This is a genomic window from Mycobacterium conspicuum, assembly GCF_010730195.1.
Taxonomy (GTDB): domain Bacteria; phylum Actinomycetota; class Actinomycetes; order Mycobacteriales; family Mycobacteriaceae; genus Mycobacterium; species Mycobacterium conspicuum.
The window spans coordinates 3,708,286-3,765,956 of sequence record NZ_AP022613.1 but is presented as its reverse complement, the minus strand read 5'-3'; the positions used below and the strand labels follow the sequence as shown (position 1 = coordinate 3,765,956).

At 66.7% G+C, this 57,671-nt stretch carries 51 protein-coding genes, 1 tRNA gene and 1 pseudogene (2 of these 53 only partly in view); 34 read left to right on the top strand and 19 right to left on the bottom strand.

Annotation, left to right across the window (positions count from 1 at the left end; all coding sequences use genetic code 11):
- The 6 genes from G6N66_RS17430 to G6N66_RS17410 form a co-directional block, all read left to right on the top strand.
- Positions 1-945 carry the 3' portion of a PPE family protein gene (locus G6N66_RS17430; protein ID WP_085235434.1) on the top strand. It extends 288 nt beyond the left edge of the window, so only the last 945 of its 1,233 coding nucleotides appear in the window; its start codon lies off the left edge, out of view; its stop codon occupies positions 943-945.
- Between the two features lie 186 nt (positions 946-1,131).
- A complete protein-coding gene (locus G6N66_RS17425) occupies positions 1,132-2,364 on the top strand; it encodes a PPE family protein (RefSeq protein ID WP_085235433.1) in 1,233 nt (410 codons plus the stop codon).
- A 328-nt stretch (positions 2,365-2,692) separates the two neighbouring features.
- Positions 2,693-4,225: a phospholipase C gene (locus G6N66_RS17420; protein ID WP_085235380.1), complete on the top strand. Its 1,533-nt coding sequence runs from the start codon at positions 2,693-2,695 to the stop codon at positions 4,223-4,225.
- A 270-nt stretch (positions 4,226-4,495) separates the two neighbouring features.
- Positions 4,496-4,756, top strand: a complete 261-nt coding sequence (locus tag G6N66_RS30280) for a hypothetical protein (RefSeq protein WP_139825447.1) — start codon at positions 4,496-4,498, stop codon at positions 4,754-4,756.
- Between the two features lie 110 nt (positions 4,757-4,866).
- Positions 4,867-5,160 (top strand): WXG100 family type VII secretion target, encoded by a 294-nt coding sequence (locus tag G6N66_RS17415; protein ID WP_163645837.1) that lies wholly within the window; start codon positions 4,867-4,869, stop codon positions 5,158-5,160.
- Between the two features lie 48 nt (positions 5,161-5,208).
- On the top strand, positions 5,209-5,493 hold the full coding sequence (locus G6N66_RS17410; protein WP_163645838.1) for a WXG100 family type VII secretion target: 285 nt from the start codon (positions 5,209-5,211) through the stop codon (positions 5,491-5,493).
- Between the two features lie 69 nt (positions 5,494-5,562).
- Here the strand turns inward: G6N66_RS17410 and G6N66_RS17405 are convergent, their stop codons facing one another.
- Positions 5,563-7,542, bottom strand: coding sequence for a TPM domain-containing protein (locus G6N66_RS17405; protein WP_085236581.1), 1,980 nt, complete (start codon positions 7,540-7,542; stop codon positions 5,563-5,565).
- Positions 7,543-7,608: 66 nt separating this feature from the next.
- On the opposite strand from G6N66_RS17405, the gene G6N66_RS17400 reads away from it, so the two are divergent.
- Genes G6N66_RS17400 through dnaG form a run of 3 tightly spaced genes read left to right on the top strand, consistent with a single transcriptional unit; the run spans position 7,609 to position 11,480 of the window.
- The gene (locus G6N66_RS17400; RefSeq protein ID WP_085236583.1) at positions 7,609-8,865 is read left to right on the top strand and encodes a deoxyguanosinetriphosphate triphosphohydrolase; all 1,257 of its coding nucleotides are present in this window, start codon (positions 7,609-7,611) and stop codon (positions 8,863-8,865) included.
- A 32-nt stretch (positions 8,866-8,897) separates the two neighbouring features.
- On the top strand, positions 8,898-9,518 hold the full coding sequence (sodC, locus tag G6N66_RS17395; protein ID WP_085236585.1) for a superoxide dismutase[Cu-Zn]: 621 nt from the start codon (positions 8,898-8,900) through the stop codon (positions 9,516-9,518).
- Between the two features lie 45 nt (positions 9,519-9,563).
- Positions 9,564-11,480 (top strand): DNA primase, encoded by a 1,917-nt coding sequence (gene dnaG, locus G6N66_RS17390; protein ID WP_085236587.1) that lies wholly within the window; start codon positions 9,564-9,566, stop codon positions 11,478-11,480.
- Here the strand turns inward: dnaG and G6N66_RS17385 are convergent.
- Positions 11,469-11,738: a hypothetical protein gene (locus G6N66_RS17385; protein WP_085236588.1), complete on the bottom strand. Its 270-nt coding sequence runs from the start codon at positions 11,736-11,738 to the stop codon at positions 11,469-11,471. The genes dnaG and G6N66_RS17385 overlap by 12 nt on opposite strands.
- Before the next feature lie 394 nt (positions 11,739-12,132).
- Here G6N66_RS17385 and G6N66_RS17380 point away from each other — a divergent pair.
- From G6N66_RS17380 to G6N66_RS17345, 5 genes are all read left to right on the top strand, one after another.
- Positions 12,133-12,205 (top strand) — tRNA-Asn (locus tag G6N66_RS17380).
- A gap of 495 nt (positions 12,206-12,700) precedes the next feature.
- The gene (locus G6N66_RS30120; RefSeq protein ID WP_179968285.1) at positions 12,701-15,109 is read left to right on the top strand and encodes a PE domain-containing protein; all 2,409 of its coding nucleotides are present in this window, start codon (positions 12,701-12,703) and stop codon (positions 15,107-15,109) included.
- A gap of 422 nt (positions 15,110-15,531) precedes the next feature.
- Positions 15,532-18,027 (top strand): PE domain-containing protein, encoded by a 2,496-nt coding sequence (locus G6N66_RS30115; RefSeq protein ID WP_163645867.1) that lies wholly within the window; start codon positions 15,532-15,534, stop codon positions 18,025-18,027.
- A gap of 238 nt (positions 18,028-18,265) precedes the next feature.
- A complete protein-coding gene (locus G6N66_RS17350; protein ID WP_085231293.1) occupies positions 18,266-19,243 on the top strand; it encodes a hypothetical protein in 978 nt (325 codons plus the stop codon).
- Between the two features lie 47 nt (positions 19,244-19,290).
- Complete coding sequence (locus tag G6N66_RS17345) at positions 19,291-19,443, top strand: hypothetical protein (protein WP_163645866.1); 153 nt, start codon at positions 19,291-19,293, stop codon at positions 19,441-19,443.
- Here the strand turns inward: G6N66_RS17345 and G6N66_RS17340 are convergent.
- A complete protein-coding gene (locus G6N66_RS17340; protein WP_163645865.1) occupies positions 19,428-20,348 on the bottom strand; it encodes a cupin-like domain-containing protein in 921 nt (306 codons plus the stop codon). The two genes, G6N66_RS17345 and G6N66_RS17340, sit on opposite strands and share 16 nt — an antisense overlap.
- Before the next feature lie 469 nt (positions 20,349-20,817).
- Here G6N66_RS17340 and G6N66_RS17335 point away from each other — a divergent pair.
- A pseudogene (locus G6N66_RS17335) lies at positions 20,818-21,099 on the top strand (muconolactone Delta-isomerase family protein); the annotation flags it as partial.
- Positions 21,100-21,107: 8 nt separating this feature from the next.
- Here G6N66_RS17335 and cysE read toward each other — a convergent pair.
- From cysE to stf0, 6 genes are all read right to left on the bottom strand, one after another.
- Positions 21,108-21,797, bottom strand: coding sequence for a serine O-acetyltransferase (gene cysE / locus G6N66_RS17330; protein WP_085231296.1), 690 nt, complete (start codon positions 21,795-21,797; stop codon positions 21,108-21,110).
- Between the two features lie 2 nt (positions 21,798-21,799).
- A complete protein-coding gene (gene cysK, locus G6N66_RS17325) occupies positions 21,800-22,732 on the bottom strand; it encodes a cysteine synthase A (RefSeq protein ID WP_085231297.1) in 933 nt (310 codons plus the stop codon).
- A gap of 162 nt (positions 22,733-22,894) precedes the next feature.
- Positions 22,895-22,972: an Rv2334A family Cys-rich leader peptide gene (locus G6N66_RS30465; protein WP_372515610.1), complete on the bottom strand. Its 78-nt coding sequence runs from the start codon at positions 22,970-22,972 to the stop codon at positions 22,895-22,897.
- Between the two features lie 99 nt (positions 22,973-23,071).
- Positions 23,072-24,211, bottom strand: a complete 1,140-nt coding sequence (locus G6N66_RS17320; protein WP_085231330.1) for a YeiH family protein — start codon at positions 24,209-24,211, stop codon at positions 23,072-23,074.
- Between the two features lie 19 nt (positions 24,212-24,230).
- Positions 24,231-24,365 carry a hypothetical protein gene (locus G6N66_RS30110; RefSeq protein WP_263988234.1) on the bottom strand — a complete coding sequence of 45 codons (135 nt, stop codon included), beginning with the start codon at positions 24,363-24,365 and terminating at the stop codon, positions 24,231-24,233.
- A gap of 214 nt (positions 24,366-24,579) precedes the next feature.
- On the bottom strand, positions 24,580-25,392 hold the full coding sequence (stf0, locus tag G6N66_RS17315; protein WP_085231298.1) for a trehalose 2-sulfotransferase: 813 nt from the start codon (positions 25,390-25,392) through the stop codon (positions 24,580-24,582).
- A gap of 364 nt (positions 25,393-25,756) precedes the next feature.
- On the opposite strand from stf0, the gene G6N66_RS17310 reads away from it, so the two are divergent.
- The 12 genes from G6N66_RS17310 to G6N66_RS17255 all read left to right on the top strand — a co-directional run bounded on the left by G6N66_RS17310 (position 25,757) and on the right by G6N66_RS17255 (position 37,934).
- A complete protein-coding gene (locus G6N66_RS17310; protein ID WP_085231331.1) occupies positions 25,757-26,563 on the top strand; it encodes a DUF6065 family protein in 807 nt (268 codons plus the stop codon).
- A gap of 704 nt (positions 26,564-27,267) precedes the next feature.
- The gene (locus tag G6N66_RS17305) at positions 27,268-28,035 is read left to right on the top strand and encodes an MlaE family ABC transporter permease (protein ID WP_085231299.1); all 768 of its coding nucleotides are present in this window, start codon (positions 27,268-27,270) and stop codon (positions 28,033-28,035) included.
- Entirely contained in the window at positions 28,032-28,880 is an 849-nt protein-coding gene (locus G6N66_RS17300) for an ABC transporter permease (RefSeq protein WP_085231300.1), read from the top strand. The genes G6N66_RS17305 and G6N66_RS17300 overlap by 4 nt, the downstream gene beginning before the upstream one ends.
- 5 nt (positions 28,881-28,885) lie before the next feature.
- The gene (locus G6N66_RS17295) at positions 28,886-30,154 is read left to right on the top strand and encodes an MCE family protein (RefSeq protein ID WP_085231301.1); all 1,269 of its coding nucleotides are present in this window, start codon (positions 28,886-28,888) and stop codon (positions 30,152-30,154) included.
- Positions 30,151-31,179, top strand: coding sequence for an MCE family protein (locus G6N66_RS17290; protein WP_085231302.1), 1,029 nt, complete (start codon positions 30,151-30,153; stop codon positions 31,177-31,179). Before G6N66_RS17295 ends, G6N66_RS17290 begins: the two co-directional genes overlap by 4 nt.
- The gene (locus G6N66_RS17285; protein ID WP_139825036.1) at positions 31,176-32,354 is read left to right on the top strand and encodes an MCE family protein; all 1,179 of its coding nucleotides are present in this window, start codon (positions 31,176-31,178) and stop codon (positions 32,352-32,354) included. Before G6N66_RS17290 ends, G6N66_RS17285 begins: the two co-directional genes overlap by 4 nt.
- Positions 32,351-33,688: an MCE family protein gene (locus tag G6N66_RS17280; protein WP_085231303.1), complete on the top strand. Its 1,338-nt coding sequence runs from the start codon at positions 32,351-32,353 to the stop codon at positions 33,686-33,688. The genes G6N66_RS17285 and G6N66_RS17280 overlap by 4 nt, the downstream gene beginning before the upstream one ends.
- On the top strand, positions 33,685-34,806 hold the full coding sequence (locus G6N66_RS17275) for an MCE family protein (RefSeq protein ID WP_085231304.1): 1,122 nt from the start codon (positions 33,685-33,687) through the stop codon (positions 34,804-34,806). Before G6N66_RS17280 ends, G6N66_RS17275 begins: the two co-directional genes overlap by 4 nt.
- On the top strand, positions 34,806-36,275 hold the full coding sequence (locus G6N66_RS17270; protein WP_085231305.1) for an MCE family protein: 1,470 nt from the start codon (positions 34,806-34,808) through the stop codon (positions 36,273-36,275). Before G6N66_RS17275 ends, G6N66_RS17270 begins: the two co-directional genes overlap by 1 nt.
- Positions 36,276-36,286: 11 nt before the next feature.
- Positions 36,287-36,862: an Mce protein gene (locus G6N66_RS17265; protein ID WP_232079344.1), complete on the top strand. Its 576-nt coding sequence runs from the start codon at positions 36,287-36,289 to the stop codon at positions 36,860-36,862.
- Positions 36,859-37,413: a hypothetical protein gene (locus G6N66_RS17260; protein ID WP_085231307.1), complete on the top strand. Its 555-nt coding sequence runs from the start codon at positions 36,859-36,861 to the stop codon at positions 37,411-37,413. The genes G6N66_RS17265 and G6N66_RS17260 overlap by 4 nt, the downstream gene beginning before the upstream one ends.
- A 26-nt stretch (positions 37,414-37,439) precedes the next feature.
- A complete protein-coding gene (locus G6N66_RS17255) occupies positions 37,440-37,934 on the top strand; it encodes a CAP domain-containing protein (protein ID WP_139825037.1) in 495 nt (164 codons plus the stop codon).
- 8 nt (positions 37,935-37,942) lie between these two features.
- Here G6N66_RS17255 and G6N66_RS17250 read toward each other — a convergent pair whose 3' ends face one another.
- The 5 genes from G6N66_RS17250 to G6N66_RS17230 form a co-directional block, all read right to left on the bottom strand.
- Complete coding sequence (locus G6N66_RS17250; protein WP_085231333.1) at positions 37,943-38,686, bottom strand: ABC transporter permease; 744 nt, start codon at positions 38,684-38,686, stop codon at positions 37,943-37,945.
- A gap of 68 nt (positions 38,687-38,754) precedes the next feature.
- A complete protein-coding gene (locus tag G6N66_RS17245) occupies positions 38,755-39,921 on the bottom strand; it encodes an ABC transporter substrate-binding protein (protein WP_085231309.1) in 1,167 nt (388 codons plus the stop codon).
- Positions 39,918-40,637, bottom strand: a complete 720-nt coding sequence (locus tag G6N66_RS17240; RefSeq protein WP_085231310.1) for an ABC transporter ATP-binding protein — start codon at positions 40,635-40,637, stop codon at positions 39,918-39,920. The genes G6N66_RS17245 and G6N66_RS17240 overlap by 4 nt, the downstream gene beginning before the upstream one ends.
- Positions 40,613-41,659, bottom strand: coding sequence for an acyl-CoA dehydrogenase family protein (locus G6N66_RS17235; RefSeq protein ID WP_085231311.1), 1,047 nt, complete (start codon positions 41,657-41,659; stop codon positions 40,613-40,615). Before G6N66_RS17235 ends, G6N66_RS17240 begins: the two co-directional genes overlap by 25 nt.
- The gene (locus tag G6N66_RS17230) at positions 41,656-42,186 is read right to left on the bottom strand and encodes a DUF4242 domain-containing protein (protein ID WP_085231312.1); all 531 of its coding nucleotides are present in this window, start codon (positions 42,184-42,186) and stop codon (positions 41,656-41,658) included. Before G6N66_RS17230 ends, G6N66_RS17235 begins: the two co-directional genes overlap by 4 nt.
- Before the next feature lie 92 nt (positions 42,187-42,278).
- On the opposite strand from G6N66_RS17230, the gene G6N66_RS17225 reads away from it, so the two are divergent.
- Positions 42,279-42,881 (top strand): TetR/AcrR family transcriptional regulator, encoded by a 603-nt coding sequence (locus tag G6N66_RS17225; protein WP_085231313.1) that lies wholly within the window; start codon positions 42,279-42,281, stop codon positions 42,879-42,881.
- On the opposite strand, the gene G6N66_RS17220 is transcribed toward G6N66_RS17225, so the two are convergent.
- Both G6N66_RS17220 and G6N66_RS17215 read right to left on the bottom strand, forming a co-directional pair.
- Positions 42,872-43,192 carry a hypothetical protein gene (locus tag G6N66_RS17220; RefSeq protein ID WP_232079343.1) on the bottom strand — a complete coding sequence of 107 codons (321 nt, stop codon included), beginning with the start codon at positions 43,190-43,192 and terminating at the stop codon, positions 42,872-42,874. The two genes, G6N66_RS17225 and G6N66_RS17220, sit on opposite strands and share 10 nt — an antisense overlap.
- 116 nt (positions 43,193-43,308) lie before the next feature.
- Complete coding sequence (locus G6N66_RS17215; RefSeq protein ID WP_085231314.1) at positions 43,309-47,379, bottom strand: molybdopterin-dependent oxidoreductase; 4,071 nt, start codon at positions 47,377-47,379, stop codon at positions 43,309-43,311.
- A gap of 387 nt (positions 47,380-47,766) precedes the next feature.
- Here G6N66_RS17215 and G6N66_RS17210 point away from each other — a divergent pair, with 387 nt between their 5' ends.
- Positions 47,767-48,231: an LppP/LprE family lipoprotein gene (locus G6N66_RS17210; protein WP_085231335.1), complete on the top strand. Its 465-nt coding sequence runs from the start codon at positions 47,767-47,769 to the stop codon at positions 48,229-48,231.
- A 9-nt stretch (positions 48,232-48,240) separates the two neighbouring features.
- Here the strand turns inward: G6N66_RS17210 and G6N66_RS17205 are convergent, their stop codons facing one another.
- Positions 48,241-50,178, bottom strand: a complete 1,938-nt coding sequence (locus G6N66_RS17205; protein ID WP_085231315.1) for an acyl-CoA dehydrogenase family protein — start codon at positions 50,176-50,178, stop codon at positions 48,241-48,243.
- Between the two features lie 95 nt (positions 50,179-50,273).
- Here G6N66_RS17205 and G6N66_RS17200 point away from each other — a divergent pair, with 95 nt between their 5' ends.
- Positions 50,274-50,840, top strand: coding sequence for a methyltransferase family protein (locus tag G6N66_RS17200; RefSeq protein ID WP_085231316.1), 567 nt, complete (start codon positions 50,274-50,276; stop codon positions 50,838-50,840).
- On the opposite strand, the gene G6N66_RS17195 is transcribed toward G6N66_RS17200, so the two are convergent.
- Positions 50,824-53,034, bottom strand: coding sequence for an ATP-binding cassette domain-containing protein (locus tag G6N66_RS17195; protein ID WP_085231317.1), 2,211 nt, complete (start codon positions 53,032-53,034; stop codon positions 50,824-50,826). The two genes, G6N66_RS17200 and G6N66_RS17195, sit on opposite strands and share 17 nt — an antisense overlap.
- Before the next feature lie 52 nt (positions 53,035-53,086).
- Positions 53,087-53,599 carry a MarR family winged helix-turn-helix transcriptional regulator gene (locus tag G6N66_RS17190; protein WP_085231318.1) on the bottom strand — a complete coding sequence of 171 codons (513 nt, stop codon included), beginning with the start codon at positions 53,597-53,599 and terminating at the stop codon, positions 53,087-53,089.
- A 114-nt stretch (positions 53,600-53,713) separates the two neighbouring features.
- On the opposite strand from G6N66_RS17190, the gene G6N66_RS17185 reads away from it, so the two are divergent.
- The 4 genes in view from G6N66_RS17185 to G6N66_RS17175 are tightly spaced (at most 5 nt apart) and all read left to right on the top strand, a layout consistent with a single transcriptional unit that may run on beyond the window.
- On the top strand, positions 53,714-55,759 hold the full coding sequence (locus tag G6N66_RS17185) for an ATP-binding cassette domain-containing protein (RefSeq protein ID WP_232079342.1): 2,046 nt from the start codon (positions 53,714-53,716) through the stop codon (positions 55,757-55,759).
- Positions 55,756-56,613 (top strand): energy-coupling factor transporter transmembrane component T family protein, encoded by an 858-nt coding sequence (locus tag G6N66_RS29040; RefSeq protein WP_139825041.1) that lies wholly within the window; start codon positions 55,756-55,758, stop codon positions 56,611-56,613. The genes G6N66_RS17185 and G6N66_RS29040 overlap by 4 nt, the downstream gene beginning before the upstream one ends.
- Before the next feature lie 5 nt (positions 56,614-56,618).
- On the top strand, positions 56,619-57,062 hold the full coding sequence (locus tag G6N66_RS29035) for an SRPBCC family protein (RefSeq protein WP_139825042.1): 444 nt from the start codon (positions 56,619-56,621) through the stop codon (positions 57,060-57,062).
- On the top strand, positions 57,055-57,671 hold the 5' portion of the coding sequence (locus G6N66_RS17175; protein WP_085231320.1) for a sulfatase-like hydrolase/transferase. 1,162 nt of this gene lie beyond the right edge of the window; the window shows 617 of its 1,779 coding nt (coding positions 1-617); the start codon lies at positions 57,055-57,057; its stop codon lies off the right edge, out of view. The genes G6N66_RS29035 and G6N66_RS17175 overlap by 8 nt, the downstream gene beginning before the upstream one ends.

The window sequence follows — 57,671 nt, the reverse complement described above, 5'->3', positions numbered from 1 at the left end:
GCGGCGTTTGAGACGGCGTTGGCGGCGACGGTGCATCCGGCGGCGGTGACGGCGAATCGTACGACGTTGGCGACGTTGATCGCGACGAACTTTTTTGGGCTTAATGCTCCGGCGATCGCGGCCACGGAGTTCACGTATGTGGAGATGTGGGCTGCTGATGTGGCCGCGATGTTGGGGTATCACTCGACGTCGGCGTCGGTGGCGTCGACGTTGGCGCAGTTTGATGTTCCGCCGTTGAGTTTGGCGGGGTTGACCGGGTGGGTGTCGTCGTTGGAGTCGCAGGCCACCGCGGCGTTGTCGTCGTTGGGTTCGTCGGTGGGTTCGTCGGTGACCTCGACGTTGACGAATGTGGCCTCGGTGGTGAGTTCGGCGGTGTCGAATCCGTCGGCGGCGTTGTCGGCGGTGGAGTCGGCGGCGTCGGGGTTGTCGCCGTTGACGTCGGTGGCGCAGATTGCGATGTATCCGGCGAGTATGGCGATTTCGCCGTTGATGAGCATCGCGCAGATGGCTAATAGCAGTGGGGCTGCCACGGCGGGTTTGGCTGGGGCTAATGCCGCGGCGTTGGCCGGTGATGCGACGAAGTTTGTGGGTAATGCGGTTCCCGATCTCAAGCCTTTTGGTGGTGCTGGGGGTCTGGGCGCGGGCATGGGCGCGGATTTGGGTAAGGCGCGGTTGGTGGGTGCGATGTCGGTGCCCCCGACGTGGCAGGGGTCGATGCCGGCGCGGATGGTCAGTTCGGCGATGTCGGGGATGGGTGCGATGCCCAATGCCGCCGCGGCGATGGCCGGTGCGGCTCAGGGCGCCGGTGGGATGACGCCGATGCCGATGCCCATGGGTATGGGAGGTGCGGGCGCGGGCATGCCGGGCGGCATGATGGGCCGCGGCGGCGCCAGCCCGCATGTGGTGCAAAACCGCCCCAGCGTCGTCCCCCGCACCGGCGTCTGACAGCGCTTCGGCAATGTCCACCCCTCGAACACGGCAAAGTTGGTAACTTTCCCGTCCCGCAGGCAAATATCACACGTCAGAAGCCTCGCGGTTTTGTGAAAGTGCGGATTTTTCGGCCCGGTTGGCTTACTATCCGGCAGCAGTGATACTCGCGCGTGGGTAGCTCCTCGGCCGGTTGGGGTTGTGATGGTTTTGGATTTTGCTTGGTTGCCGCCGGAGATTAATTCGGCGCGGATTTTTGCTGGTGCGGGGTCGGGGCCGTTGCATGTGGCCGCGACGGCGTGGGATGGGTTGGCGCAGGATTTGTCGGCGTCGGCGTCGTCGTTTGATTCGGTGATTGTGGGGTTGACGTCGGGGCCGTGGGCGGGTCCGGCGTCGGCGTCGATGGCGGCTGCGGCGGCGCCGTATGTGGCGTGGTTGACGGCGGCGGCGGGTAAGGCGGCGTTGGCGGCTGCGCAGGCGCGTGCGGCGGCGGCGGCGTTTGAGACGGCGTTGGCGGCGACGGTGCATCCGGCGGCGGTGACGGCGAATCGTACGACGTTGGCGACGTTGATCGCGACGAACTTTTTTGGGCTTAATGCTCCGGCGATCGCGGCCACGGAGTTCACGTATGTGGAGATGTGGGCTGCTGATGTGGCCGCGATGTTGGGGTATCACTCGACGTCGGCGTCGGTGGCGTCGACGTTGGCGCAGTTTGATGTTCCGCCGTTGAGTTTGGCGGGGTTGACCGGGTGGGTGTCGTCGTTGGAGTCGCAGGCCACCGCGGCGTTGTCGTCGTTGGGTTCGTCGGTGGGTTCGTCGGTGACCTCGACGTTGACGAATGTGGCCTCGGTGGTGAGTTCGGCGGTGTCGAATCCGTCGGCGGCGTTGTCGGCGGTGGAGTCGGCGGCGTCGGGGTTGTCGCCGTTGACGTCGGTGGCGCAGATTGCGATGTATCCGGCGAGTATGGCGATTTCGCCGTTGATGAGCATCGCGCAGATGGCTAATAGCAGTGGGGCTGCCACGGCGGGTTTGGCTGGGGCTAATGCCGCGGCGTTGGCCGGTGATGCGACGAAGTTTGTGGGTAATGCGGTTCCCGATCTCAAGCCTTTTGGTGGTGCTGGGGGTCTGGGCGCGGGCATGGGCGCGGATTTGGGTAAGGCGCGGTTGGTGGGTGCGATGTCGGTGCCCCCGACGTGGCAGGGGTCGATGCCGGCGCGGATGGTCAGTTCGGCGATGTCGGGGATGGGTGCGATGCCCAATGCCGCCGCGGCGATGGCCGGTGCGGCTCAGGGCGCCGGTGGGATGACGCCGATGCCGATGCCCATGGGTATGGGAGGTGCGGGCGCGGGCATGCCGGGCGGCATGATGGGCCGCGGCGGCGCCAGCCCGCATGTGGTGCAAAACCGCCCCAGCGTCGTCCCCCGCACCGGCATCTGACGGTAGCCGGCCTTCGTCTTGGGCTCAGGCACGGCCCACGCGCCGAATTAGTTTACTAATTATCGGCCATATTCGATTTGGCTACGAATTCGTGTCCATTACCGTCGGCGGTGTAGGTCGATTCGCGCCAACCGAGGGTGCGGTTTGCTGCCGATGATGGAAACGAAACTTCCGACGGGCCAGTCATTCCCTATCGGTTTGTGAAATCCGGGCACGACACGCCGGTCTGAGTACCCGGGCTCGTCGCCGTCATAACCGTACCGTGATGTGGAACTGCGTCAGGAGGCGGGCAAGGAGGGACGTGGCTGGCCGACACCCCGTCGACGGAATGACCCGTCGACAATTTCTGGCTAAAGCCGCTGCCGCCAGCAGTACCGGAGCTTTGCTGGATTTGGCGGGCCCGGTAATCGAAAAAGCCTACGGGGCCGGACCGTGTCCCGGACATTTGAACGACATCGAACACATTGTGTTGTTGATGCAGGAGAACCGGTCATTCGATCATTATTTCGGCACGCTGTCGGCCACCGAGGGTTTCAATACCCCGTCGCCGCTGTTCCAGCAGAAGGGCTGGAATCCGGCGACGCAGCGCATCGACCCCGCCGGCGTCACCATCCCGTTCCGCTTCGACACCACCCGGGGCCCCCTGCTGGACGGCGAATGCGTGCAGGATCCGGACCACGCCTGGATCGCCATGCACCATTCGTGGAACAACGGTGCCAACGACGGCTGGCTGCCGGCACAGGTGTCGAACAGCCCGATTCAAGGCAATGTTCCGGCGCCGATGGGCTACTACACCCGCAACGACCTCCCGATCCACTACCTGCTGGCCGACGCCTTCACCATCTGCGACCACTACCATTGCTCGCTGCTGGGTGGCACCACACCCAACCGGCTATATTGGATGAGCGCCTGGATCGACCCCGACGGCACCCACGGCGGACCGGTGTTGGTGGAGCCCGAAATCCAACCGCTGCAGCACTACAGCTGGCGCATCATGCCGGAGAACCTCGACGACGCCGGCGTCAGCTGGAAGGTCTACCAAAACAAGGTGCTCGGCGCCCTGAATAACACCGTCATCGGCTACAACGGGCTCATCAACGACTTCAAACAGGCCGGAGACCCCCGATCTAACCTGGCCCGCAACGGCATCGCCCCCACCTTTCCCGGCACCTTCGCCGCCGACATCCGAGCCAACAGGCTGCCGGCGGTTTCCTGGGTGCTGCCGGGATTCCAGTTCTCGGAACACCCGTCGCTGCCGGTCGCGGTCGGCGCCGCGGCCATTGTGGACGTATTGCGGATGTTACTGTCCAATCCGGCGGTGTGGGAAAAGACGGCACTGATCGTCAACTACGACGAAAACGGCGGCTTCTTCGACCACGTCACGCCGCCGACCCCGCCGCCCGGCACGCCCGGCGAATACGTCACCGTTCCCGACATCAACGCGGTGCCCGGCTCCGGCGGCATCCGAGGGCCGATCGGCCTGGGCTTCCGCGTGCCCTGCTTCGTCATTTCGCCGTACAGCCGCGGCCCGCTCAAGGCCAGCGAAGTCTTCGACCACACCTCGACGCTGAAATTCATCTCGCGACGATTTAATGTGCCGGTTCCCAATATCAGCGCCTGGCGCAACAGCACGGTCGGCGACATGACCTCCGCGTTCAACTTCGCGGTGCCGCCCGACCCGTCGCCGCCCAACCTGCGTCACCCGGCGCTGGCCGCGCTGCCCAAGCTCGCCCAGTGCATTCCCAACGTGGCTCTCGGCACGATCGCGAAGGCGGCAGTGCCGTATCGAGTGCCTTACCCGCAAGCCATGCCCACCCAGGAAACCGGGCCGGCCCGCCCGAAACCCAGCGGTCTCTGCTGATCCGAAGCCCGCGGCGGACCGGCAAACCCGGTGGTCCGGCCCCCACGTCGCCCTCGTGTTATGACACTGCGCGTTGTCTTAAAAAATTTAGGGCGCCGATTTGGCGACATAGGCGCGGGGTTTGGCTTACGATGCGAAGTGCTTAGTGGTGAATGTTTGCCGCTGAGCCTGACCCTTTGGGATCGGCAGTTGGAAGGGGACAACGTGCTCTTGCCTTTAGGTTCGCCGTTGCCGGACGACGCAGTGTCGGCAAGACGGGCCCACTCGGGCATGCTCGGTGCGTTGTCGGTACCGCTCAGCTGGGGCGTTGCGGTGCCACCGGAAGACTACGATCCATGGGCTCCAGAGCCGGAGGAAGGCTCTGAGCCCGACGCTATGGCGGTCGACGGCGCCCAAACTGACGCGACCCCTGAAGACATGGATGAATGGGACGAGTGGAGAGAGTGGAGCGAGTGGGAAGCCGAGGCCGAACCTCGCTTCGACATGCCGCGAAGCAGCAGCGTAATCCCGCATTCTCCAGCGGCTGGTTGAGAGGAAACTAGCGCTGTTCCTGATCGTGATTGGTGGCTTCGGCTCTGCCGTAGCCGGTGATCACGGCGGCTAACTCATACGACAAGTTTCTACTGACAAGGAGACTAAACATGGCACGCTTCATGACCGACCCGCACGCTATGCGGGCGATGGCTGGCCGTTTCGAGATGCACGCTCAGACGGTGTCTGACGAGGCTCGCAAGATGTGGGCGTCCTCGCAGAACATCGCCGGGGCTTCCTGGAGCGGTACGGCTCAGGCGACCTCTTACGACACGATGGGCCAGATGAACCAGGCCTTCAACAACATCGTGAACATGCTGCACGGCGTGCGTGACGGTCTGGTCCGCGACGCGAACAACTACGAGACCCAAGAGCAGGCCTCGCAGCAGATCCTCAGCAGCTAGTCCAAAACTGCTGCATCCCACAAACATTCGACTTAGGAGGACGTAAGAATGAGCATCAATTACCAGTTCGGCGATGTTGACGCCCACGGCGCGCTGATCCGCGCGCAGGCTGCCTCGTTGGAGGCCGAGCACCAGGCCATCGTTCGCGATGTGCTGGCTGCCGGTGACTTCTGGGGTGGCGCCGGTTCGGTGGCTTGCCAGGAGTTCATCACCCAGTTGGGTCGCAACTTCCAGGTGATCTACGAGCAGGCCAACCAGCACGGTGCCAAGGTGCAGTCGGCCAGCAGCAACATGGCCAGCACGGACAGCGCCGTCGGGTCCAGCTGGGCCTGATTGCAGTTCGCTAAAGCACCCGCCCACGGGAAACCGTGGGCGGGTGTTTTGCGTTGCGGGGGTGGCGGGTCAGAACCGCCCGCCGCCGCCCATGAAGCCGCCACCCGACGAGCTTGACGAGCCACCGAATGATGTGGGGATCCATCCGCCCAATCCGCCCCGGGTACCTCCCCTGAGCAAATCGCTGATAATGATCCCGCCGATCAGCGCGCCGGTGTCGTTGCCGCCGGCCCCGCCCCTGCGGCCGTACCCGCGTTGGGCCGACTGCACGTCGGCATTGGCCAATGACTGGGCATTGGCGGCCCAGGCTGAAGCCCCGTTGGCGTAGGCAGTCGCCTCGATCAGGTCGGTTGTCCGCTTGTCATGCGCGGCTTGCAGTCGTCTTTTGGCTTCGGCCAGGCGGGTCCGGGCCTCCGGCCCGATGCTGCCGCGACGGGTGTCGATGTAGTCCGACACTGCCCGTACGCGCGATTCCGCGGTGAACAGCGCCTGCTCGTAGGCGCGGGTGAGTCGCTCGGCCGTCGCCTGTTCGTCGGCCAGGGCGGCCAGTCGCCGGGTCAGCTCCGCGTCGGCCTTGGTCAACCTGAAGAATGCGCCCAGGGGGTCGGTGCTGCCGCGGGCGTTTTCGGCGGCGCTGACGGCCTCATCGCGCGCCGCCGTCAGTTCCTTGACGCGGGCAGACCGAGATTTCGGTGTGCGCCGCACTTGCTCGTCGGCGCGACCGATGGTCGCCTGGATATCGGCCAGGGTCGAGGGCAGGGTGGCGATGGCGTGCCGGATGTCGCCGGCCGCGGTGTCCACGGCGTCGAGCAGTGAACGCGCTTGTCCGAGCGCCGACTCGGCGGCATGGAAAGCATCCACCAATCCGGTCTGCTTTCCGCTCTCCGCCCGCCCGGCGAGATCGCGCGCCGCGCCGATGTTGCGCTCGGCGAAAGCCAACCGCTCACCCGCGCCGGTGACGTTGCCGGCGACCGAGCTCAACGCCGCATCGTCGAATTCGTTGTGCAGCTCGGCCATTCGCTGGTGCGCCGGGCCGATGCGGCTTGTCAGTTCGACGTACTGCTGGGTCAGCCCGTCGAGCCGGGACGGTGCGTTGATCACCAGATCCCGCAGCTTCTCGAACGCGTCGGTCTGCGACTCGAGCTCGCGGTCGGCTCGCGCCGCCGACACGATCACCTCGGTGAGCAGTTCGCGGCGCTGCGCGGGGGTCTCGGGCGTGGCGTCGTCGAGTTGCTGGCGCACGGTGAACGCTTGGGCGAGAGCCGCTTTGGCGGTGTTCACCGCATCGGTGAATGGTTGGGTCCGCTCGTCGCCGAACTCGTCGATCGCCAGTGCGAGCTCGTTGGTGCTGGTGCGTAGCGCATTGTCGACGTCGACCACCATCGACCGCGACAGGTCGTCGAGGGCCTGCGGCCCGACGGTGGCCAGCGCGTTCGCGTCGGTCGGATCGACGCGCCGCGCGGCGGCCAGCGCGGCCGCACGCCGCCGGCGGGCGCGGCGGCGCATGACGAGCAGCAAGAGCACGACGGCGAGCACGATGCCGGCCAGAATTGCCAGCAGCACTATCCGGCCGGTGTAACCGGGTGTCCTGTTGAGGCCGTTGGCCGCGGCGATGGCGGCGCCACTCCAGTCGCCGTTGCGGAGCGCCGGTTCAATCCGCGTGCGGCGCAGGTCGTCGATTTGACGTTCGGTGACGTTCCGGAGGCTCGACGGCACCAAGAACGCATAGGCGCGCTCAGTGCCGGACACCGCCAGCACGGCGTCGCTGTTACCCAGGTCGCTGATGGTGATCGTGCGTTTGGCCCAATCCGCCGCGGTCAGCCCGGAGAAGTTGTCGACGTAGACCACCCACAGCCGGATGCGGTGATCGCTGTAGAGCCTGTCGACGGCGGACGTCACCGCGGCGCGACCGGAATCCGACAGCAGGCCGGCGTTGTCGGTGACGTATCCGGGCAACCGGAACGGGGGCTGCGCGTCGGCGGGCGGCGCGAGCAGCAGCCCGGCGGTCACGACGGCGAGGAATACGCCGCACCAGCGAGCGATGCGCATGGTGGCTAATTTAGCCCTGCGACTTGCCGGCCCGGTCCTGGCAGACTGTGCTGCGGTGACTAAGACGTGAGCACGAATCAGCACGACCCCTACGACGACTTCGACCGCGACCGACGCGTGCTCGAAGCGCCCAAGACCGCGGGTCTGCCCGGCACCGAAGGCCAGCACCGCACCGACTTCGCCCGGGATCGGGCCCGGGTGCTGCACAGCGCGGCGCTGCGCAGGCTGGCGGACAAGACGCAGGTCGTCGGGCCCCGCGAGGGCGACACCCCGCGCACCCGGTTGACGCACTCGCTGGAGGTGGCGCAGATCGGGCGTGGGATGGCGATCGGACTCGGCTGTGACCTCGATCTGGTCGAGTTGGCCGGCCTGGCCCACGACATTGGCCACCCGCCGTATGGGCACAACGGCGAAAGGGCGCTCAACGAGGTCGGGGCCGCCTGCGGGGGTTTCGAGGGCAACGCGCAGAATTTCCGAATCTTGACCAGTCTCGAACCCAAAGTGCTTGACGGACAAGGAAATAGCGCGGGATTGAATTTGACTCGAGCGTCGCTGGACGCGGTGACCAAATATCCGTGGACCCGCGAAGCGGGGCAACGCAAATTCGGGTTCTACGACGAGGACAACGAGGCGGCTGCCTGGGTGCGTGCGGGTGCGCCGGCGCACCGTACGTGCCTGGAGGCGCAGGTGATGGACTGGGCCGACGACGTCGCCTACTCGGTGCACGACGTCGAGGACGGCGTCGTCTCCGAACGCATCGACCTGCGGGTGCTTGCCGACCCCGATGACGCGGCCGCCCTGGCCAAGCTGGGGGAGAGCGAATTCTCCCGGGTGAGTGCCGACGAGTTGGTCCAGGCGGCGCAGAGGCTGTCGGGGCTGCCGGTAGTCGCCGCGGTCGGCAAGTACGACGCCACGCTCGCCGCGTCGGTCGCGCTCAAGCAGTTGACCAGCGAGCTGGTCGGCCGGTTCGCCTCAGCCGCCATCGCGACCACGCGGGCGGCGGCCGGGCCGGGCCCGCTGGTGCGCTACCAGGCCGACCTGCAGGTGCCCGACCTGGTGCGGGCCGAGGTCGCGGTGCTGAAAATCCTGGCGCTGCAGTTCATCATGTCCGATCCGCGGCATCTGGAAACCCAGGCGCGGCAGCGCGAACGCATTCACCGGGTGGCGCAGTGGCTCTACGCCGGGGCGCCCGGAACGCTCGACCCGGTTTTCGCCGCGGCATTCATCGCCGCCGCCGACGACGGAGCCCGGTTGCGCGTCGTGATCGACCAGATCGCCTCGTATACCGAAGGTCGGTTGGAGCGCATCGCGCCCGCGCGGTAGGCCCGTCGGCGACGCGGATTAGGCTGCCCCTCATGACCAAACTCACCGCCGTTGCAACATTGGTGTCGTTCCCCGTTGTGGCTATCACCGCGTGTAGTTCCCCCCAGCATGCCAGCACCCAGCCGGGCACCACCCCCGCCGTCCAGAGCGGCTTCCCGGCCGCGACGACCACCGCGGCGTCGGTCAGCTCGGCGCCCGGCGCCGGATCGCTCACCGCGGAACTGAAAACGCCCGACGGCAAGTCCGCGGCCACGGCGACGTTCGACTTCACCGGCGGCTACGTGACCGTCACGGTAAAAACCGTGGCCCCCGGCATTTTGGCGCCCGGTTTCCACGGCATGCACATTCACGAAATCGGCAAGTGCGAGCCCAACTCGGTCGCCCCGGCCGGCGGTCCGCCCGGCAACTTCTTGTCCGCCGGCGGCCACTACCAGGCGCCCGGACACACCGGGAAGCCGGAAAGCGGCGACCTGACCTCGCTTGAGGTGCGCTCAGACGGTTCGGCCTACCTGGTCACCACCACCGACGCCTTCACCCGAGACGATCTGCTGGCCGGTAACAAGACCGCTTTGATGCTGCACGGCACCGAAGACGGCGGCATGGCCGGGATGTCGGAGCAACGCATCGCGTGCGGGGTCATCAACACCAGCTAGCCGGACTGCCGGATCGCTGTCGCGTCCGCGCTTTAGACTGTGCCGATGGCTGGGCGGATCTCCGATCGCGATATCGCCACCATCCGCGAGCGGGTCCGCATCGAAGAGGTCGTCGGTGACTACGTGCAGTTGCGGCGCGCCGGCGCGGATTCGCTGAAAGGCCTGTGCCCCTTCCACAACGAGAAGTCACCGTCGTTTCACGTCCGGCCCAACCATGGCCACTTCCACTGCTTCGGGTGCGGCGAGGGCGGCGACGTCTACGCGTTCGTCCAGAAGATCGAGCACGTCAGCTTCGTCGAGGCGGTTGAGCTGCTCGCCGACCGCATCGGTCACACCATCACCTACACCGGTGCGGCCACCAGCGTGCAGCGCGACCGCGGCAGCCGCAGCCGGCTCATCGCGGCCAACGCGGCCGCGGCGGAGTTCTACGCCGCCGAGCTGGAGTCCGACGAGGCGGCCCCGGCCCGCAAGTACCTCACCGAGCGCAACTTCGACGCCGAGGCCGCGCGTCATTTCGGCTGCGGGTTCGCGCCGTCGGGCTGGGACAAGCTGACAAAGCATTTGCAGCGCAAGGGTTTTGAGTTCAAGGAGCTGGAGGCCGCCGGCCTGTCCCGCGAGGGGCGGCGCGGTCCGATGGACCGTTTCCACCGGCGGCTGCTGTGGCCGATCCGCACCGCGTCCGGCGAGGTGATCGGGTTCGGGGCGCGGCGGCTGTTCGACGACGACCCGATGGAAGCCAAGTACGTCAACACGCCCGAGACGCAGCTGTACAAGAAGTCGTCGGTGATGTTCGGCATCGACTTGGCCAAACGCGATATCGCCAAGGGGCATCAGGCGGTTGTCGTCGAGGGCTACACCGACGTGATGGCGATGCACCTGGCCGGGGTCACCACCGCGGTGGCCTCGTGTGGGACCGCCTTCGGCGACGACCACCTGGCGATGCTGCGCCGATTGATGATGGACGACAACTGGTATCGCGGCGAACTGATCTTTGTCTTCGACGGTGACCAGGCGGGGCAGGCGGCGGCCCTCAAGGCGTTCGACGGCGACCAGCAGGTCGCGGGGAAGTCGTTCGTCGCCGTCGCCGCCGACGGCATGGATCCCTGCGAGCTGCGGCTCAGCGCCGGCGACAACGCGTTGCGGGATCTGGTGGCGCGGCGCAAGCCGATGTTCGAATTCGCCATCCGCAGTTTGATTCCCGACGGAGCGGTCCTCGACGACGATCCCCAGGCGCGAGTGGATGCGCTGCGCCGCTGTGTTCCCCTGGTCGCGCGGATCCGGGACTACGCGTTGCGCGATGAATACGCGCGACGTCTGGCGGGCTGGACCGGCTGGTCGGACGAGGGGCAGGTGCTGACCCGCGTCCGGGAGGAGGCAACCCGCCGCGGCGCCCCGGAACGCGGCAGACGCCGCGGTGCGCGCGTCGAGCAAGCGCCGAGTGCGCGGCCGGCCGAGCCCGCGGTGCCCCGTCCCGATCCGCGCGATCCGACGTTGTGGCCGCAGCGCGAGGCGCTCAAATCGGCGCTGCAGTACCCGGCGCTGGCCGGCCCGGTGTTCGACGCGTTGACCGTCGAGAGTTTCACCCACCCCGGCTACGCGGCGGTGCGTGCCGCCATCGACGCGGCGGGCGGCACGTCGGCCGGCCTCACCGGGGCGCAGTGGATCGACGCGGTGCGCCAGCAGACGGCGTCCGCGCTGACCGCCGGCCTGGTCAACGAGCTGGGGGTGGAGGCGATCCAGGTCGACGACGAGAAGCTGCCGCGCTACATCGGCGGGGTGCTGGCGCGTTTGCAAGAGGTGTGGATGGGTCGGCAGATCGCCGAGGTGAAGTCCAAGCTGCAACGCATGTCGCCGATCGAGCAGGGCGACGAATATCACCAGCTGTTCGGCGACCTGGTCGCCATGGAGGCCTACCGACGCAGCCTGCTGGAGCAGGCCAGCGGCGACGATCTAACCGCGTGAGGCGCTGTTCTGTGGCTCGGCGCGCTCGACCGGCTGGGCGACGACCTCGGTCTGGTTGTCGATCTCGGCGAGGGTGACGAACCCGGTATCGGGGGAGATCCGGTTCGCGATTTCCCTGCGCCCCCGCTCGATCACCGACTTGGCCAGCGGGCTGCTGGTCAGTGCGCGACAGGTGCCGACGATCTGCTCATAGCGGTGGCGTCCAGCCTTGGTGCCCAGAACGTAACCCACTCCGAGAACGGCGACATACCCAATCAAATCGGTCCCTCCCGACTAGGCGCGGCTCGCTCCATCCTGCCTCACGGGGTCCGGTCGGCGCGCGGCGGCAGGTGGGCGTCGGCCGCTCGGGGTGGCGGAGGAGGGTCTGGGAGCGGCGGTGACGAAGGGAACCATCACCGGATGAACGGGCTGGTGGTGGCCTAGCTTGTCGGGTCCACGAGCGTAACGTGGCCGCGACTTCCGTCGCGGATTCTCGCAGCCCGGTTACGCTCGACGAAGCCGCATTAGCTCGATAAACAGTTGGCGATGTTGCGCCTGCGCGCCCGCGGTCTCGCCCGGGACGAGATCCGCAGTTGGCAATCCCGATCGTGGAGACCCGCCCCGTTAGGCGCGCGTCTGCCGGTACGCTAGAGTCGTCCCGCGATCGGGTTAATCCCCTGTAGCTCAATTGGCAGAGCATTCGGCTGTTAACCGAAGGGTTGGTGGTTCGAGTCCACCCGGGGGAGCAAGGTCTGGGCATTCGTTCGCACCGCACCTTCCACGCAAGGTTGTCTGCGCATCTTGGGCCGCCCGGAAAGCGGTGTCGAGGTGATCGATTCGGATCGATCGGTCCCGGACCTCCTTCTACGAAGGTCTCGAATGCCCCACGAGGGCTTCGGATTGCGGGTGTGGCCGGCCGGCGGCGGATGCTTGCGTCGTGGACGCGGGGGACTAGACGATTCGTCGGCCCGCACTGCCGATGTGAAACCGATTGTTTCGCTTGGTGTTTCAGTATCTTCTGTGTGTTGAAGCGTCAACGTCAAAAGACTGCCAGCAGTGCGGCGATCACTGGCGCGGCGAAGAACGCTAATCGGTACCGAACCCCGAAGCAGCGCTGGGCGTCATATTTGTCGGCGGTGTAAAGATTGCCAAAGTCGACAATGGTGCTGGTCTTCGTGGTATGTGTTGGGTCTTCTTCATAGCTAACTCAAATTTGCGGGGGGCGGGATCGGAGTACTGCCATGTCGTTTGTGATCGTGACCAGCGAGGTGTTGGCGTCGGCGGCGGCAGATGTGGCGGGTATTGGTTCGCTGCTGAGCGCGGCTAATTCGGTGGCTGCGGCGCGGACCACGGCGGTGACCGCGGCTGGTGGGGATGAGGTGTCGGCGGCGGTCGCGTCGCTGTTTTCGGGGCACGGGCGGGGTTTTCAGGTGCTCAGTGCTCAGGCGGCGGGGTTTCATAATCGGTTCGTGCAGGCGCTTAGTGGCGCGGGTGGGGCGTATGCGGCCGCTGAGGCGGCGGGTGCTTCGCCGTTGTCGGCGATGGTGTCGGGTGCGCAGACCTTGGCGGTGTTTTCCCCGGTGGCGGCGGCGACCGGGCGCCCGATTATCGGCAACGGCAAGGATGGGGCGCCTGGTACGGGGCAAAACGGGGGCAATGGCGGGTGGCTGATCGGTCGGGGCGGCAACGGCGGCTCGGGTACCACGGGGCAGGCCGGGGCGCCTGGTCAGCAGGGCGGCAACGGCGGCACGGGTGGCAAGGGTGGGGCCGGCGGGATTTTCGGGCATGGCGGTAACGGTGGTGCCGGCGGCACTGGCGGTGTCGGGGGCAGCGCGTCTGTGACGACTACGGGTGATGACGCGGTGACCGCGGTGGCCGGTGGTGGTGGTGGCGGTGGTGCTGGTGGTGCTGCCGGCGGTCGCGGTGGGGTGGCGGGCACCGGCGGTACCGGCGGGGCGGGCGGCGATGCCAGCGTGACCTACCCGACGGCGGCTGGCGGCACTGCCACGTTGACCGCCGAGGGTGGTGCTGGTGGTACCGGCGGCACCCATGGTGGTGGCGGCGGGGGTGGGGGCGCCGGTGGTGTGGCCGCCTACGCCAACAACGCCTCCATTTCCGGGGGCAGTGGCGCTACCGGCGCCGCCAACGGCACTCACCTCGGCGGGACCGGTGGTGGAGGTGGGGGTGCGAACGGCGGCGATCTCGCCGGGTCGGGCTTGAGCGCGGCCGGTGGTGGCGGCGGTAATGGTGGGGCCGCGGGCACGGGTGGTGTCGCGGGCTCCGGGGGGGCGGGCGGCGCGGTCACGGTGACCCCCAGTGGGTCTTCCCCGATTACCGCTGCGGCCGGTGGCGGTGGCGGTGCGCCGACACACGACGGCGGCGTAGGTCAGACCTTCACCTTCTCCGGGCAAACCGGCACCACCATCGGCGGCTTGAGCGGCGCCGCCACCAATGGCGCCGGCGGTGGTGGCGGCGGCGGCGCGTTTGCCTCGTCGTTTGATGGCACCGCGGCTGCCGCCGGCGGCCACGGCGGCTCCGGCACCCCAACCCCGGCCCCAACCCCGACGCCAACCCCAACGCCGACACCGACCCCGACACCGACACCGACCCCGACCCCGACGCCGACCCCGACACCAACGCCGACCCCGACACCAACGCCGACCCCGACGCCGACGCCGACACCGACACCGACGTCAATCACCGTTGGCTCCAAACCAAGTGGGGTGGCGGTCAGCCCCATCACCGGCGACATCTACGTCACCAACTCGGGGAGCGACACGGTGTCGGTGATCGACCCACACACCAACCAAGTCATCAGCACCATCAACGTCGGCAACACACCGACCGGGGTCGCGGTCAGCCCCGCTGGCCCCGAGGCCGGCGACATCTACGTCGTCAACACCGGTAACTCCATCATCAACGGGACGATTGTTGCGAGCACGGTGTCCGTGATCAGCCCCGACACCAACAAGGTCATCTACACCATCCCCCTCGACGCCTACCAACCGACCGGCGTGGCGATCAGTCCCACTGGCGCCACCGCCGGCGATGTCTACGTCACCGGCCCCGCCCCCGGGACTGCAGCCGGCGGATACATGCTCATGATCGACCCGAACACCAACCAGCCCGTCCGGGTCGGCGGCTTTGGCACCGACGTCATTCTCAACAAAACCACGACGTTTGACGTGACGGTCGGCAACACAGGAACCATCTACCTCGCCGACAACGCCGCACACCACGGATACTCGTTCAATCCGGTCACCACCCAAGTCACCGGCGGCTTCGATGTCGGCGACGGCGGCAACATGGGTATCGCGGTCAGCCCCACCGGTCCTGAGGCCGGCTACATCTACGTTTCCACGAGGGGAGGACTCATGGTGGACAACCCCACCGGCGCCTTCACCGGCAACCTTCTCCCTGTCGGCGGGGGCGCCGTGGCTGTCAGCCCCGTAACCGGCGATGTGTACGTCACTAACTTTAGTTCTCCTGGCGAGCTGGCCGTCGTGAACCCTGCGGGCACCGCCATCCTCCAGACCTACGACGTTGGCCCCGACCCGGCCGGGGTGGCGATCAGCACCATCGGCCCCGAGGCCGGCTGGGTCTACGTCGCCAACTCCGGCGGTAACACGGTGTCGGTGATCCCTCAATAGTGCGGGTTCGGCATGTCGCCCGCGGACCCGTTGGGGGACAACGGTTCCTGTTTCTATCGGCTGTTGTCTCGCCATCAGACATCTTGGTGCCTTCGTAGTCTGGTGGTCGCCGCGGCAGTCGATTGCAGTGATTGCCGTCCATTCCGATTTGTCCCGATCGCCGATCTTGGCCACCATCCGCGCCGCCCGTTCGCGGAGCTCGGGCGGTCGTCTTCGACCACCCGACGACATGACTCCATCCTTTCCAAGAAATGGAGTCTCCGGACATCCCGGGGCGGTTGACTTGAAAGCAGCGCCGGACGTCATAGATGACGGCGGCGTAAAGATTGCCAAAGCCGACAATGGTGCTGCTCTTCGTGGTATGTGTTGGGTCTTCTTCATAGCTAACTCAAATTTGCGGGGGGCGGGATCGGAGTACTGCCATGTCGTTTGTGATCGTGACCAGCGAGGTGTTGGCGTCGGCGGCGGCAGATGTGGCGGGTATCGGTTCGCTGCTGAGCGCGGCCAATTCGGTGGCCGCGGCCCGGACCACGGCGGTCACCGCGGCTGGCGAGGACGAGGTGTCGGCGGCGATCGCGTCGCTGTTTTCTGGGCACGGGCGGGGTTTTCAGGTGCTCAGTGCTCAGGCGGCGGGGTTTCATAACCAGTTCGTGCAGGCGCTTAGTGGCGCGGGTGGGGCGTATGCGGCCGCCGAGGCGGCGGGGGCTTCGCCGTTGTCGGCGATGGTGTCGGGTGCGCAAACCTTGGCGGTGTTTTCCCCGGTGGCGGCGGCGACCGGGCGACCGATTATCGGCAACGGCAGGAACGGGGCGCCTGGTACGGGGCAAAACGGGGGCAATGGCGGGTGGCTGATCGGCCGGGGCGGCAACGGCGGCTCGGGTACCACGGGGCAGGCCGGGGCGCCTGGTCAGCAGGGGGGCAACGGCGGCACCGGCGGCAACGGTGGGGCCGGCGGGATATTCGGGCGTGGCGGTAACGGTGGTGCCGGCGGCACTGGCGGTGTCGGGGGCAACGCGTCTGCCACGACCACTGGTGACGCGGTGACCGCGGTGGCCGGCGGTGGTGGTGGCGGTGGTGCTGGTGGTGCTGCGGGTGGTCGTGGTGGCGTCGCGGGCACCGGGGGCACCGGCGGAGCGGGCGGCGATGCCAGCGTGACCTACCCCACGGCGACAGGCAGCACCGCCACGCTGACCGCCGATGGTGGTGCTGGTGGTACCGGTGGCACCCATGGCGGCGGCGGCGGGGGCGGGGGCGCCGGAGGTGTGGCCGCCTACGCTAACAATGCTTCGGTGTCCGGGGGCAGTGGCGCTACCGGCGTCGCCAACGGTGCGCACCCCGGCGGGACCGGTGGTGGAGGTGGGGGCGCGAACGGCGGTGATGTCGCCGGGTCGGGCCTGAGCGCGGCCGGTGGTGGCGGCGGTAATGGTGGGGCCGCCGGCACGGGCGGTGTCGCGGGCTCCGGGGGCGCGGGCGGTGCGGTCACGGTGACCCCCAACGGCTCTTCCCCGATTACCGCCGCGGCCGGTGGCGGCGGCGGCGCTCCGGCACATGACGGCGGCGCGGGTCAGACCTTCACCTTCTCCGGCCAAACCGGCACCACCATCGGTGGCTTGAGCGGCACCGCCACCAATGGCGCCGGCGGCGGTGGCGGTGGCGGCGCCTTCGCCTCGTCGTTCGACGGCACGGCGGCTTCAGCCGGTGGCCACGGCGGCTTGGGCGCCCCGACGCCGGCCCCGACGCCGACTCCAACCCCAACCCCGACCCCAACCCCAACCCCGACGCCGACTCCGACACCGACCCCGACACCGACCCCAACGCCGACACCGACCCCGACGCCGACCCCGACGCCGACGCCGACCGTCACCAACACTGGGATCACCAGCATCGGTCAGATAGCAGTCAGCCCAACCGGCCCCGAAGCCGGCGACATCTACGTCTTCAACGAGAGCTTCCCCCCGTCCGGTGTCGTCGATCAGGTGCAGGTGATCAACCCCACCACCCACGCCATCGTCGCCACCATTCCTATCGGCTCCAGCCCGACTGGAATCGCGGTCAGCCCGGCGGGCCCCGAAGCCGGTTACATCTACGTCACCGACAACGTCAACAACATGAGCGCCGTGCAGGTGATCAACCCAGCCACCAACATGGTCGTCGACACCATCCCGACCGCCCCGTTTGCCGGCCCAAGTTGGGTGGCGGTAAGCCCCACCGGACCCCAAGCCGGCTACATCTACGCCACCGGAGAAAGCTTCGGCTTGGGCGGCGGCACCGCGGTGCAGGTGATCAACCCCGCCACCAACCAAATCGTCGCCACCATTCCCACCGGAACTTTCGGGCCACAACAGATCGCGGTCAGCCCCACCGGCCCTGCGGCCGGCTACGTCTACGTTGAGGGCTCGAACACGACCTTCAGCACCACCCCGGTCTTTACGCCCGAAATGATTGTGATCAATCCCGCCAACGACATCGTCGCCACCGTCACCCTGTCTCCAGGACCCATCAGCGGTAGTGCACTCCATAGTCTTCCGGGTGCGGTGGCGGTCAGCCCCACAGGACCGCATTCTGGCGACATTTACGTCACCGACTTCAGCGGCACGGGCACCAACCAGGTGCAGGTGATCAATCCCGCCACCAACCAGGGCACCGCCATGATCCCCCTTGCCACTCAAATGGGGAATCCCCTCCCCTCTACCAGCGTGGTGATTCCTACCACCGGCCCCTTTGCCGGCGACATCTTGGTCGGGAGCCAGAGCAACGGCCCGGTGACAGTGATCGACCCAGTCACCAACCTGGTCATCGACACCATCAACATCGACAGCCCGATTGGTCCGTTCGCCCCGGCCCTGGCGGCCAGCCCCACCGGCCCCGCAGCCGGCGACATCTACGTCAGCAACGGGCAGCTGTGGGTGATCAGCTAAAAGCCGGCAGCGCGGCTACACGGAATGCTTTGAGCCCCTTCACCCAGAAAACCACATGCGGCTTCCAGGTCGGCGACACCGACAACATGGGGGTCCACCTCACCCGCGCGACGCGGCGGGCACCGCGCAACAGATCGCGCTCCATCGGTGGTCAGCCGCCCCGGATCCCCGTATCGTCGGGCCGGTCCGTGTCCCGGCGTCCCAGCCAGGGCGCCCTGACCTGTCGCTGGATCCCGCCATGATCGATCTTGTCCCGTCCGAAACCGGCAACGTGACAGCGGAGTTCAGCGGCCCCGGAAAGCCGCTCGTCATCACATTCGGGTTCTACGCCGACCCGGCGACGACCCCGGCCGCGTTCGAGTTCCAGGACCGCCTCAAGAAGCTCGAACTCATCACCGGCCGCAAGCTCAACAAGCTCTTCCTGCGGGATCCGAGCATGCGGTGGTACCTCGCCGGCATCGAGGGCATCTCCCACGACGTGGCGTCCACCGCGGAGGCGCTGCGCGACGCCGTCGACCGCGCGGGGGCCACCTCGGTCACCATGATCGGGCAGTCGATGGGGGCCTATGCCGCGATCCTCTACGGCACGCTTGTCGGTGCCGACAAGGTGATCTCGTTCGGGCCGCTTTCGTGCTTCGACCGCCGCACATGGAGCCTCATGAACGAGACCCGCTGGCTGCCACCGCTCGATGCCTACGAGGCGAGCGGGGTCGACGCCTCCGCCTACACCGACTTGCCGCGATTCCTCGCCGCGCACGACGGCCCGCTGCCCGACATCGACCTGATCTACGGCGCCTGGGCCGGCCCGGGGACGAACATCGCCGAGGTCACCGCGATCGACAGCGCTCACGCGCTTCGATTCGTCGACACGCCCGCCGTGCGCCTCCTGCCGGTCCGCCACGCGCAGCACGCCGTGGTCGAGCACTTCCGCGCGAACGGTGTGATCACCGAGGTGCTCGCGCAGCGGATGTTCGGTGACTCGCTCCTGCCGACCCTGCAGAAGCTGACGACCGGCGACGAGTGGGTCGCGTGGCTCATCGAGAACCTCAGGCGGGGCAGCACGGTGGAGCAACTGCTGCCGGTGATGGGCCAGCAGATGCCGCCCGACCAGGCGGAGGCGAGGGTGCAGCGGGCGAAGCTGTTCTTCGATCTCAGCGCGTTCGAGGAGCTGCCGCCCGCGGTCACCGTCGGCGGTGAGGCCGCAGCCTCAGCCTGAACCCAGGCCGGCCCGGAGGAACCGCTTTCGCGATCGTGAGGTGATGGATGCCGAGCGCCTGCGCCGCGTCACGAATTGCCGTCGCGCAGGACATCATTCGCTGCGGGCCGTCGAACATCACCAGGCTGTCGCCCGACGGGTGGGCCGGGGGTGTCGTCTTCGGCGTCGACGTCCAGGCAACCGCTCAGTCGCGGGGATAGGCGCAGTGGTAGTCGTTGGCTCGCACGAACGACGTGCAGGTCAACGTGACGCTGACGTCGAGTGAGCGCACGTGATGCCACCAACCGATCGGGATGAACAGCGCGTCGCCGGGATTGAGCGTCACGGTAAAGATTGTGGCGTCTTTGAACAAGGGATACTGCGCGTCATCGATCGGAGCATCGAGGTCGGTGATCGCGCTGTAGACGTGGTGGTGGTTGTAGACCTTCGGCGTATCGAGCGGGGAGATGAGCTTGACGACCTTGCGACCCACGATTTGGATCATGAGGTTGTTCGTCAGGTCGTGGTGAAGGTGCGTGATGGTGCCCGCCGGCCCCACCCAGAGCATTCCGGGCAGAGCTCCAGCGGCCGGGGGCTCGAGCAGGCCTTCGAGCGCGCGGACGTCGTCTGCAAGCGGTCCAAGAGCGGTCGCATTGCGCTCCGCGTTGTTTGCCGTCATGTAGGTGTTGTTGCCCGCGCTGCTGCGGATGATCGCGATGAAATCGCGCAGGGTCATCAGCGTCTTCAACGTCTGGCCCTTGATTTCGTAGCTCGCCTCGGCATCGCGATTCGTCTGTACCTCGACCTCGCGGTCGCCCAGCCGCGACTCGAAATAGTCCAGCGTCCATAGCCGGGTCGCGGGCCAGTCGGAGACGTAACCATCGAGCACGAGGGGTATGTTGCGCGCGTAGTAGTGATCGAAGAAGTCAGTGGCCGTGATCGTGGTCCGATGTTCGACCGTGCCCCAGCTGCTGCTCTCGCGCGCCAGCCGCGCGAGCGTATCGAGAAACCAGCTGCGTTTGCTGCCGTGCTTCTGCAGCATGTCGGCGGCGCTGGCGATATAGGGATGGCGCCGCGCCTCCTCGATCTCGCGTTGCGCCAGCGCCGGCGCGAAGCCGTTGGCCACCAACCGCTCCAGGATGGCGCGCGCATCGACGTTGAGAAGAATGTTCTCGGCAACCCAGCGACGCCACGCGTCGGGAATGGCTTCCGAACGCTGCCCAGCCGGATTAAGCATCGAACTCATGGGCGCCCTATCGTTGGTCCGGGCCTTATCGTGCCATCACTTAACCAACCGTGGGCTTAAACGTCGGAGCTGGCGTGCAAACGTAAGTTCGGGCTCCGCCGCCGACGGGGCACATTCGCGGGGGATCGGCGGCTCGCCCGTCACCGCAAAAAGCGCGGAACAGCCGTCAGCGATTGGGGCCGCCCCGCTGGGTGAGCCAGATGGTGAGCGCGACCGAGGCGACCACGGCGATGCTGAGCACGATGGCAGATGTCATCGAAGTACTGTATCGAGCGCGCAGCTGCTTCCCGGCCGCGCGTCCGCGCAAACGTGAATCCGCATGCAGCGCAACATGATTCGAGGAGCATCCATGGAGTTCCTGGTCACCATGACCACTCGCGTTCCGGAGGGAACCTCGCCCGAGGCCGTCGACGAGGTGCGGGCCAGGGAGGCGGCGCACTCCCGCGCGCTGGCCGAGCGGGGCCACCTGCTGCGATTGTGGCGTCCGCCGCTGCAGCCCGGCGAATGGTGCACCCTCGGACTGTTCGCCGCCGCCGACGAGCACCAACTCGAACAGGTGCTCGCCTCGATGCCACTGCGCATCTGGCGCACCGACGAGGTCACGCCACTGACGCCCCACCCCAACGACCCGGGTCGCCCTTAGATCGAGAAGTCCTCGCCGTGCCACACGCCGGCCTCCGGCGGCCGGATGACGCGTTCGGCCTGACGGCCGTCGTTCTGACCCTCCAGCCTGGCCACCCGGGTGAGCAGGGATTGCAGGCTGACGCCGACGAGATCGGGCAGCATCGAGTCGTCGGGGCCGCCGGGACCGGGGTGGCTGCGGCCGATGATCTGCCCGGGCACCCCGACCACCACCGCGCTGGACGGAACCTCTTTGACCACAACGGAATTGGCGCCGATGCGGCTGTCGTCGCCGATCTTGATGGCCCCGAGCACCTTGGCGCCGGCCCCGATCACCACGCGGTCACCGATGGTCGGGTGGCGTTTGCCGGTGTCCCTGCCGGTGCCGCCGAGCGTAACGCCGTGGAACAGCGTGACGTCGTCGCCGACCTCCGCGGTTTCCCCGATCACCACGCCGGTCGCGTGATCGATGAACAAGCCGCCACCCAAGATCGCGCCGGGGTGGATGTCCACACCGGTCAGAATCCGGGTGAGCTCGGCGACCACCCGCGCGGCCACGCGGGCACCGCGTTTCCACAGCCGGTGGCTGATTCGGTGGCCCCACACCGCATGCACGCCCGGATAGGCGAAGATCACCTCCAGCGCGGTCGGGTTGGCCGGATCTCGCTCCCGGGCCACCCGGATGTCGCGCCGTACCTCTTCAAGCATCGCTAGTCGCTCAGGTCGGCGAACAACACCGTGCTCAGATATCGCTCGCCGAAGTCGGGGAGCACGACGACGACCAGCTTGCCGGCGTTCTCCGGTCGGCGAGCCACCTCGAGGGCGGCCGCCACGGCGGCACCCGAGGAGATGCCGACCAACAGGCCCTCCTCCTTGGCCAGCCGCCGGGCCAGGGTGAGCGCGTCGTCGTTTTCGACGGTGATGACCTCGTCGACCAGGCCCATGTCCAGCACCGGGGGAATGAAGCCGGCGCCGAGGCCCTGGATCGGGTGCGGTCCCTTCTGGCCGCCGGACAGCACCGGGGAGGCTGCGGGCTCCACGGCGACGAACTGAGCCGACGGCCTGCGCTCCTTGATCACCTGCGCGACGCCCGTGATGGTGCCGCCCGTCCCGATTCCGGAGACGAAGAAGTCGATCTTGCCATCGGTGTCCTTCCACACCTCTTCGGCCGTGGTGACGGCGTGTACGGCGGGGTTGGCCGGGTTTTCGAATTGCTGCGGGATGAAGTACCGGTCGTCGGTCTTGGCCAGTTCCTCGGCCTTGGCGATGGCGCCCGGCATGCCTTCGGCGCCGGGAGTGAGGACGAGCTCGGCGCCGTACGCGCGCAGCAGCATGCGCCGCTCGATGCTCATCGTGTCCGGCATGACGAGCACGCACTTGTACCCGCGCGCGGCGGCGACCAACGCCAGCGCGATGCCGGTGTTGCCGCTGGTGGGTTCGAGGATGATGGTGTCGGGCTTGATCAGGCCCGCCTTCTCGGCCGCGTCGATCATCGCCACCCCGATGCGGTCCTTCACGCTGCCCGCCGGATTGAAGGACTCCAGCTTGGCGACGACGTCGGCCACCGCGCCGTCGGTGACCTTGCGCAGCCGGACCAACGGCGTGTTTCCGATCAGTTGTGTGATGTTCTCAGCAATGCTCATCTCATCTCCAACGTGTCAGTTCTGGAGCCGGACGACCGGTCATGGTGGTGGATCTTCCTGAAGGCTGTATTCGAATAGCGCAGGCCTCGCCGGGCAGGTTTTGTGCCTTCCGCTTGCCGGGAGAACGCGTTGATTGCTGAGGGCGTTAGCTGGCTTCGGGAATCAACAGCATCGACAACAACAACATTCCAGGGCGAGGCGGCGCGTAAGGACAAAGCGCAGCTGCGTGGCCTGTTGCATACGCCCCACTATAGGACCCCCGGTGGGGACGTGGTCAGATGGCCTGCGCCCAGGCTGCGCATAGCGCTTGGGCGGGAGGACCACGGTTGCTGGCGTTGCTCAGCGATGTACCGGTGGATGCGGCCCCAAGCCCCAATGGAGTACATCGGTGGTCAAGAGCACGAGTCCGAGCGAGACCGATGCGACGACGACGAGTCCGATCACCGCGACGACCAGGGGGCGCCAACCGGTGCGCGCGATCTGGCGGATGTCGGTCGTGAGCCCGACGCCGGCGAAGGTAAGCAGGAACGCCCATTTGGACACGTTCGCCAGATTGGCGATCTGGCCCTTGCTCAGCCAGTGCGCGGTCGCGATCGCCGAGACCGCGAGAAACCCGAGGACGAATTTCGGGAACTTCGCCCAGATGAATGCCGCCTTGGCCCTGACGCCGGGGGCGATCTCGTCGGCCTGCCCGCGCGCCGCCCAATACAGCGCGAACCCGAGGACGACGAAGCCGATCAGCGCGTTGCGGGTGGACTTGACCAGCACGGCGATCTTGCCGGCCTGATCGGAGAACAGGTAGCCGGTCGCGGTGGTTTCGGCGGTGTTGTCCACCGACAGCCCGGCCCACAGCCCGAATTGGTAGTCGGTGAGCCCGATCGCATGGCCCAGCGGCGGCAACACGAACAATCCCACCGCGCCCAAGGCGAGGATCGCCGCGATCGCGTAGCTGACGTCGGAGTTGCGGGCGCGGATCGCGCCCTTGGCGGCGATGATGGCCGACACCCCACAGATAGAGGTGCCGATCGCCAAGAGCGAGCCCAGCTTGCCCGATAACCCGAATGCGCGCGCGGCGACGACGATGATGGTTCCGGCGACCGCCATGTCCACCAGAATCTGGATCAGGGCGGTGCCGCCCAGCTTGGCGATGTCACCCAACACAAATCGGGCCCCCAGGGCCACGATCCCGGCCTTGAGCCAGAACTCGTAGGTCTGCACGCCGGGGCGAAAGATCCGGTGTAGGCCAACGGTGTTGGTGATGAGCAGCCCAATGATGATGGCCCACAACACGTATTCGATGTCGGGCACGTGCCAGTGGTGGTGTTTGGCCAACGCGTTCCACCAGATTTGGGCGTATTTGCCTAGCAGCCCCACAGCGATCAGCAGCAGGATGCCCGGCACGTAATCCAGCGGCTGCCGACTGGTGAAGGTGGGTTCGTTCAGTGTGTCTTCAGGCTCAATGGGCTCAGCGGGCCCAATGCGAGTGGTGCTCACGCGGTCACCACGGAATCGTCGGGAGGACGTCGGCCACCGCTAACACGACGATGACGCCGGCCAGCAGGGTCGCCCACCAGTCCACCGACACCGAGCCGAGTCGCTCGCCCCAATCACTTCGCTGCGGGTCTTCGCTCACGCGCACATAGTTGCGTGCAGCGCGCCGCGCAGCAACGGATTGGCTCGCGGTGAGTCTAGATCAGCGCGTGGCCGAAACGCCTATTCCGCCAAGCGAAGTCGCACGATGGACCTTTTGCGCGCCGACAATTGCAGGACCGGCCGCTCAGCTCGGCGACGACCTTGCGGATGATGTGCATGGGCTCGGCCTCTGCGTGCTTGTGTCGCAGTCGTGTTCAAGTTGGCAGTCCCTCCCTCTCGGCATCCACCCGGTAGCGTTCCACCCACTCGTCGGAACGTTGGTCGGCCTGGCGCTCTAGCATCGGCTCGGGCGCCAGTCGCGGATCGAGGCCCAGGGCTTCGAGGATCGTGGCAACCACCTCAGTCAGATTGCGCCACAACACCGGATACGAAATCTCCATCGGATTGATGTCTTCCTCGGCGAACCAGCTTCGCCACCCCTGCTCCTGCCCACGCAGCATGGTGACGACGTGAGCGATCGCTCCGGCGTGATAGGTGGCCCGCGCATCGCGCACCGGATCGGGCCTGCCGCGCCACACCCGGGTCTGCACCGCCCGCCAAAACGAGACGGCCTGCGATATCACGTCGGGCCGGTAGATGTACACGAAGAGCGGCTCCTCGCCGACCACATCGCGAATCGCGGCCCGCAAGCCGTCCCCGGATCGATGCGGCAGATCCTTCGCGCGATTCAACAGCAGCGGCGTCTGGTTCCACATCAGCTTGCCGCCCCACACGCCGTTGGGTGTTCGACCGATCGTTTGGATGTAGTCGCGCCAGATCTCGGCGGTGGCCAGGTCCGGCGTACCCGCGTCCAACGGGTCGAGCAGGCTCAGGATCGACTCATCCTCGACGCCGGCGAACCATTCCCGCGGCTGGGGGGCCTGGCTGGTGCTCGGCAAGTACTGGAAGAATTCCTGTGGTTCGCCGGCCACGCCGGTCGCCCGCAGCGATTCGACTAGCAAAGTGCTGCCGCTGCGCTGGGAGGCTAGCACCAGGTACGAGGAAGGGTTAGCCGGACTGTCGGTCACTTGAAAAGCCTAACCGGACGGAAAACCCTTCGCTGACAATACTATTACGCTCATATTGAACAAAAGTCTTGTTGAGGGCCTCGACCGACCCCTGAACGGAATCGGCGGCCGACGGGTGTCGTTCATTTTTTACCGCCCTTACCACCGGTCGTGGGGCGACGTGAACCTTTTTTGCTGGGATGGTTCGATGCCGCTCGTATGGTAAATAGCAAACCACAGCCGTGTGGCCAGTCGGCATTTCGCTGACCTGTCGAAATGAAATCGGGTCGGAAATGTCTGAGGCGCTAGACCCGCCCCGCGTGACGTGCATTAGGTTCTGTCGCGGAAGGGCTTGCGTCCGAGGCAAAGGGGTGCCGTCATTCGAATCGAGGAGCCGACGAACGACAGACCCAATCAAGCGGACCGTCCACTGATCGGGTTCACCACCCGTGATTCCGCCCCGCAGATCGTGCCGGCACCGCTGGATCGGGCCTGGATGTTAAGGATCGCGGAGTTGCGCAAGGGTTGGCCCACTCGGTGTTTGCCGATGCTCATCGCCAATCAGAGCGGTTGGGAGATTCGCAATCGGTGCGCGTTCACCGCTACGTGGATGGATCAGGAAGACGGCGTGGACGTGATGATCGCACCTGACAGGCGCGACGCCGATCAGTTCCTGCCCGTCAGCCATTTCGGTTCCGGCATTCTGACCTGGCATCTGCCGATAGTGTTTCGCACCCCGCCAAGCTATAACCTGTTGGTCCGCGGGCCGGCGAACCATCCAAAGGATGGCGTGAGTCCGTTAGAGGGCGTGGTGGAAACCGACTGGGCGAGCGCGAGTTTCAGCATGAGCTGGAAATTCACTCGCAAGCTGATGCCGGTGCGATTCGAAGTCGACGAGCCGTTCTGCATGATCGTCCCGCAGCGCCGAGCGGAGCTTGAAGAGTTCGTCCCCGAGTTCAGGCGCATCGACTCTGACGAAGATCTTCAGCGCAAGCATGAGGCGTTCCTTCGCTCGCGTGACGTGGAAGGTCAGATGCGGGCAGTCGAGGCGGTCGCCGCGGGAGGGCGAGTGCCCTGGCAAGCCGATTACACCCGGGGTCGACACATCGACGGCGATGCCGGGGCACCGGATCACCAGACTCGCCGTCATCTTCGTTCGTTCGTTCAGCCGCAACACGGCGAGGGGCAATAGGACGCAAAGTTGGGCAGCGACAGTGAATAGTGGCCCGGCTGCGGGAATTCGCGAACGCGCCAACAACTGGAGCGTCAAGCGTGTGAAGTGGTCAGCGGCGGCCCCGACGCGCACCGCGTGTCCCGGCGTTCGACTGGCAGCCGATCCGCGGCCATCGGCCGGGGTCGCGCGAAAGCCAACGGAATGGCTGGTGGCAATCCTCGGACGAATTTCGATATCGCGCAGAAGGAATGCGTATGGTGACAAATTCCCTGAAATTTATAGGGAAGGATCTCGTCGGCAGAATTGCCGCGTATCCATCGCGCCCGACCAATGAAACATTGGCTGCGGACTTGCCAGTTGCCGTCGCAGCCTAAGCAGCGATCGGGGGCGCCCGCCCGGGCGGAGGCGCCGCACATCCACCGTTCGCGGCCTCGCAGCCCGTCGGATCAGCGACTGCGCCCCGAATCCGATGACGTGCCGCCCGAGCCCGGCCAGATATTTTCTGGGTGATTGCAAACCTAACGGCCTACGTCGTTCTGCCAGTAAATTCCCGCCAGGTTATGCGCTCGAACGGGCCTCGGATGAGCGTTGATGAGCGTTGTGTCGGCCACGTAAACAATATGGAGTTGATTCGAGTCGGCAAATTACGAGCAGGTTAGAAATTTATGAAACACGGGGGCACCGATGAGCCGATTCGACCCACGGTCGCTTGGGGGGCCCCGGTGAACGGCACGTCATTGGCGAGGCCGATGGACGCGCTGGGCCAGTTCTTCATCCTCAGCATCGAGGCTTTGGTCGCCGCGGTCCGCGGGCCCTGGGCCTGGCGTGAACTCCTCGAACAGATCTGGTTCGTCGCTCGCGTTTCGATTTTCCCGACGATCATGCTGTCGATTCCGTACACGGTGCTCATCGTGTTCGTGCTGAACATTCTGCTCGTGGAGATCGGGGCCGGGGATCTTTCCGGTGCCGGTGCTGCGCTGGCCTCGGTGACACAGGTGGGTCCGGTCGTCACGGCCATGGCCGTCGCCGGCGCGGGTTCGACGGCGATGTGCGCCGACTTGGGGTCGCGCACCATTCGTGAGGAAATCGACGCGATGAAGGTGATCGGCGTGAACCCGGTGCAAGCCTTGGTAGTTCCGCGGATCATCGCCGCCACTTTCGTGGCGTTGTTGCTGTATTCGGTGGTCGCCGTGACCGGGTTAACCGGCAGCTACATCTTCGTGGTTTTCGTTCAGCACGTCACGCCGGGCGCCTTCATTGCGGGAATGACTCTGCTCACGGGGTTGCCGCAGGTGGTGATCTCGCTGATCAAGGCGACTCTGTTTGGGTTGTCCGCCGGCCTGATCGCTTGCTACAAGGGACTTTCGGTGGGCGGCGGCCCCACGGGCGTCGGGAACGCGGTGAACGAGACGGTGGTGTTCTCGTTCATGGCGTTGTTTTTCATCAACATCGTGGTGACCGCGCTGGGCGTGAAGGTGACAGCCAAATGACCGACACGGCCGGCGAGCCAACCTTGTTCGCCACCCTGGGACCGCGGCTGGCAGCCGCTACCCGCCGGCTGGGTGAACAGACCGAATTCTACGGGCAATCCCTGGCAGCCACCGCCGACGCGGTACGGCGCTATCCGGGGGAACTGCTGCGGCTGATCGCCGAAATGGGCATGGGCACAGGCGCTTTGGCGGTGATCGGCGGCACCGTGGGCATCATCGGGTTTCTCACGCTGACCACCGGCGCGCTGGTCGCCGTGCAGGGCTACGACACGTTGTCCAACGTCGGAGTCGAAGCGCTGACCGGGTTTCTGTCGGCGTTCTTCAACGTCCGCATGATCGCGCCATGCACCGCCGGGGTGGCGCTGGCCGCCACGATCGGTGCCGGCGCGACGGCCCAATTGGGCGCGATGCGCATCAACGAGGAGATCGACGCGCTGGAAGTCATGGGCATTCGTTCCATCACCTATCTGGCGTCGACCCGGATCATCGCCGGCGTCCTAGTGGTCATCCCGCTCTATGCGGTCGCCGTGCTGATGTCGTTCTTCGCGTCCAAGTTCGGCACGCTCTACATCTACGGCCAGTCACGCGGCGTATATGAGCACTACTTCTCCACGTTTTTGCGTCCCACGGATCTGTTGTGGTCGTTCTTGGCGGTGCTGGTGATGGCGACGGGCGTCATGGTCGTGCACACCTACTACGGCTTCACCGCGACGGGGGGTCCGGCCGGCGTGGGTGAGGCGGTTGGTCGTTCGGTGCGGTCGTCGATGATCGTCACCGCCTTCGTGGCCCTGATGATTTCGCTATCCGTCTACGGGCAGTCCGGCAACTTCAACCTGTCCGGGTAAATCGAATGAGCAACCACGCCGGCAGCGGACTCGGTCGGAAAAACAGCGACCGCACCAGCAGAATCGACCCGATCTGGTGGGCGCCCACGTTGTTCATCCTGGTCGCCGCCTTGATCGCACTGACCGCTGGCGCGTTCTCCGGCAAATTCCAGGAATTCATCCCGCTCACGCTGGAGTCGGACAGGGCGGGCCTGGTGATGGAACCCGGGGCCAAGGTGAAGTTGCGCGGCGTGCAGGTGGGCCAGGTCGCTTCCATCGGCACCGACGTGAGTGCGGCTCAGCTGCAGTTGAAGATGAATCCGGACACCTTCAAATACCTGCCGAGCAACCTCGAGGCCGAGATCAAGTCGACCACCGCGTTCGGCTCCAAGTACGTCGACCTGATCGTGCCCGACCATCCCAGCCCGACCCCGTTGAAGCCCGGCGCGGTGCTGCATTCGCGCAACATCACCGTCGAAGTCAACACGGTGTTCGAAAATCTGCAGTCAGTGGTCGGTGCGATCGACCCGGCCAAGCTCAACGCGATCCTCTCTGCGTTCTCACAGGCGCTGCGTGGCAAGGGTGAACGGCTCGGGCAGGCCATCACCGGCGCGAACAATGTGCTGATGGCCGTCAACCCCCGGCTCGGAACGATCCACGATGACTGGCGGTTGTTCGGCAAGACGGCGGCCATCTATTCCGATGCGGCGCCGGACATTCTGTCGATCCTCGACTCGGCGGCAACCACCAGCGCCACCATCACCGCCGAACAGCGGTCGCTCGATTCGCTGCTGATGTCGGCGGTGGGCTTCAGCCAGACCGGGATCAATGTCGTCGGGCGAAACGAGTCCAACATCGTCCGGTCGATGAATCTGCTCGACCCGACCCTGGCGCTGCTGAACAAATACTCCCCGACCTACACCTGCCTGTTCCAAGGTGCGCAGTGGTACGTGGATCATGGCGGGCGAGATGCGTTGGGCGGCAACGGTTATTCGGTCATCCTGGACGCCGCGCTGCTCTTCGGTGACGACCCCTACCGATACCCCAAGCACCTCCCCAAGGTGAACGCCACCGGCGGGCCGGGAGGCAAGCCCAGCTGCGGATCGTTGCCCGACCCCAGCGCCAACTTCCCGGTTCGGGCACTGGTCACCGACACCGGTTGGGGGGCCGCGCCCGACGAGATCCGAACCACCCCGTGGGTCGGTAATCCGTGGTGGGCCAACTATTTCCCGACCACCAAGAATCCCCCCGAACCGCCGCGGTACAACTACCGCGGGGGAGTGCCGCCGTCATGAGAAGGAAGCTTCCCGGGATCATCCTCCGTGTCGCCCTATTCACGGTGGTCTGCCTGGTCTTCACGTTCAGCCTGATCGCGGTCTTCGGGCAATTGCGCTTCGAGGATCGCGCCGGCTATCAGGCGGTTTTCACGAACATATCCGGGCTGAAGTCCGGCAACTTCGTCCGCATCGCCGGCGTCGAGGTCGGCAAGGTGGGCGACCTCACCCTGCACCGCGACGGCACGGTCACCGTCGGCTTCACGGTGGACAAGGGGGTGCGGCTCACCGAGGGCACCAAAGCCGTTGTGCGCTACGAAAACTTGATCGGTGACCGTTATCTTGCGCTCGAGGAGGGACCGGGGCTGCCGCGCCGGCTGACGCAGGGCGCCACAATTCCCCTGGCGCGAACGTCACCAGCACTGGACATCGACGCGCTCATCGGGGGTTTCCGCCCGTTGTTCCGCGCGCTGGACCCCGATCAGGTCAACGCCCTGTCCGGGCAGTTGCTGCGAATCTTCCAGGGGCAGGGCGGCACCCTGGCCTCGGTGCTGGCGCAAACCTCGACGCTGACCTCGACCCTGGCCGGACGCAGCGAGTTGATCGGCCAGCTGATCACCAACTTGAACACGGTGCTCCGCACGTTCGCCACCCGCGACCACGAGTTCTCCGATGGCCTGGACAAGCTATCGCAACTCGTGGAGGGGCTAGCGCAGCGCAAGGATGACATCTCCACCGGGCTCGCCTACATCAATGCCGCCGCCGCCTCGGTCGGCGACCTGCTGGTCCAGGCGCGCCAGCCGATCAAGGACGTGGTGCGCGAAACCGACCGGATGTCGGCGCAGGTGCTCACGGACCGTGAGTACGTGGACAAGTTGCTCAAGGATTTGCCCGACATTTATCAGGTGTTGGCCCGGCAGGGCCTCAATGGCGACTACTTCGGCTTCTACTTCTGCGACGTACTGATGAAGATCAACGGCAAGGGCGGCAACCCGGTTTACATCAAACTGCTGTCCCAGCCCAGCGGGCGGTGCACGCCGAAATGAAGTGGATCGAAGTCAAACCCATCAGCCAGCGCAACCCCGTCTTGGTGGGGCTGATCGGCACCGTGCTCGTCACGTGCGTGGTGCTGGCGGCCTTCGAATACAACAGGTTGCCGTTCATCAAGAACACCAACGACTATTCCGCCTACTTCGCTGAGGCCGGCGGCATCAAAGTCGGTAGCCAGGTGCGCATTTCGGGCATGGGTGTAGGCAGGGTGTCAGAGGTGCGTCTGGACGGCACCAAGGTCCGGGTCGGTTTCACCGTTCGCAAGGGCATCGAGTTGGGGGACCGAACGGAAGCGGCAATCAAGACAGAAACGATTCTCGGCGCGAAGATGCTTGAGCTCACGACGCGCGGCGAAGGCCGGTTGTCGGGCACCATTCCGCTGGAACGCACCACCTCACCGTATGACCTGCCGGATGCGCTGGGTGACCTGACGACCACGATCAGCGGTTTGGACACCACCCAATTGTCCTCGGCCCTTTCCACATTGGCCGACACCTTCAAGGAGACGCCGCCGGATCTGCGGCCCGCGCTGCAGGGAGTGGCCCGGTTCTCGGACACGCTCAACAACCGGGACGCGCAACTGCGCAGCCTGTTGGGGAACGCCAACAAGGTCTCGGCCGTACTGGGCAAGCGCAGTCAGCAGATCGCCGGGCTGGTGGCCAACTCGAATGCGCTGCTGGCGGCGCTGCTGGACGAACGTGATTCGATCGACGCCCTGATGAACAACATCACCGCGGTCTCACACCAGGTTTCCGGGCTGGTCAACGACAATCGGACCCAGCTCAAGCCGGCCCTCGACAAACTCAACGGCGTGCTGGAAATCCTGGACAACCGCAAGCAAGACATTCAGGCGAGCCTGCCCAAGTTCAAACGGTACGCGATGTCGTTTGGCGAATGCTTGGGCTCCGGACCATTTTTCAAGGCCTACGTGGCCAACTTGGTTCCCGGGCAGTTCGGCGGGATGGTCCTTGACGCGGACATGTACGACCGCTTCCTGGACCCCAACGCGAAGCTGCCGTCCGAGGCCGTCGACCCGCCAACCGGAACACCACCGGTCCCGCCGGAGAACGCACCCGTCCCGATCTGGTCCCAACCGCCCTCACCCGCGCCCGTGGGACCACCGAGTCGGACCATGCCGCCACCCCCGCCGCTCACGACGGGAGGCCCGTGAACATCGACCGTCGCACCCTGCAGACGCTGACCGGCATCACCCTGGCGGCGACCCTGGTCGTCGCGTCGTTTTTGGTCGGCAAGCAGCTGTGGAACCAGGTCGAAAAGACCAGCTATTCGGCGTATTTCAGCGAAGCCAACGGCCTGTTCGTCGGCGACGAGATCCGCATCCTCGGGGTCGCCGTCGGCACCGTGGACAAGATCGAGCCGCAACCCGCCGGCTCCAAGGTGACCTTCTCCGTCGACAAACAGTATTCGATCCCGGCCAACGCTCGCGCCGCCATCCTGTCGCCGTCGCTGGTGACCTCCCGGGCAATCCAGCTCGTCCCGGTGTACTCGGGCGGGCCCAAGCTAAGTGCGGGCGCCTCGATCCCGCTGAATCGCACCGCGGTGCCCGTCGAATGGGACGACTTCCGCAAGCAGCTGGAAAAGCTGACCGACGCGTTGCAGCCCACCAGTCCCGGCGGCGTGAACTCGGTCGGGGAATTCATCGACTCGGCCGCCGACAATGTGCGCGGCCAGGGAGACACCGCTCGGGATACCGTTGTCAAGCTGTCCCAAGCGATTTCAGCGCTCGGTGATCATGCCGATGACATCTTCAGCACGGTACGCAACCTGCAGCTGCTGGTGGCGGCGCTGTACTCCAGCAGCGATCTGTTGGCCTCGTTCAACCAGAACCTGGCCGCCGTGACCACGCTGCTGACGAACACGCCCAACGAAGTCGCCAACGCGGTGAAGAGTGTGGACGGTGCACTGACGGATCTGCGCGACTTCCTCGCCGAGAACCGGGAAGCCGTCGGTGTCAGCTTCGACCGGCTGAGTTCCATCACGACCGCGTTGAACGACAGTCGTGCTGACATCAAACAGATCCTGCACATCGCGCCGACCGTCTTCCAGAACTTTTTGAATATCTATCAGCCGGCGCAGAGCGCAATGACCGGCATCCTTGCTTTGAACAACTTCGCCGACATTCCCCAGTGGATCTGCAGCGCGATCGAGGCGGCTTCCCGGGCCCGCTTGACCCGAGTGTCCAAGCTGTGCCTGCAATACCTGAATCCCATCATTAAAAACCGCATTTACAACTACATTCCGGCAGGTATCAACCCGTTCGTGGGCACTCAGGCGCGCCCGAACGAAATCACGTACAGCGAGGACTGGCTTCGCCCCGGTTATGCGCCCGCACCGCCTGACGCACCGCCCGACCCGCCGCCGCCCCCGGAGGGACCGCAGCCGGGGCCCGCCCAGCGGCCGCCCGAAACGCCGGCGCCGTCCGCCGGCTTGACCGATGCGGCAAAGGTGCTGCAGGACCTGATGCTCCCGACGGGTGCACCATGAGACGCATCGCGGTAGTTGCACTGTGCGTTGGGTGCATCGCCGCGCTCACCTCATGTCACTGGCGCGGGCTGAATTCCTTTGCGCTACCCGGGACCGCCGGCGGCGGACCGGGCTCCTACACGATCCAGGCGCAACTGCCCGACGTCGTGACCATCCAGGAGAACACTCGCGTCCGCGTCGACGACGTCAACGTCGGCAATGTGACCAAGATCGAGCTGCAAGACTGGCATGCGCTGGTCACCATGCGCATCAACGGCGACGTCCACTTGCCGGCCAATTCGACGGCCAAGCTCGGGCAGACCAGCCTGCTCGGCTCGATGCACATCGAGCTCGCCGCCCCCAAGGATGAGCCCCCGGTCGGCCAGCTCACGAACGGCTCCGTGATTCCGTTGGCGCGCGCGAGCATGTATCCGACCACCGAACAAACGCTCGCCTCGGTGTCAATCCTGCTCAACGGCGGCGGAATTGGGCAGCTGCAGGAAATCAACCGGGCTGTCGCGACGGCGTTGGCCGGCCGCGAAGACGATATGCGCAGCCTGCTCGACCAGCTCGATAAATTCGTCGCCGGCACCAATGAACAGACCGACGACATCATCGCCGCCGCCGAGAATCTGAATTCGCTTGCTGGCCAATTCGCCGCCAAAGACCAGGTCGTCGACAAGGCTTTGCTGACCGTGCCTAAGGCGCTCTCGATACTGGCCGACGAGCGCACCAAAATCGCCGACGCCATAGATCAACTCGGCAAGTTCAGCGCCATCGCGGCCGACACCGTTCACCAGAGCAAGGAATCGCTGGTGAACAATCTGCGCAACATCGCACCGGTGCTGCGATCGCTTGCGGACGCCGGACCGTCGCTGACCAAGGGCCTCGACGGGCTGGTCGCCTACCCGTGGCCGGCGTCGACCGCGAGGAACTGGTTCCGCGGCGATTACGCCAACCTGACCCTGGTGGTCGATTTGACGTTGAGCCGCATCGACCAAGGGATCTTCACCGGATCGCGATGGGAAGGCAACCTCACCGAACTCGAGCTGCAGTGGGGACGCACCATTGGCATGCAGCCCAGCCCGGCCACCGCGGGCAACCCGATTACCTTGCCGTATCACTTCGGGGGGTACTGATGCTCCGCCTGAATCGCAAGACGTGGATCCAGCTATCGATCTTGATGTTGGTGACCGTTGTTTCTTGCGGCGCAATGGCGTTCAACTTTATGAAGTTGCCCGCGACACTGTTCGGCATCGGGGAGTACAACGTCACGGTCGACCTGCCCCAATCGGGCGGGCTGTACAAGACCTCGGTGGTCACCTACCGGGGCACCGATGTGGGACAGGTCAAGGCGGTTGATGTCACGTCCACCGGGGTGCGTGCGGTACTGGCATTGAGATCCGGGGTCAAGGTGCCTGCCGATGTGCAGGCGTCGGTGCACAGCCGCTCGGCGATCGGCGAGCAATACATCGAACTCACACCGCAGCCGGGAAAGGATGGACAACCGGTTCGGCCGCTGCGCGACGGCGACGTCATTCCCGCCGGGCGTGTCGACGTGCCCGTTGACATCGGACGCCTGCTCGACCTGACCAACCATGCGCTGCAGGCCATTCCGCGGGACAACCTGCGCACGGTGATCGACGAGACCAACCGCGCCGTCGGTGGCCTCGGGCCCGAGTTGTCCCGGATCGTCGACGGCTCCGCCGCGCTGGCGATTGGGGGCGGCCATACCGTCGACTCGCTGGCAACCCTGATCGATCAATCGCCGGCGGTGTTGAACACCCAGGTGCAGACGTCGGATGAAATCGGCGTCTGGGCGCACCGAACCGCAGCGATCTTCGCGCAGTTCAAGGCGCAGGACGCGGCGCTGCGCGATCTGCTCAGGCAGGGCACCGGCGGGCTGGAGGAGAGCCGCGCGCAGCTCGATCGGGTGACGCCGGCGCTTCCGGTGTTGTTCGCCAACCTGGTCAGCCTCGGCGACATCGCGGTCGTCTACCGGCACGACATCGAACAACTGCTGGTGCTGTTGCCGCAGGGCATCGCCGCCATGGCCGCGATCGTGGTGCCCAGCTCCAACACCAAGCAGGAGTACAAGGGTGCCCAGTTGGACTTCAACCTCAACATCAATCTGCCGCCGCCGTGCACCACGGGATATCTGCCCCCGACCCAGCGACGCTCACCGGTGAACGAGGACGCACCCGACCGGCCGGCGGCCGACCTGTATTGCCGGGTGCCGCAGGACTCCGATTTCAATGTCCGTGGTGCGCGCAACATTCCGTGCGAGACCAAGCCGTGGAAGCGTGCGCCCACCGTCGAGATGTGCGAAAGCGACGAAAACTACGTACCGCTCAACGACGGCTACAACTGGAAGGGCGACCCGAACGCCACCTACACCGGCCAGGGTGTGCCGCAGTATCCGCCGGGACAAGATCCGCGACTACCCCCGCCGCGAGGGACCGCGCCCGCACCGCCACCCGTGGCGGTCGGCACCTACGACCAGTCCAGCGGTGAGTACATCGGGCCCGACGGCCGTCGTTACAACGAGTACGACCTGGCTCACCCGCGTGCCAAGAACTGGCAGCAACTTCTGGTACCGCCACCGTAGGAAGGAACAACATGGCTGTCGAACCTGAGGACGCCGACAACACCGAACAGGACGGCGACCCAACGGAAGTCACCGCCGAGGACCGCGCGCCGCGCCGCCGGCTGCGGCTTTCCCGTGTCGGCACGGCGCTGGTGGTCAGTGCCGTGGCGCTTGCGACGCTGACCGGGTTGGCGGGCTGGCTCGGCTATCGCGCCTACGACAAGCACCAGGCGCAAGGTCGCCGCGACCTGTTCGTTCAGACCGCCCGCCAAGGCGCGGTGAACCTCACCACGATCAGCTACACCGAGATCGACGCAGACGTGCAGCGCATCCTCGACTCGGCCACCGGAGCGTTTCGCGACGACTTTGCCAAGCGGTCGAAGCCGTTCGTCGAGGTCGTCAAGGCGGCGCAGTCGCAATCCGAAGGCACGGTCAGCGAAGCGGGTCTGGTCTCCTCGCAGCGCGATTCGGCTCAGGTGCTGGTCGCCGTCGCGGTGAAGTCGCGGACCGCGGCCGGCGAGCAGTCGCCGCGGGAGTGGCGCATGAGAATCGACGTCCAGACCGTCGGCGACGGCGCCAAGGTGTCGAACGTGGTGTTCGTGCCATGACGACACTCGACAGAGCCGCCACACACGACGAGATCGACGAGATCAGCGCGGCTCCGCAAAGACGGTCGATTCAGTGGAGGCGAGCCCTGGCCCATGGCGTATTACCCGGGCTGGCGCTGGTGGTGGCGCTTGCGACGGGATATCTCAAGTGGCTGGGCGACTCGGCCGAGGACTCCGCCGCGCTGCGCGCCGAAACGGTCCGCATCGGCAGCGAGGATGCGGTCGCCTTGCTGTCGTATAAGCCCGAGTCGGTGGACAAGGATCTCGGGGCCGCGCGCGAGCGGCTGACCGGCGAATTCAAGGATGCCTACACCGAGCTGACCCGCCAGGTCGTCATTCCGGGCGCCAAAGACAAACACATTGCGGCGGTGGCCAAAGCATCGGCGGCGGCGTCGGTTTCGGCGACCGGCAGCCACGCGGTCGTGCTGGTGTTCGTCAACCAAACCGTGACGATCGGCGGAGGCGTCCCCACCGACACCACGCCCGTCGTGCGGGTGGTGCTGGACAAGGTCAACGGCCGATGGCTGGTATCGCACTTCGATCCGGTGTGAGGCGGGAGGTTCGCATGGTTACCCGGATGCGTGCTGGCGCCCGGCTGGTGGCGGTGGCGTTGATCCTTTCGGGCGCAGGAACATTGGGCGCCCCGACCGCGCATGCCGACAACAACAGCCTGAACCGAGCGGTCATCTCCGACGTCTACACCATCCAGCACAATGCGGGTTGCACGAATGACGTCAACCGGAACAACGCGCTGACGTTGGCCGCCGAATGGCACGCGGACGACATGCTCGGCAACCGAAACATCAACGGTGACACCGGGTCCGACGGATCGTCGCCGCAGGACCGTGCCGACCGCGCGGGTTTCCGCGGGAAGGTCGCCCAGACGGTGGCGATCAATCCCGCCCTGTCGATCACCAACCTGGAATTGATCAGGCAGTGGTATTACGACCCCGGCGCCATGGCAATCATGAGCGACTGCGCCAATACCGTCATGGGGGTGTGGTCGGAGAACGCGTTGGACCGCACCGTCGTCGTGGCGATGTACGGACAGCCGGCCCCGCCCATCCGGTGACGTGACCGTCAGGCGCGGCGCGGCGCCAGCGTGCGACGCGCGACGAAATCCAGCGCCGCCCCGAGCACGCCGATGACGACGATCACCGCGACCACTTGGTCGTAGGCGAGCTGGTCCCGCGCGTTGAGGATCTGATAGCCCAAACCTGAACGCACACCTAGCATCTCGGCGGGCACCAGAACCACCCAGGCGATACCCAAGGCCAACCGCAGACCGGTCTGGATGTGGCCGCGCACGGCCGGTACGACAACGGCGGTCAGCAGTTCGATCCGGGTGGCATGAAAGGACCGGGCCACGTCGAGGTATCCGGGCTCGATCGCGTGCACCCCGGCCGCGGTGTTGAGCATGACCGGCCAGACGGCAGCGGCCGCGATCAGAAATATCACCGGTTGATTGCCGATTCCGAACAGCGCCAACGCGATCGGGGTCCACGACAGTGGCGAGATCATCCGCAGGAACTGCACGATCGGTGCCGCCGCCCGCTCGGCGGCGGTGCTCATCCCCACCAGCAACCCGGCGGGGATGCCGATCACCGCCGCCACCAGCAGGCCAATCAGCAACCGCCACAGGCTGATCTCGGTATCGGGCAGCAACACCCCGCGGGTGAACAAGCCGTCCAGCGCGGGAATCACTCGCTGCGGGGCGGTCTGGCGCAGCAGTGAGGTGGGATCGGACCACACCGTGGTGGCCAGCCACCACAGGCCGATCGAGGCGGCGGCCGCGAGCAGTGGTGCCAGCCAACCCCGCAACATTGGGGCGCGCCGCGCCGGCGACGCGGCGGCGACGGTGGTGAAGGGGTTGATCGGGGCGGCGTCAGTGGTCATAGCGATTGCACCTCTTCGGTTCTGGTCAGTGCCGGATCGAGGCCGAAAGCCTGTGGCCCGCCGTGCGTGTCGAGCGATCGCCGAACGAAGACGTCGTCGACCAGCTCACCGTGCACACGCGCGGGGTCGAGTCGCTCGAGGAAATCGCGGTTGCCGTCCACGACGGTCTCCCTCATCGCCTCGATCAAGCGCTCGGTGTAGCTCGGGAATGGAAACGGCTGGTAACCGATGCGCTGCGGCTGCCAGTCCGGATGCACCAACGGATACGGCGGCTTGGGGTAGGTCAACGCCAGCCGAATCGCCCCCACGGGCTGCGGGAGGTACCGACCCGCCAGCGCGGAGGCCGCCGCGCCACGGTCGGCGCCGATGCGAAGCTGCGCGGCGACCACGGCATCGGTGACAGCCTGCACCTGTTCGGGATGCCGCGTCGTCACGTCCTCGTGCGCGAGCAGCACGCAGCAAGCGTGTTCTCGCCACACGTCACCGAGGAAGAGGGCGATGCGTCCAATCTTCTTGATTTGCGCGACCGCATTGAACGGATCGGCTACCACGTAGCCGCCAATCGAGCCGTTGGCCAACGCCGGCACCATGTCCGACGGGCTCATCACGATCAGTTCGACCGTGCCGTCGGACCGAGAGGCGCTGCGACGCACCACCGGCCGGAGCCCGTGCGCGCGCAGCAGACGCTGCAGCACGATGTTGTGAATCGACCACCAGAACGGGATCCCGACCTGCGTGCCGGCCAGCTCGGACAGCTCACGCACGTGCGGTGCGACCGTGAGCGCCGAACCGTTGGTGTGGTTCCAGCCGAGGATCCGCACCGCGCCGCCCAATGCATACCGCAGCTGCACCGCCATCGGCATGAGCAGGTGAACGATGTCGACTTGGCGTGTGATGAACGCTTCGGCCAGCGCCGCCCAGCTCCGGAACAGGACCGGCCGCGCCGAGCTCACCGCATCGGACGGATACAACCCGGCGCTGTGCGCGATCAGCAGCGGCGCCGCGTCGGTGATCGGCAGATACCCGATGCGCAGCTGCGCGCGGGGGTGGGTCGGGGATTCCACGGCGCTGCGCGCGAGACCGGCGACGCCGAACAGCCCCCCGGCGGCGGCGAGCCCGCTGGCACCGGCCAATAACTGACGTCGCGAAAGCAGTTGAGTCACAGCGCGGGCGCCGCCTGGTCGCGGTATTGATCGAGCAGCTCCGAGCGCAGCTGCTCACGGCTTGGGTGCTCGGACACCGTCCACTGACTGCGGATCCGCCCGCCGCTCAACAACACAACGCGGTCGGCAAGCCGTAGGGCCTCGTCGACGTCGTGGGTGACCAGTACGACCGTCACGTCGAGCGCGCCCGCAAGCTCGCCCAGCCAGCTTTGCAGGTCCGCACGGGTAGCCGGGTCCAGCGCGCTGAACGGTTCGTCGAGCAGCAACAGCCTCGGCCGGGCCGCGACCGCCCTCAGCACCGCGACCCGCTGCGCCTGCCCGCCGGACAGCTGATCGGGGTAACGATCGGCCAGCGGCTTCAGGCCGAACCGGTCCGTCAACTCGGCAGGGTAGCTCCGGTCGAAGCCACCCCGCTGTGCGGCGAATCGTGTTGCGAACACGATGTTTTCGCTTACCGTCAGCCACGGCATCAGCAGCGGCTGTTGGAAGACCATCCCGATGCGCGGCCGGACACCGTCGGCGGGCCACACGATCTCGCCGCCGGTCAGTGTGTCCAAACCGGCCAAGACACGCAGCAGTGTGGACTTGCCACTGCCGCTGGGGCCCAGCACCGCCAGGAATTCGCCGGAGATCACCTCCAGGTCGACATCGACCAAGGCCGCGCCAGTGCTGAAGTGCTTGGTGCCTAACGCTATTCGTACTGCCTGAGTTCCCACCGCAACTGTCCTTCCGAGGGAGATTGGATCGGCAGGAACGCCGCTTCGCGAAAGCGGCGGTTGGCGCCGGTGCCCAGCGCGTACGCGGCGCCGCCGGTCAGGGCCAGCTCGAGGCGCGTGGCCTCGACAGCCAGCGTCGCGGCGTCCAGGCGCAATCTGATCAGATCCGGGGTGGCGGCGCGCGCCGGATCCGCGGCCAGCTGGTAGAGCCGGGCATGCAGGCGGTCGCCCCGGGCGGTCAGCTCGGTGAGCTCGGCGCCGAATTGCTCGCCGAGGCCGGTGGTGCGCTGACCGGAGCCGGCGATGGCGGCCCGCCCCACGCCGACACAGAAAGCCGTTTGCAGCAGCAGGAAGGTGGGGCGAATCTGCTGCACGAACTGATGCAGGTCGGTGCTGACTATCTTCTCGGGCGTCACCGCGACGTCCTGCAGTCGCAGCGAGGTGGACGCGGTCGACGCCAGCGCCATCAGCCGAGGCGGCGGGTCGACGATGACGCCGTCGGCGTCGGCGTCGACGGCCACCACGTAGCTTCGGCCGTCGCGGTCGGCTGCCGGCACGACGATCAGGGCGTCGGGAAACACGTTGGACGCCCAGCGAATCGGGCCGCTGATACGCAGACGCGCGCCGTCGTGTTCGGCGACGATGGGCACTGGGCCCAACCCGGCGACGTGCTTGAGGCCGGCGGCCATGGCCGTCACCCCGGGTCGCGTTCCGGCCCGCAGCTGCGGCAGGTGGGCCTCGCGCAGCTGCTCCGGCGCGAGATGCAGGTAGTGCAGCGCCATCCGGTGCGCCCACGCCGAGAATCCCACCGCCAGGCTGTAGGTGGACACCTCGTCGATCACGTGCACCATGTCGTCCAGGCGGTCGTCGAGACCGAGGTCGAACAGCCCGGCGCCACCAAGCTCGGCGATGTCGACCCGGACATCGGTGCTGTGCGCGTCCAACGCCGCGGCCCTCGCCCCGACCGAGGCGGTGACGCGGTGCAGCGCGGCCTGTAGGTCGTCCGCCACTGTGACGGTCACGGCAGCGGCCCTTGCAGACCGTGCAGTCGGTCGAATGGGGTCTCCACGGCCTGGCGGGCGCGGCGGACCGCGTCCTCGTCGGGGGCGTCGTACAGGCACAGGCACTTGTCCATGTCTTCGCGCACGTAGGTGCGCAAAAAGCTGGTCTCGGGCACCTGGGCGTATTTGGGGGAGTTGGCCCGTTTGCGGGCCAGGTAGGAATCCATGTCCAGACCGTCGGGCAGATCCCACTCGACCAGGTAGCCGGCCGACGGCCGAAGCGCTTTCAGCTCGGCCAGCTCAGCGCCGACCAGTCGCACCGCGTGCGGTCCCTCGATTTCGGCGGCGTCGAGCGTCGGGGGCTGCAGTTGGGGCGGGCCGGCGGAGAACTCGGCGACGGCGAAGACACGGTCCGCCGCGGCGGTCACCTGCGCTTCGATCAACTCGCCGCCGGAGCGGTGCAGTTCGGCGTCGAGCGTCTTGAGCAGAGCATCGACGGCGGGTCGGTCCGGATGTGCGGGAACGAGCTCGTACAGGAAAAGCGTCATGTTGTGTCATCCATTCGTCGGAACCAGACTGCTTCGACATTCACACGGACAGACAGGTCTGTCCAGAACGGGAATGGCGTTAAGCTACTCACATGACAACGGTCCCCACCGCCCGCCGCGGCCGCGCCGCTACTAACCCAGTTCCGGACCGGCCGGCTGAGCGGCTCCTCGATACAGCGACGAAACTCTTTGCCTACCAAGGTATTAGGGCGGTCGGCATCGATCTGATCCTGCGCGAGGCCAACGTCGCCAAGTCGAGCTTGTACAGCAGTTTCGGCTCGAAGGAGGCGTTGATAGTCGCGTACCTAAAGCGATTGGATCAGGCTGATCGCAACCGCTGGAACGAGCGAACCGCCGAGCTGACCGATCCGGTTGCCAAGCTCCTCGCCTTCTTCGACCTGGCGGCCGCCGCCGCCCGTGCCCGCGACTACCGGGGCTGTTTGTACGCCAACGCCGCCACCGAATTTCCCGGCGCCGAGCTGGCACCGGTACGCGCCCACCGCGACTGGGTCCGCTCCACCATGACCGACCTGCTGCGCGCCGCGCAGACCGCACAACCCTCAATGCTGGCCGGACAGATCCAGATCCTGTACGACGGTGGGCTGGTCGGCTCCAAAATCGAGCGTTCGACCAAACCCGTGACCGCGGCGCGGACGCTGGCCGAGCGCCTCATCGACGCCCAGCGTCAGACGTAGTCTCTCGCCGCGTCCGAGTCGAGGTTGCCGTGTTCGGTCACGGCCTCGCAGACGCACAGGTGTGCGGTGTCGGGCAACCATCGCCACAGCTGCGCCCCGCGCTTGCGCGCCAGGTGCTGCTGGTAGACCTTGTCGCACTGTTGCTGGGAGAAAGCGAAGTCCAGGTTGACCGGCAACCCGGCCCAATCGACATGGTCACGCATCCGTGTTGGACTCTCAGGACGGGTGTCGCTGGCGTCGCCGCGCCGCAGCCAGCACTGCAGTGGGCAGTCGCCGTGCACGGCGTGCCCTCCGTGGTGCTCCGCGGTCACGCAGATCCCTCCTCGGGCGCACAGATCGTCTCAACTGAAATCGTGCGACGAGGATGTTTCAGCGGCGGGTGTGGAATGTTTCCGGCGGATTACGGATTCGCCCGGCCGCGCGGGCGTCAGTAAACGTCGCGGTGGTAGCGCTTGTCGGCGCTTAACGCCTGGACATACGCCCGCGCCGCGTCCGGCCCAAGTTTGCCGTGCTGCGCGGCGATCTCGCACAAGGCCTGGTCGACGTCCTTGGCCATCGGGTCGGCGTTGCCGCACACGTACAGCTGCGCCCCGTCTTCCAACCAGCGCCACAACTGGGCTCCGCGCTCGCGCATCAGGTGCTGCACATAGACCTTGTGGCTCTGGTCCCGGGAGAAGGCCAGGTCCAGTTCGGTGAGGAAGCCGTCGGCCCGCATCTGCTCGATCTCGTCGCGGTAGTAGTAGTCGGTCGCGGCGTGCCGCTCGCCGAAAAACAGCCAGTTGGGTCCGGTGTGGCCGAGCGCCCGTCGTTCCTGCAGGAAGCCGCGAAACGGGGCGATACCGGTACCCGGACCGACCATGATCATCGGCGTGTGCGGGTCGCTCGGCGGCCGGAAATTGCTGGATGGCTGCACATACACGGCGACGGGTTCGCCGGGGGACCGGTCGGCAAGGTAGGTCGAACACACCCCCCGGCGTGGGACGCCCTGAAAGTTGTAACGCACCGGCGACACCGTCAGGTGAACTTCGCCCGGGTACTGTTTGGGGCTCGACGAGATCGAATACAGCCGCGGCTGAAGGCGTTTGAGAACCCGCAGCCACTCGTGCGCGGCGGCGGAGACCGGATGCTGTGCCAGCAGGTCGATAGCCTGGCGACCCCATACCCAATTGCTCAGGGCGGCTTTGTTTTCCGGCTTGAGCATCTCCGCGAGTTGCCGGTCGCCGGTGCGCTCTTGCACGAACCGCACCAGGTCCCGGCTGATATGAGTAATCTCGATCCGCTCGGTGAGCGCCGAGCGTAACGACATCAGACCATGTCCGCCGACCTCGACCGGGGTCTGCCCGTCCAGCCTGGTGATCGATAGCCATTCGTCGACCGACTGGTCGCTGTTGCGCGGCCACACGCCCAGCGCGTCACCGGCCTCGTAGCTCACGATCTCTTCGGGCAGGCTGAACACCAACTGCCGCACGTCTTTTGCCGACCGTGGTTGGCTGAGCACGGTGTTGCGGACCAGGTTGGTGACCAGTGGGTCTTTCTTCGTGTACTTGGTTGGGGCGGGGCTGCTCGACGGGCGCGCCGGCGCCGCAACGGGAGCGGCGGTGGGGGCCAGTGTGTCGATAAGGTTGGCGACCCAGCTCGCTGCGGCGTCCTCGTAGTCGGGCTCGCAGTCGACCCGGTCGGTAATGCGGATCGCTCCCAGCTCGGCCAGGCGCTCGTCGAGCCTGCGCCCGTGCCCGCAGAAGTCGTCGTAATTGGAATCGCCGAGTGCAAGCACCGCGTAGCGGGTGCCGGGGAGCCGCGGGTGATTTTCGGCCGACAGCGCCCGCCAGAGCGCGGCACCGTTGTCCGGCGGTTCGCCGTCCCCGGTGGTGCTGGTAATCAGCAGCAGCTCAGATGTTTTCATCAGGTCGGCGGGAGCAAAGTCGTCCATGCTGCGCAACGCGACCTGCAGCCCGGCCGCGCCGAGCCGGGCGGTCACATCGGCGGCGAGTTCTTCGGCGTTGCCGGTTTGCGAGGCCCACAGCAGCGCGATCGGCGCCCGCTGGGGCGCTGCGTCGTCATGGTGCGACGCGGTCGCCGCGACCGATTCGAGGTGGGGAGCGCGGGCGAATAGCCCCGCGAGCAGACCGTCCACCCACAGCCGCGTGGTGGCATCGAACGGGGCGCTGGCCGGCAAGGTGGGCACGCCGGTGGTGTGCACGCCGCCCGCCGAGCGCAGCCCCGCGACCAGGCCGGTAAGGTAGGACCGCCCCTGCGGGTCGAACTGCGGCGCGGGTTCGCTTGCCACCCCGAGCAATTCGGCGAGAACGTCGATTCGGGAGACCCAGCCGTCGGTCGGCCGCGGATCGGCCTGCGGCTCCGGTGTGTCGATGTCGACCTTTGCGCTGACCTTCGTCAGGCTGATCGCGCACGCCTTGTACTCCGGTTGGCGCGAGATCGGGTCGACGGCATCACTGGTGACGGCGTTGATCGAAAGGTATTCGCCGAAGACGTCATTCCAGTGGAACGGCGCAAAGCAGTTGCCCCGACGCACCCGGTCGGTGATCACGGCGGGCAGCACGGCGCGGCCGCGGCGGGACGCGATTTCCACCCGGTCGCCGTCGCAAATTTCCAGCCGCACGGCATCTTCGGGATGGATTTCGACGAATGGCCCGGGGTTGAGCTTGTTCAGCTTGGCGATTTTCCCGGTCTTGGTCATCGTGTGCCACTGGTGCGCCAAGCGTCCGGTGTTGAGCAGGAACGGGTATGCGGTGTCGGGCATCTCCTTCGGCAGCATGTGCGGGCGGGCGAAGAACATCGCACGGCCGGTCGCGGTGGGGAACGCCAACCGGGGCACGCTGCCGTCGTCGCGGATCAGTTGCGTCTGGCTGACACCGTCGTTGTGGTAGCGGATCGGGTTGCGGTCGGAGCTCTCCGCAGCTGGGCACGGCCATTGCACCGGAGTCTTGCGCAGCCGGTCGTAGCTGATCCCGCGGAGGTCGTAGCCGGTCTTGGGATTCCAGAAGCGCTTGATTTCGTCGAATACTTCTTCGGCCGACCGATAGCTGAACGACTCCGAATACCCCATCGCGCAGGCGATCCGGGCGATGATCTGCCAGTCCGGCAGCGCTTCCCCGACCGGGTCGATGGCTTTCTGGAACAGGGTCAGGTTGCGCTCGGAGTTGACCATCACCCCGTCGGATTCGGTCCACAGTGTGGCCGGCAGTACCGCGTCGGCGTACTCGTTGGTTTCGTTGTGCACGAACGCATCCTGAGTGATCACCAATTCGGCCTTCTCCAGGCCGGCGAGCACGGTCTTCCGATTGGCCACGGTGGCAACGGGATTGGTGCAGATGATCCAGCACGCCTTGATCTCTCCTTCGGCCATGCGAGAGAACATGTCGATCACACCGTCGCTGACATCGGTGCGCAACGAGCCGCGGGGAATGCCCCACTGTTCTTCGACGAATTCACGGTCTTCGGCCGAGGTCACCGTCCGCTGGCCGGGCAGACCCGGCCCCATGTAACCCATTTCGCGTCCGCCCATCGCGTTGGGCTGCCCGGTGAGCGAGAACGGCCCGCTGCCGGGCTTGCAAATCGCGCCGGTGGCCAGGTGCAGGTTGCAGATCGCGTTGGTGTTCCAGGTGCCGTGGGTGCTTTGGTTGAGCCCCATCGTCCAGATGCTCACCCAGTTGGCGGCTTCGCCGATCCAGCGCGCCGCGGTGCGGATGTCTTCGGCTGGCAGGCCGGTGATTTCGCTGACCGCGTCGGGTGCGAATTGCTGCAGGAAACTCGGCATCTCCTCCCAGCCCTCGGTGAATTCCGAGATGAACTCGTCGTCGGTGTGTCCGCTTTCGACGATCAGGTGCAGCAGCCCATTGAGCAACGCCAGATCGGTACCGGGGGCGATCGGTAAGAACAGGTCGGCCTTGTCCGCGGTCGCGGTGCGGCGCGGGTCGACGACGATCAACTTGGCGCCCGCCTTGACCCGCTCCATCATCCGCAGGAACAAGATGGGATGGCAGTCAGCCATATTGGCGCCGATGACGAAGAAGACGTCGGCCGAATCGAAGTCGTCGTACGACCCGGGCGGCCCGTCGGCGCCGAAAGACAGCTTGTAACCCGAACTGGCGCCGGCCATGCACAGTCGCGAGTTCGACTCGATCTGGTTGGTGCCGATGAAGCCCTTGGTCAACTTGTTGGCCAGATACTGCGCTTCGAGCGACATCTGCCCGGACACGTACATGGCGAACGCGTCCGGTCCGTGCTCGTCGATGATGGCGCGCAACCGCTTGGCGCATTGGGTGATCGCGGTGTCCATCGCAATGGATTCCAGCGGTTCGCCGCGCTCGGGCCGCAGGTACGCCGACTCCGCCCTACCGGGCGCCGGAAAGAGATCGGCGGTGGTTGCGCCCTTGGTGCACAGCCGACCGAAATTGGCCGGATGATCTTTCTTGCCAATCGATTTGGCGATGTGACGGCGGCCGCTTTCGGGATCTGTTGTGATCTGCAACACCATGCCGCACCCCACGCCGCAATAGGCGCAGAGGGTGTTCACGGTGTCCCCGGTGGGTGGCGCAGCCACGCGTACGTCCCTTTCTCAAGCGTCTTAAGCGCGCAAAAGACTCGGCGCAATCGTGCGACAAGGATGTTTCAGGACCGGATATCCGGTGCTTCCGCCGTTTTACGGCTTTCTCACAACGCCCGGGGCGTAGCGGTGAAGTGGCGACAAAAGCACCGTTGGCCCAGGTCATCGCGGGTCGACTTTGACCTCCCGAAGTAGCACCGAGGTTACCCCCGACGACGCGAACGATGCCCGCTGCAACGGGGCTTTTGACGAAACAGGGGGGACATTCACAGTCTTCGCTAAGCTCACCGTGTGCGTCGTCAGCTAGTCACGATCCTGCTGATCGTGGCGGCCCTACTGGTCGGGGCATGCGGGTCAAAGCCACCCCACTCGTCGCCACCCTCCGACACCTGCAAAGCGTCCGACGGGCCGACGAACGATACGGTGCGGCAGGCGATCGCCTCGGTTCCCGTCCTGGTGCCCGGTTCGATCTGGGTCGAAATCGCGCGGGGGCACACCAAGAAGTGCCGCCTGAATTGGGTGCAGATCATCCCCAGCATCGCCGACGAGTCCACCCCTCAGCAGCTGTTGTTCTTCGACCACAACATCCCGCTGGGCTCACCCACCCCTAACCCGAAGCCCTACATCGCGGTGCTGCCGCCCAGCGATGACACCGTCACGGTTCAGTACCGGTGGCGGGTCGGCAGCGATCAGGCGTGCTGCCCGTCCGGCTCCGGGACCGTGAAGTTCGAGATCGGGCCCGACGGCAAGCTACAGGCGCTCGGCAAGATTCCGCACCAGTAGCGCGCAGGCTCAGTCCGGCAGGTTCTCCGGGTGCAGCATCTCGGCGTAGCGCAGCGGCTCGGGGATGCCGAAGCCGTCGACCAACGTCTTGGCGTACGGACGCAACTTGCGGCACCGATCGTTGATGCCGCGGGTGACCGCCTTGGCGCGCTCGGTGGACAGGTAGGTGTGTTCGATGTACCAGGCCTTGTCTTCCTCGATCACCGAAAGCGCGTACAGGTCGCACACCAGCTCCAGCAGCTCGCGGGCTTTGGCGTCCGGGCAGGACTCGATCCCGGCGACGAAGGCCTCCAACACCACCCGGTCGATGTGCGCTGTCGCCGCGTGCAGCACGTGATCCTGCACCGCATTGAACGCGTCAAACGCCGACATCTCTTTGGACTTGCCCTGTAACCGGCGCGCGACCGACGACAGTAGATAGTTCTCGCGCTCCTCGAACATGTTGACCTGAGTGCCGCGGTTGAACAGGCTGCCCTCTTCCTCGCTGTCCTGCCGGGCATCGACGATCCGCTGCATAATCGCTTCGGCCGCAGTACGTTTCATCACCCGCTCGCCAACGGTGTTGGCGGCGAAGCGAACCCACTCGACCGGGCTCATGCTTTTGATGTCGTCGGCGTAGGCGGTCAGCAGCTCCTTGGCGACCAACTGGGTCAGCACATGGTTGTCGCCCTCGAAGGTGGTGAACACGTCGGTGTCGCCCCGCAGCGCGATCAGCCGGTTTTCGGCCATGTACCCCGCGCCACCGCACGCCTCCCGGGCCTCCTGGATGGCCCTGCTGGCGTGCCAGGTGTTGGCCGCCTTCAACCCGGCGGCACGGGCTTCCAACTCGCGCTGCTCGTCGGCGTCGGCGACATCCGACGTTTGCAGATCGTGGCACCTGGACACCAGCTCGTTCTGCGCGAACTGCAGCGCGTAAGACCGTGCGATCAAAGGAAACAGCCGACGCTGGTGCACCAGGTAGTCCATGATCAACACCTCGCCACCATCGTCGGGTGCGCTGAATTGCTTGCGCTGCAACGCATATCGGGTGGCGATGTCCAGTGCGACCTGGGTGGCCGCGCCGGCGCTGCCGCCCACGGTAACCCGGCCGCGAATCAGCGTGCCGATCATGGTGAAGAACCGGCGATTGGGGTTGTCGATCGGCGAGCTGTAGGTGCCGTCCGGTGCGACGTCGCCGTACTTGTTCAGCAGGTTCTCCCGCGGGACGCGGACATGGTCGAACATGAGGCGCCCGTTGTCGACGCCCGGCAGGCCGCCCTTGTAGTGACAGTCCGACGTCGTCACACCGGGCAGATCGTTGCCGTCGTCGTCGCGGATCGGGACCAGCACGCAGTGCACGCCATGATTGACCGGCGCGCCGTCTTCGGTGGTGATCAACTGCGCGAAAACGGCTGCGATGGTTGCGGTCTCGGCCGCTCCGCCGATGTAGTCCTTGCGCGACGTCGGGGTGGGGGAGTTGATGACGAACTCCTGGGTCTCGGCGTCGTAGGTCGCGGTGGTCTCCAGCGACTGAACGTCGCTGCCGTGTCCCGTCTCGGTCATCCCGAAACAGCCACGCAGCTCGAGGTCGATGATTTTCTGTACGTAGTCGAAGTGGCGTTCGGTGCCGAGGTTCTCCACGGCGCCGCCGAACAGGCCCCATTGCACGCCGGCTTTCACCATCAGGGACAGATCCGACATCGCCAGCATCTGGATCATCGTGATCGCCGCGCCGACGTTCCCGGTGCCGCCGTGCTCCTTGCGGAATCCCTCGTCGGCGATGCCCGCCGCGGTGAGCAGCTTCATCTGCTCGAATACCTTGGCGCGCGCGATCGCCGTGTTTGGGGTGTAGTGCGGGCGGAATGCCTCGTCCTCTAGCCGGGCGCGGGTTTGGTTCTTTACGTCGCGCCAACGCCCGTCCAACGTGTCGCGCAGGTGTTCGGCAATGTTTGTCATGTTTGGCGCCATCATCCGACCGTAACGCGCCGCTCGTGGGGCGGGAAAGACCCAGCGCGTCGGCCTGCCCTCCCGTTTCGGACCGGGCGCGCGCACACTAGAGGACGATGCCGCAGAAAGTCGCTGCCTTGATGATCGTGCTGCTGATGGGCACGGTCGTCGGCAGAGTTCTGCTGCTGCGCCGAACCGGCACTCGCGCAATGCATTTCGGGAAGATCGACAAAACCGACTTCCTGCTACCGCCGGTGGCGCTGTTCTACTTCTATTCGTTGTTCGCCAGCGCGTTCGGCTGGCCCCTGGCCATCACCGACAGGTTTTTCCGGTCCACCGCCGCGGCTTGGGTCGGCGTGGGGCTTTGTGTGGGCGGGGTCCTGATTCTGGCGGTGAGCCTGGCGTCGTTCGGCAGCAGCTTCCGGGTCGGCATTGACACCGATCAGCCGGGTCGGCTGGTGACGACGGGCATCTTCGCGGTGAGCCGCAACCCGATCTATGTCGGCTTCTTCCTGTTCCTGTACGGCCAGTTCCTGGCGTTCCCCAGCTGGACCACCGTCGTCGCGCTGGCGTTCGCGGCCGTCCTGTTTCATCGGCAGGTGTTACGCGAGGAGGCGTTCATGCGGCAGCGTTACGGCCAGGAATACGCCGAGTACTGCGGCCGCGTCAGGCGTTATATGTAGCCCGTGACCGCAGGCGGAACAGGACGAAACCGGCCGCCAGCGCGCCAAACGCGCACAGCATCACCATGTCGAACACCCACCAGCCCGAATAGTGCGTCCACACCAGCGCGTTGGTGGCCAGCGTGTCGACGCGGTGCAGATCGACGGTGGACCCCGAGGCCGCGAAACCCCACTGCGCCGGGACGAACCAGGAAATCTGGTCGAAGCCCCACGTGCCCACCAGAGGCACCAGCCCGCCGTCGAACAGCAGCGATGCCAGGACAACCGGCACGACCAGGGGCAGCACCTCGCGCAGCGAGTTGCCCAACGACGACAGCGCCAGCCCGACGATCGCCGAAACGACGGCCGTCGCGGCGACCGCCAGGTAGAGCTCGACGTCGGGGTTGTGCAGCAGGACCGCACGGTGTGCGGGTCCGCCCTTGACGCCGATCACCATCGCGGTCAGGATCCCCGCCTGGACGGCGGCGACCGCACCGAACACGACGAGTTTGGCGGATACGTACGCCCACGTCGTCAGCCCGACCGCCTGCTCGCGAAGGAAGATGCGACGCTGTCCGACCAGGTCGCCAATGGTCAGCGAGGTGCCCAGCAGCACAGCGGCGATGTTGAGCGCCGCCAGGATCTCGACGGCTTCATGCGGGCTGGCGCTGTTCGCGGCGGCCCGGTCCAGGCCGGAATGGCCGGGAATCAGCAGCGTCAGCCCGGCCAGCGCGAACGGCAGCAGCACCAGGAAGAGGAAGTAGCCGGGGTTGGCCCACAGCAGGCGGAGCTGGCGAGCGGCCACCACCCGGATCTGCTGCTGCATGGAGAGCCCCGCCGGCGGCGGCGCGGGTTCCGCCACCTTGGGGGGGTCCGCCGGCGGTCCGGCGCTCACCCGCGCGATGATCTGCGGCCAGTCGCCGGCGCCCGCCGCGGACTCGATCTGTGCGGGTGGGCCCGCGAAGGCCAGCTTGCCCACCGGGGTGAGCAGCAGCACCTGGTCACACATGGCCAGCTGCGTCAGCGAGGGCTGCGACGTCAGAGCGACCACGACGACGCACCCGAGGTCGGCCTGGCGGCGCAGCATCGCCAGCACCTGCTGCTCCTGCGTCGCATCCAGTCCGGCGCTGGGGTCCTCGACCACGAGCAGCGTTGGCCTGGTGATCAATTCGACCGCCATCGACGCCAACCGGCGCATCTCGGGCGCCAACTTGCCGATCCGGGTTCCGCGCAGCTCCGTCAGCCCGAGCTCGTCGAGAACCTGGTCGACCACCCGGTTGCGGTGCTCGGCGGGCGTGTCCGGCGGCAGCCGCAGCCGGGCCGCGTATCCCAACGCGCGTTCCACCGTGAGGTTCGGGTGGGCACGGTCGTCGTGCGACACGATCCCGATGCGGGTGCGCATCAGCTCGGGTTCGGCGTGCACATCGTGCTCGTCGACGGTGACGGTGCCGGAGACGGGCCGGCGGGTCCCGGCGAGCAGGCCGAGCAACTCGGAATTGCGCACCGGCGACGGCCCGATGACCGCGGTCAACGTGCCCGGGCGCGCGATGAACGACACGTCGGTGAGCAGCTGTTGTCCGTCGGCGGTCAGCCCGAGCGCATACGCGGTCACCCCGGCGGTGCGCGCGCCCGGCTTCAACGGCAACCGGCTCGTCGTGTTCGCTTCCGCGGGCGGTGGATGAACCGCGGGCAGCTTCGTGGTGCTCATCTGCTCGATCAAGCGTGAGCTTTCGGGCCGTTCCCGCGCGGGTGCGGGGATCGGCGTCGTCGGCGGTGCCGGGGGAGGTGGGGGCGGTAAAGGCTGCGTCGGCAGCCGCATCCGCTGAGTGGTCCGCTGGGTCGGGGCGTGTTTGTCCGGCGCAGGCGGCGCGACGGCGGGACCCACGCCGAGGATCAACCGCGGACCCCGCCGCGGATCGCCGACCGTGATTGCCTGGCCGTCACGGATGTCGATCATCGACACGCGGGCGCCGTCAACGAAGATGCCGTCGGGGCTCTGGTCGATCGCCACCCAATGAGTGCCGGTGAACCGCAGCGCCAGAACCGGGCGGGCCAAGGATGCCGGGGCGCCCGGGGAATCCAGCGGGATGTCGCACTGGCTGCCGAACCCCACGATGATGTCGCGGTTGCCGGGCCGGAAGTCATACCGCGTCGGCCCGACCCACACGGTCAGCGGCGAGGCGGGGACGGCGCCCGACATCTCCTCGGTCCGCATGACTACGTGTCTACCCGCTGCATCTGTTCACTGCACCAGGGGTGTGCGCTGATCAGGGCGTATTACGGCCAAACGCGGCCGAGGCATTGTCGAGGAGTCGGCGCAACACCTCCACCGCATCCCCCAAGACTTGGCGATCCGCCGCATCGAGCCGCGCGAGTTGCGGCTCGATCGCCGCGGCGCGGTCGATGCGCACGGCGTTCAAGGTGCGCATCCCGGCGGGCGTGATCCGGATTCGGACGGCCCGGGCATCGGCTGGGTCGACGGTCCGGGTAACCAGGCCGGCCTCCTCGAGCCGCCGCACCTGTGTGGTCATGGTCGGTTGCGAACAGTGATCGACGGCGGCCAAATCACCGATTCGCGCATCGCCCTGGGCTTCGATGGTGGCCAACAGCCGAGCCTGCGCCGACGGCAACGGCATCTGAATGCGCTGGGTGGCGAGCCGGTTGAGCCGCGCGACCACCGCGAGCAGATCCGCTCCCAAGCCCTGGCCGGGCTCGACGGGCGCGGTGTCGCCGACGCCGGCCTTCTTGCTGGCGGGCTGGGCGGTGGCCGACGGATTCATCCATCCATCGTTGCATAGCTTTGCTAAGCGAGGCCAATACACCTTTAGTTAGAAAACCGATGTCACACGGTGTGCTGCAGCGACTTAGTGCCGCGGCCTGGCAGAATCGATGAGGTGGCCGTCCCCTCCGCTCTTCGAGCGCATCGTCGGAGTGGGCCGCTGCAACCGGTCGAGTTGGCACAGGCCGCGGTGCTGGCGGCGCTGTGCGCGGCGACCGCGATCATTTCCGTCGTCGTCCCGTTCGCGGCGGGTCTGGCGCTGCTGGGCACCGTGCCGATGGGATTGCTGGCCTTCCGGTATCGCCTGCGCGTGCTGATCGCCGCGACCGTTGCTGCCGGGATGATTGCCTTTCTGATCGCCGGCCTCGGCGGCCTGATGGCGGTCGGCAACAGCGCCTACATCGGCGGGCTCACCGGAGTCGTCAAACGCACCCGGCGCGGCATGCCGACGGTGATCGTCACGGCGCTGGTCGCCGGCGTCCTTTCCGGCGTCGGCAATGTCGTCGCGTTGGCCGTGCTCACCCGGCTGCGGTACCTGATTTTCAAGGCGGTCACCGCGAACGTGGACGGGATCGCGTCGGCCCTGACCTGGATGCACCTGCAGGGGGCCGCCGCCCTGCTGAAGCGCTACTTCGCGATGGGGCTGCAGTACTGGCCGTCGGTCGTGCTGGCGTCGTCCGTCGTGCAGGTTCTGGTCGTGTCGTTGATCGGTTGGTGGGCGTTGTCGCGGGTGCTGGAGCGGATGCGCGGCATCCCCGACGTGCACAAGCTGGACGCACCTGACCCCAGCCTGCACGGCGCCCCGGTCGGACCCGTTCCGGTGCGGCTGGACAAGGTGCGCTTCCGATACCCGCGCGCCGACCAAGACGCCCTGCGCGAGGTGAGCCTGGACCTGCACGTCGGCGAGCACGTCGCGGTCACCGGGTCCAACGGCTCCGGCAAGACGACGCTGATGCTGATCCTGGCCGGCCGGGAACCCACGTCGGGCACCGTGGCACGCCCCGGCGCGGTGGGCCTGGGCAAACCGGGCGGCACCGCGGTCGTGCTGCAACACCCCGAAAGCCAGGTGCTGGGCACCCGGGTCGCCGACGACGTGGTGTGGGGGTTGCCGCCGGGCACCAACGTCGACGTGGGGCGGCTGCTGGGCGAGGTCGGCCTCGAGGATCTCGCCGAACGCGACACCGGAAGCCTGTCCGGCGGCGAGCTGCAGCGCCTGGCGCTGGCCGCCGCGCTGGCCCGCGAGCCGGCGCTGCTCATCGCCGACGAGGTCACCACCATGGTCGACCAGCAGGGCCGCGGCGCCCTGCTGGGCGTGCTGTCCGGGCTGACGAAGCGGCACCGGACCGCGCTGGTGCACATCACGCACTACAACAACGAGGCCGCGTCCGCCGACCGCACCATCAACCTCAGCGACTCGCCCGACAACACCGACATGGTCGAGGCCGTACAGCCGCCCGCGCCGACCGTGTTCACGGGGCGCCGCGGGCAGGCGCCGGCGCTTGAACTCATCGGCGTCGGGCACGAATACGGCCGCGGAACCCCGTGGGCCAAGACCGCGCTGCGCGACGTCAGCGTCGTGGTGGAGCAGGGCGACGGGGTACTGATCCACGGCGGTAACGGCTCGGGCAAGTCGACGCTGGCGTGGATCATGGCGGGGCTGACGGTGCCCACCCGCGGCGACTGCCTGGTCGATGGCCGGCCCACCTACGAGCGGGTCGGCGCGGTGGCGTTGTCGTTCCAGGCCGCCCGGCTGCAATTGATGCGCAGCCGGGTCGATTCGGAAGTTGCTTCCGCGGCGGGCTTTTCGCCTCGCGACGAAGACCGGGTGGCGGCGGCGCTGGCCGTCGTCGGGCTCGATCCCGCGCTGGCCAAGCGGCGCATCGACCAACTCAGCGGCGGCCAGATGCGCCGGGTGGTGCTGGCCGGGCTGCTCGCGTGTTCGCCCCGCGCGCTGATCCTCGACGAACCGCTGGCCGGGTTGGACGCCGCCAGCCAGCGCGGCCTGCTGCGGCTGCTCGAGGACCTGCGCCGCGAACGCGGCCTGACCGTGGTGGTGATTTCGCACGACTTCGCCGGGCTGGAGGACCTCTGCCCGCGAACCCTGCAGCTGCGCGACGGCGTGCTGGAATCCGTTTCACCCGCGGTGGAGGGGGTGCCGTGAGCAACACCTCGTTCACCGATCAACGTCGGGCCCGACGGACCGCGCGCCCGGTGGTGCTGCTGATCCCGGTACCCGGAACCTCGACCATCCACGATTTGTGGGCCGGCACCAAACTGCTAGTCGTCTTTGGTGTTTCGGTGCTGCTGACGTTCTATCCGGGTTGGGTGACCATCGGCCTGGTGGCGGCGCTGGTGCTGGCGGCGGCCCGCATCGCGCGCATCCCGCGCGGGGCGCTGCCGTCGATGCCGCGGTGGCTCTGGTTCGTCCTCGCCCTCGGCGGCGGCACCGCGGCGCTGGCCGGTGGCAGCCCGGTGCTGTCGATCTTCGGCCTGCACATCGCGCTGGGCGGAACGCTGCACTTTCTGCGGATCACCGCGCTGACGATCGTGCTCCTCGGGTTGGGCGCCATGGTGTCCTGGACCACCAACGTCGCCGAAATCGGGCCTGCGCTGGCAACTTTGGGCCGCCCGCTGCGGCTCCTGCGGATCCCCGTCGACGAATGGGCGGTGGCGCTGGCGCTCGCGCTGCGTGCCTTCCCGATGTTGATCGACGAGTTCCAGGTCCTCTACGCGGCGCGGCGGCTGCGGCCCAAACGCATCCCACGCAGCCGCAAGGCCCGTCGCCGCCGGCACGCCCTGGAGCTGATCGACCTGCTCGCCGCCGCGCTGACCGTGACGCTGCGGCGCGCCGACGAAATGGGCGACGCCATCACCGCCCGCGGCGGCACCGGTCAACTGTCCGCCAATCCGGCGCGACCGAAAATGGCGGACTGGGTGGCGCTGGGGGTCACCCTCGCGGCCAGCGGCGCGGCCATCGCAATCGAGACCATGTTTCACGGCTTGTCGTTGATGTAGGGCGCGTGGCCGACATTCACCGGAGCCGGACCATCGCGGCTCGCGCGCAAGAAATCTGGGATGTGCTCGCCGATTTCGGCTCGATCAGCGCGTGGGCGCCCAACGCCGACCACTCGTGCATCCTGTTTTCCGGTCCCGGCGGCGGGCCGATCGGCACCGCCCGGCGCGTCCAAATCAGACGCGATGCCCTCGTGGAGCGCATTACCGAGTTCGACCCGCCGCGCTCGCTGGCATACGACATCGAAGGGTTGCCCCGCTTCCTGCGCCGGGTGACAAACCGGTGGACGCTTGCCGCCGGCGCGGGCTCCACCGCGGTGACGCTGACCAGCACGGTCGACATCGGGTCTCGATTCACGCTGGCCGAACGAGCCGTATGCCTACTTCTCGCACGACAGTCCGATTCGATGCTGACCGGGCTGGCGGACCGATTGGAGAATACGCGTGTCTGATCGACCCGACGTCATCGTGATCATGACCGACGAGGAACGCGCGGTGCCGCCCTATGAGACGCCTGCCCTGTTGGCTTGGCGCGACCGAATGTTGGCCGGCCGCAAGTGGTTCGACGATCACGGCGTCCGTTTCGATCGGCACTACACCGGCTCGTTGGCCTGCGTGCCCAGCCGCCCGACCATCTTCACCGGACACTACCCGGACTTGCACGGGGTCACCCAGACCGACGGCATCGGCAAGACGGCCGACGACTCCCGGATGCGCTGGCTGCGCCCGGGTGAGGTGCCGACACTGGGCAACTGGTTCCGGGCGGCGGGATACGACACCCACTACGACGGCAAATGGCACATCTCGCACGCGGATCTGATCGACCCGGCTTCCGGCCGTCCGCTGGCGACCAACGACGACGACGGCGTGGTCGATCCCGCCGCGGTGCGGCGCTACCTAGAGGCGGATCCGTTGGGGCCGTTCGGTTTTTCGGGATGGGTCGGCCCGGAACCGCACGGGGCGCTGCTGGCCAACGCCGGAATTCGGCGCGATCCGCTGATCGCCGAGCGCGTGGTCGCCTGGCTGAAGGACCGCTACGCTCGGCGCGGCACCGGCGACCC

Bases quoted from the DNA above. Each gene is read 5' to 3' on its own strand.
- G6N66_RS17425 (WP_085235433.1), top strand. From the start codon at position 1,132: ATGGTTTTGGATTTTGCTTGGTTGCCGCCGGAGATTAATTCGGCGCGG.
- G6N66_RS17420 (WP_085235380.1), top strand. From the start codon at position 2,693: ATGACCCGTCGACAATTTCTGGCTAAAGCCGCTGCCGCCAGCAGTACC.
- G6N66_RS30280 (WP_139825447.1), top strand. From the start codon at position 4,496: ATGCTCGGTGCGTTGTCGGTACCGCTCAGCTGGGGCGTTGCGGTGCCA.
- G6N66_RS17415 (WP_163645837.1), top strand. From the start codon at position 4,867: ATGGCACGCTTCATGACCGACCCGCACGCTATGCGGGCGATGGCTGGC.
- G6N66_RS17410 (WP_163645838.1), top strand. From the start codon at position 5,209: ATGAGCATCAATTACCAGTTCGGCGATGTTGACGCCCACGGCGCGCTG.
- G6N66_RS17405 (WP_085236581.1), bottom strand. From the start codon at position 7,542: ATGCGCATCGCTCGCTGGTGCGGCGTATTCCTCGCCGTCGTGACCGCC.
- sodC (WP_085236585.1), top strand. From the start codon at position 8,898: ATGACCAAACTCACCGCCGTTGCAACATTGGTGTCGTTCCCCGTTGTG.
- dnaG (WP_085236587.1), top strand. From the start codon at position 9,564: ATGGCTGGGCGGATCTCCGATCGCGATATCGCCACCATCCGCGAGCGG.
- G6N66_RS30120 (WP_179968285.1), top strand. From the start codon at position 12,701: ATGTCGTTTGTGATCGTGACCAGCGAGGTGTTGGCGTCGGCGGCGGCA.
- G6N66_RS30115 (WP_163645867.1), top strand. From the start codon at position 15,532: ATGTCGTTTGTGATCGTGACCAGCGAGGTGTTGGCGTCGGCGGCGGCA.
- G6N66_RS17350 (WP_085231293.1), top strand. From the start codon at position 18,266: ATGATCGATCTTGTCCCGTCCGAAACCGGCAACGTGACAGCGGAGTTC.
- G6N66_RS17345 (WP_163645866.1), top strand. From the start codon at position 19,291: ATGCCGAGCGCCTGCGCCGCGTCACGAATTGCCGTCGCGCAGGACATC.
- cysE (WP_085231296.1), bottom strand. From the start codon at position 21,797: ATGCTTGAAGAGGTACGGCGCGACATCCGGGTGGCCCGGGAGCGAGAT.
- cysK (WP_085231297.1), bottom strand. From the start codon at position 22,732: ATGAGCATTGCTGAGAACATCACACAACTGATCGGAAACACGCCGTTG.
- G6N66_RS30465 (WP_372515610.1), bottom strand. From the start codon at position 22,972: ATGCAACAGGCCACGCAGCTGCGCTTTGTCCTTACGCGCCGCCTCGCC.
- G6N66_RS17300 (WP_085231300.1), top strand. From the start codon at position 28,032: ATGACCGACACGGCCGGCGAGCCAACCTTGTTCGCCACCCTGGGACCG.
- G6N66_RS17295 (WP_085231301.1), top strand. From the start codon at position 28,886: ATGAGCAACCACGCCGGCAGCGGACTCGGTCGGAAAAACAGCGACCGC.
- G6N66_RS17290 (WP_085231302.1), top strand. From the start codon at position 30,151: ATGAGAAGGAAGCTTCCCGGGATCATCCTCCGTGTCGCCCTATTCACG.
- G6N66_RS17285 (WP_139825036.1), top strand. From the start codon at position 31,176: ATGAAGTGGATCGAAGTCAAACCCATCAGCCAGCGCAACCCCGTCTTG.
- G6N66_RS17275 (WP_085231304.1), top strand. From the start codon at position 33,685: ATGAGACGCATCGCGGTAGTTGCACTGTGCGTTGGGTGCATCGCCGCG.
- G6N66_RS17270 (WP_085231305.1), top strand. From the start codon at position 34,806: ATGCTCCGCCTGAATCGCAAGACGTGGATCCAGCTATCGATCTTGATG.
- G6N66_RS17265 (WP_232079344.1), top strand. From the start codon at position 36,287: ATGGCTGTCGAACCTGAGGACGCCGACAACACCGAACAGGACGGCGAC.
- G6N66_RS17260 (WP_085231307.1), top strand. From the start codon at position 36,859: ATGACGACACTCGACAGAGCCGCCACACACGACGAGATCGACGAGATC.
- G6N66_RS17255 (WP_139825037.1), top strand. From the start codon at position 37,440: ATGCGTGCTGGCGCCCGGCTGGTGGCGGTGGCGTTGATCCTTTCGGGC.
- G6N66_RS17250 (WP_085231333.1), bottom strand. From the start codon at position 38,686: ATGTTGCGGGGTTGGCTGGCACCACTGCTCGCGGCCGCCGCCTCGATC.
- G6N66_RS17230 (WP_085231312.1), bottom strand. From the start codon at position 42,186: ATGACGCTTTTCCTGTACGAGCTCGTTCCCGCACATCCGGACCGACCC.
- G6N66_RS17225 (WP_085231313.1), top strand. From the start codon at position 42,279: ATGACAACGGTCCCCACCGCCCGCCGCGGCCGCGCCGCTACTAACCCA.
- G6N66_RS17215 (WP_085231314.1), bottom strand. From the start codon at position 47,379: ATGGTGTTGCAGATCACAACAGATCCCGAAAGCGGCCGCCGTCACATC.
- G6N66_RS17205 (WP_085231315.1), bottom strand. From the start codon at position 50,178: ATGGCGCCAAACATGACAAACATTGCCGAACACCTGCGCGACACGTTG.
- G6N66_RS17200 (WP_085231316.1), top strand. From the start codon at position 50,274: ATGCCGCAGAAAGTCGCTGCCTTGATGATCGTGCTGCTGATGGGCACG.
- G6N66_RS17195 (WP_085231317.1), bottom strand. From the start codon at position 53,034: ATGCGGACCGAGGAGATGTCGGGCGCCGTCCCCGCCTCGCCGCTGACC.
- G6N66_RS17190 (WP_085231318.1), bottom strand. From the start codon at position 53,599: ATGAATCCGTCGGCCACCGCCCAGCCCGCCAGCAAGAAGGCCGGCGTC.